The organism is Microbispora sp. H10949 (assembly GCF_014161435.1).
Lineage (GTDB): Bacteria > Actinomycetota > Actinomycetes > Streptosporangiales > Streptosporangiaceae > Microbispora > Microbispora triticiradicis.
Window position 1 is genome coordinate 1 of the sequence record NZ_JABBWZ010000006.1, and the last position, 56915, is coordinate 56915.

Below are 56915 nucleotides of genomic sequence, written 5' to 3' on the forward strand. Positions count from 1 at the left end.
CGATCTGGCACACCCTGGCCATGTTCCCCCCGGTGCCGCCGTCGATGATCGAGGCCGGCTACGCCGACTTCGCCGAGCGGTTCAACCCGATCCTGGACGTGTTCGACGAGGTCGGGGTGCGGTTCGCCCACGAGGTGCACCCCAGCGAGATCGCCTATGACTACCACACCACGCTGCGGACGCTGGAGGCGATCGGCAACCGGCCGGCGTTCGGGCTGAACTGGGACCCCTCGCACATGGTGTGGCAGGGTCTCGACCCGGCGGGGTTCATCCTCGACTTCGCCGACAAGATCTACCACGTGGACTGCAAGGACGCCCGGGTCGCCACCCGTGACGGGCGGCGCGGCCGGCTGGCCTCCCACCTGGCCTGGGCCGACCCCCGCCGCGGCTGGGACTTCGTGTCCACCGGCCGGGGGGACGTGCCGTGGGAGGAGTGCTTCCGCGCGCTCAACCACATCGGCTACGACGGCCCGATCTCCATCGAGTGGGAGGACGCGGGCATGGACCGGCTGCACGGCGCACCCGAGTCCCTCGCCTACATCCGCGCACTCAACGCCATCACCCCACCCGACGCGGCCTTCGACGCCGCCTTCTCCTCCGAGAGCTGATCCAGCCACTGCTCTCTCCAACAGGGCCGGGCGGCGCCTTCGCCGCCCGGCCCTGCTGTGTCCGGCTGTCGTGCTCAGACGGTCCGGCGGGGTGGGAGCAGGGCGTTGACGCGGTCGGAGCCGGGCCAGACGTAGGGAAGGTCGTCGGGCTCGCCGGGGAACAACGGGCCGTAGAACCCGGGGTCCTTGCGCAGCAGGGCGGAGCGGTGGCTGAGGTGGAGGGCGGGATCGCCCAGCCACGGCGGAAGCTCGCCCGCCTCGGCGAGGGCCACCTGGGTGCGGGGCGTCTCGATGCCGCGGCAGCCGAGCAGCTCCCTGGTCATCGTCCCGGCGCAGGTGTCGGCCCGGCCCATGTCGCACCACGCCGCGACGATCTCCAGGCCGTAGCGGACCAGCGCCTCCTCGTACCCGGCCCACATGTGCGCGACGGGATGGTGCCGCCAGCCGTACCCCGGGACGGTGAGCGTACGCAGGACCTGCAGCGCCTCGACCCGCTGCTTGCCCAGGCGGAGCGGGTCGAGCACGCGCGCGGAGGCGGTGAAGTCCGGATACGGCAGGAACGTCTGCATGTCGCCGTCCGGGTACCCGCGGCCGCCGGAGATATCCGGCCGGGCAGGGAGATCTCCGGTGCTCAGGGGTGGTCCGGCCGTGTTCTCAGTCGAACAGCACGATCTGCCGGAGCACCTCGCCGCCGCGCAGCGCGGCGACCGCCTCGTTCAGGTCGCCGATCCTGATCCGCGAGCTGATCATGCTGTCGAGGTCGAGCCTGCCCGCCTTGTAGAGGTTCACGAAGCGGGGGAAGTCCCTGCGGACGTCGGCGCCGCCGTACAGCGAGCTGAGGATGTTCTTGCCCTCGAACAACAGGCTGAAGGCGTTCAGCGGCACCTGGTCGTCCACGGCGCCCGCGCCGACGACGATGACGTCACCGCCGCGCCTGGTCGCCCGCCAGGCCGTCATGATGGCCGCCGACCTGCCGACCGCCTCGAAGCCGTGGTCGAAGCCCTGACCGCCGGTCAGGGCGCCGATCGCTTCCGTGACCTGGTCGGGGGTGCAGGCGTGGGTGGCCCCCACCTTCAGGGCGAGCGCGTGCTTGGACTCCAGCGGGTCGATCGCGAGGATCGTGGTCGCGCCGGAGATCCGGGCTCCCTGGATCACCGACAGCCCGACGCCGCCGCAGCCGACCACCGCCACGGTCGCCCCCGGGCGGACCTTCGCCGTGTTGAGCACGGCGCCGACGCCCGTGGTGACGCCGCAGCCGATCAGCGCCGCCACCTCGTACGGCACGTCGGGGTCGACCGCGATCGCGCCCTGCCAGGGCACGACGATCTCCTCGGCCCAGGTGCCGCACCCGGCCATCCCGAACGCGGGGGTGCCGCCGCCGAAGCGGAAGCGCGGCTCGGTGAAGCCCTTCATCATGTAGGTCATGCACAGGTTCGGCTGACCGGCCCGGCAACTCGGGCAGTCGCCGCAGGCGGGCGTCCAGTTGACGATGACGTGGTCGCCCGGGCTGACGGTGGTGACGCCGTCGCCCACCTCGACCACCTCGCCCGCGCCCTCGTGACCGGGGACGATCGGCAGGGGCTGGGGGAGCACGCCGGTCAGCACCGACAGGTCGGAGTGGCACACGCCGGTCGCCCGTACGCGCACGCGCACCTCGCCCGGGCCCACCGGCGTGACCGTGATGTCGTCGCGGATGTCCAGCCTGTCGTCGCCGACCGCGTGCAGGATCGCGCCGCGCATGGTCACGGGCCTGGTCACGGGCATCGTCACTCGTCCACGAGGGACAGCGCGGCCTTCGGACAGGACCGGACCGCGTGGCGGACCCGGTCGAGCAGTTCGGCGGGCGGCTCGGGCGTCAGCACCCAGAGGTTGTCCTGGTCGTCGACCTCGAAGACCTCCGGAGCCAGACCCATGCAGACGGCGTTGGCCTCGCACGCCTCGTAATCCACAACGATCTTCACGACGCGTCCTCCTCATCGGGGGCCCGGGTAGGGTGCCCGTCATGGTAACTCCGATGCCCCTTCCGCTGCGCCGTGCCGCCGAGAAGGCGCGCGGCTTCATGCCGCCCGCCGAGGGCGAGGCGCTGTACGAGACCGCCGCGACGTACGGCCTGCGGGGGCCGGTCTGCGAGATCGGCACGTACTGCGGGAAGTCGGCGGTCTATCTGGGCGCCGGGGCGCGGCAGGCGGGGACGGTGGTCTTCACCGTGGACCATCACCGGGGGTCGGAGGAGATCCAGCCCGGCTGGCCGCACCACGACCCCGACCTGGTCGACGCGAGGACCGGGCGGATGGACTCGCTGCCGTTCTTCCGCGACACGATCGCCGCCGCCGGTCTGGAGGACGAGGTGATCGCGGTCGTCGGCGACTCGGCGACGGTCGCCCGGTTCTGGGCCACGCCGCTCGCCGTGCTGTTCGTCGACGGCGGCCACTCGGAGGAGCCGGTGACCGCCGACTACGAGGGATGGGCGCCGCACGTCATGCCGGGCGGCGCGCTCGTCTTCCACGACATCTATCCCGATCCCGCCGACGGCGGGCAGGCGCCGTACCACGTCTATCTGCGCGCGCTGGAGTCGGGCGCCTTCAAGGAGGTGCGGGTCACCGGGTCGCTGCGTGTGCTGGAGAAGAGCTGATCAGGCGCGGGCGCGCTCGCAGCCGCACTCGCCGGTGATGCGGGCCTCCCGGCCGCCGGCGTCGCGGAAGATCCCCGAGCCGGGGGTCGCGCGGGCGAGCGCGTCGGCGGCGAGCACCACCGCGGCCGCCGTGTAGCCCGACCGCTCGTCGGGGAAGTGCCGCTCGTTCACGAACTGCCACCCGGTCCAGTAGGCCCCGTCCTCGTGGCGCAGGTGCTGCATGTCCGCGAACACCGTCAGCGCGCGGTCCCGCAGCCCGGCGGAGTCGAGCGCGAGCACCAGCTCGCACGATTCCGCGCCGGTCACCCACGGCTGGTCGGAGACGCAGCGCGCCCCGAGGCCGGGTTCCACGAAGGTGTCCCATTCCAGGTCGAACCGGCGGACGGCGTCCACCCCGCGTACGGCGCCGCCGAGCACGGGGTAGTACCAGTCCATCGAGAACCGGCTCTTGTCGGCGAACGCCTCGGGGTGGTGGGCGACGACGTGGCCGAGCCGGTCGGCGGCGAGTTCCCAGTCGGGCTGCGGGTCGCCCAGCCTTTCGGCGAGCAGCGCCCCGCAGCGCAGGCCCTGGTGGATCGACGAGCACCCGGTGAGCAGGGCGTAGTCCGCCGGTCGGCCCTCGGCGTCGCGCTGCCAGAGGATCTCGCCCCGCGTGGTCTGCAGCCCCATGACGAAGCCGAGGGCCCGGACGACCGCCGGCCACATGGCGCGGGCGAAGTCCTCGTCGCCGGTCACCAGCAGGTCGTGCCAGACCCCCACCGCGATGTACGCCGCGTGGTTGGACTCGCCGGCGGCCTCGGCGGGCCGCCCGTCCCGGATCCTCATGGGCCAGGAGCCGTCCGGGCGCTGGTGCCGTACGAGCCAGTCGTAGCCCTTGCGGGCCTCGTCGCGCAGCCCGGCCACGGTCAGCGCCATCAGGCACTCGATGTGGTTCCAGGCGTCGATGTGGCCCTCGGGCCAGGGCACCCCGCCCTCGTCGTCCTGGATCGCGGCGATGCTCTCGGCCGTACGGAGGACCTGGTCTGCGGTGACGATCCCGGGAACGTGCGGCACCCGCCTCATGCGGGCTTCCGGACGTAGACGACCACGCTCTTGCCGATCAGGGGGTTGAGCACGGCCTCGGCCAGCCGGGTGGCGAGGGGGCGCTTCATGATGTCCCAGACGAGAAGCTCGTGGTACGCCTTGGCCAGCGGGTGCTCGTCGTTCTTCACCCCCACCGCGCACTTGATCCACCAGTACGGCGTGTGCAGCCCGTGCGCGTGGTGGTGGCCGCCGACCTCCAGGCCCGAGGCCTTCAGCTTCGCCTGGAGCTCCGCCAACGTATAAATCCGGATATGTCCGCCGGGGGTGGTGTGGTAGTCCTCCGACAGCGCCCAGCAGACGCGCTCGGGGAGGAAGCTCGGGACCGTGATCGCGGCCCGGCCGCCCGGCTTGAGCACGCGGACGATCTCCCGCATCGCCGCCATGTCGTCGGGGATGTGCTCCAGCACCTCGGCGGCGATCACGCGGTCGAAGGAGGCGTCGGGGAACGGCATGTCGAGGGCGTCGCCGACGACGGTGTCGCCGGTCGCGCCCGCCGGCACCTCGCCCTCCTTGTCCATGGCCGCGAACATGGCCGCCACGCTCTCCATCTCGGCGGCGTCCATGTCGAAGGCGACCACGTCGGCGCCGCGGCGCAGCACCTCGAAGGCGTGCCGGCCACCACCGGCCCCGAGGTCGAGGACGCGGTCACCCGGTCCGACCGGCAGCCGGGCGAAGTCGACGGTCAGCACTCGGTGCCTGCCTTTCGTGGGGTCGTGCTACCTGGGGCTGTGCTTCCTGGGCGGTGCTTCCTGAGCTGTGCTTCGCCGGGGCCGGGGAGTCACCGCGAGGGGGTGTGGGCGGCGATGGCCTCGTGGTAGGCCTCGACGGTGCGCCGGGCGACGACCGGCCACGCGTAGCGCTCCATCACGCGGTCGTAGCCGCGGCGGCCGTACTCCTCGCGCTCGCGCGGGGAGTCGAGCAGGCGGCGCAGCACGGCGGCGAGCTCCTCCGGGTCGCCCGGCGGCACCTGGATCGCCGCGTCGCCGACCACCTCGGGCAGAGCGCCCGTACGCGAGGCGACCAGCGGGGTGCCGCATGCCATGTGCTCGACGGCCGGCAGCGAGAAGCCCTCGTACAGGGAGGGGACCACCGCCACCTCGGAGGTGGCGATCAGCTCGGCCAGCTCCTCGTCGGGGATGCCGTGCACGAACCGCACCCGGTCGTGCAGCGACAGCTCGCCGACCAGCTGTTCGGTGGGCCCGCCGGGGGTGGGCCTGCTCACCACGGTCAGGTTGACCTCCCGCTCGGTGGCGAGCTTGGCCACGGCCCGCAGCAGCGTCGCGACGCCCTTCATCGGGGAGTCGGCGCTGGCCACGGCCACGATCGAGTTCTCCCGCTTCGGCAGTTCCGGCCGGGGGTGGAAGAACCGCGTGTCGACGCCGAGGGGAATCAGCCGCATGTTCGACTGCGGCACGTTGAAGTCGCGGTGGATGTCGGCGAGCGACGACTCGCTGACGGTCAGGATCGGGCTGAGCCGGGGGGCGACGACGCTCTGCATGCGGACGAACCCGTACCAGCGGCGCATCGACAGCCGCTTCCACCCCTTGGCGGCCTTGAGTTCGATCCGCCGGTCGACGCTGATGGGGTGGTGGATGGTGCCTACGACCGGCAACAGCTTCTGGATGCCGAGCAGGCCGTACCCCAGCGTCTGGTTGTCCTGGACGACGTCGAAGTCGCCCCGCCGCCTCCTGAGCTCGCGGAAGGCGCGCAGGCTGAACGTCAGCGGCTCGGGGAACCCGGCCGTCCACATGGTGGCGACCTCCAGCGCGTCGATCCAGTCGCGGTACTCCGCGAGCTTCGGCGTGCGGAACGGGTCCTCGTCGCGGTAGAGGTCCAGGCTGGGGACCTTGTTGAGGATCACGCCCTCGTCCAGCTCCGGGTACGGCTGGCCGGAGAAGACCTCGACGTGGTGGCCCAGGGCGACGAGCTCACGGCTGATGTGGCGCAGGTACACCCCCTGGCCGCCGCAGGTGGGCTTGCTGCGATAGGACAGCAGCGCGACTCGCAGCCTCTCCGCCAAGAGGCACCCCTTTCCAGTCGTGCCCCCGTGGGGCTGCTGCCAGGAACACTACCATTTGACCTTATCCGGGGTGCTGTGAGGTGGAAGTGGTCCTCGCTCGACCCTCACCCTCCCCGACCTGGGGTGTTAGGTTACCCGAACGGGATTCGGTGTAACGCGTTCTACTATCGGCCAGGTGGGTGAGGTCGGGCAGGGCGGTACATTCGCCTCTCATAGGCCGAGTTGGATGGTATGAGGAGGATCCGTTGGCCAGGCGTGCGCTGATCACCGGCATCACCGGTCAGGACGGCTCCTATCTCGCCGAGCACCTGCTGCGTGAGGGATACGAGGTCTGGGGGCTGGTCCGCGGCCAGGCGAACCCGCGCGTGCCGCGCGTGCGCCGCCTCCTGCAGGACGTGCGGCTCGTACGGGGCGACCTGCTCGACCAGGGATCGCTGATCTCGGCGGTCGAGAAGGCGCAGCCGGACGAGGTATACAACCTGGGAGCCATCTCGTTCGTGCCGATGTCGTGGGAGCAGGCCGAGCTCACCGGGGAGGTGACCGGCATGGGCGTGCTCCGGGTGCTGGAGGCCATCCGCGTCTGCTCCGGGATCACCGCCGCGCGCCGCTCGCCCGCGGGACAGATCCGCTTCTACCAGGCGTCGTCCTCGGAGATGTTCGGTCAGGTCAGAGAGACGCCGCAGACCGAGCGCACCCCCTTCCACCCCAGGTCGCCGTACGGCGTGGCCAAGGCGTACGGGCACTTCCTCACGCAGAACTACCGCGAGTCGTACGGGATGTTCGCGGTGTCGGGGATCCTGTTCAACCACGAGTCGCCCCGGCGCGGGGCGGAGTTCGTCACCCGCAAGGTCTCGCTCGGCGTGGCGAGGATCAAGCTCGGCATGGCGTCGGAGCTGCGCCTCGGCAACCTGGAGGCACGCCGCGACTGGGGCTTCGCGGGCGACTTCGTCCGGGCCATGCACCTGATGCTGTCGGCCGCCGAGCCCGAGGACTACGTCATCGGCACCGGGCGTACGCACTCGGTGCGCGAACTGGTCGAGGCCGCCTTCGGCGCCGCCGGGCTGGACTGGGAGCGGCACGTCGTCTGCGACTCCTCCCTGCACCGGCCGGCGGAGGTCGACCTGCTGTGCGCGGACCCGAAGAAGGCCCGCACCCAGTTGGGCTGGGAGCCGACGGTGTCGTTCGAGGACCTCGTGGCGATGATGGTCGAGGCCGACCTGCGCCTCCTCGCCGACGGCCGCGATCCCGAGCAGGACAATCCCTCCTGGCCGTGACCGTCCCGCCGGGGCGGCGCGTTTCTGTCGGTGCGCTCTGGTACGACGGACACATGGGTGTGAGCGTCGAGGAGTTCCTGGGCATGCTGGACCGGCTGCCCGAGGTGCGGCAGAGCGAGGGAGGCGACTGGGTCTCCTTCAAGGTGCGTGACAAGGGTTTCGGCTACCTGTGGGAGCGGACCCGGACGGTCGGCCTCAAGGCCACGATCGAGGAGCAGATCGCGCTGGTGGCCGAGCGTCCCGAGGTGTTCGAGCCGCAGTTCACCGCCGGGCGGTTCGGCTGGGTCGTCGTCCGCCTGGACGGGATCGATCCGGACGAGCTGTTCGAGCTGGTCACCGAGGCGTGGTGCCTGACCGCGCCCAAGGCCCTCGTCGAGGCATTCGAATGACGTCCCGTTGAACTGGAACTCGTTCTAGCCCAATTCCCGGCGTGGCTGCGGGGGTGATTCCGGGAGCGGGCGGTGAATTCTAGAAACCGGCGAGCAGCCGCTCGGCGGCGAGTTCGATCCGGTGCTGGATCTGCTCGTAGGTTCGCCGTCCGCGCAGCATCTCCAGCAGCTCCTGCACCCACACCCCCACCAGGGACCCGGTGAGAGCGAGCTGGTCGTCGGGAGGAAGATCCGCGGTGCGGCCGCCGGCGGCGACGCGCAGCACCAGGCTCGCCATCCGGTCGCCGAACGGCGCCTCGACCTCCGCGATGATCAGGGAGCGGATCAGCGCGTCGGCCAGTTCCGGCTCGCGCATCAGCCCCCGGGTCGCCCGCATCAGCACGTCGGCCGCGCGGCCGGCGGGATGGGCGGCATTCGGGGGCCGCCGCTCGATGCTGGACTCCAGTAGGTCGATCTCCTCGCCGACCACCGCCACGACCAGGTCCATCTTCGAGGGGAAGTAGCGGTAGAGCGTTCCCAGCGCGACGCCCGCGCGCTCGGCCACCGTGCGCATCTGCATCGCCTCGACGCCCCCGCGGGAGGCGAGGGCCGCGGCCGCCTGCACGATCCGCCGGCGTCGCTGGTGCTGGCTCCGGGTGCGGACTCCGGGAGTGGCCGGAGCCGCATGCGCGCCCGTGCCGGAGGGTGCGTCGGGACGCGGCGGCGGGACGTCGGCGACCACATGCGAAGTGCGCATGAGAACACGCTATCCGACTCCCGCGCGCTCAGACTGGTTACCCACCAGTCACAGAAACGCGGGCATTTCGCGGAATGTAATCGGTTCTACTTCCCTTGTCCCGAGCGGGAAGGTCAGTGCGTGACGATCGTCGGCACGGTGAAGAAGACGACCAGCGCGATGATCAGGCAGATCAGGAAGCCGACGACCTCCCACAGCCAGTCGTAGTGCCGGTCGCTCTTCTTGCGCGGTCCCTTCCCCGCGGGCCTGACGCCGGTGGCCTCGGCGTTTCCGGCGCTCCCGGGGTTCCTGGTGGTCGTCTGCTTCTTGGTCGTGTGCTTCTTGGCCGGGCGCTTGCCGTCCTTCCGCGCGGGCGCGACCGGCGAGGCGGCAGGGACGGCGGCGGGTGCGGCCGACGCGCCGGCCGATGCGGCTGCCGGTGTGACGGCAGGGTCCGGGACGGGGTCCAGGACATCGGCCTTCGCCGCAGGCGCGTCGACGGCCTGCTCGCCGCCCGCCTCCGGCGCACCGTTCGTCGCCGGCGCACTGTTCGGCTCCGGCGTGCCGGGGGCGTCGTCCTCGGGGAACGCCGCCGGATAGCCGCCGACGGGATGCTTCACCTGCTCCTCGACCCGCGGGAACTCCGGGAACTCAGCCTCCGGAAACTCCGGGAACTCCGCCTGCGGGAACCTGGTCTCCGGGGACACAGCCTGCGGGAACGCCGCCTCCGGGAACGCCGCCTCCGGGAACGCCGCCTCCGGGAACACGGTCTGCGGGATCGCGGTGCTCTCGGCCGGGCGGAACGCCTCAGTCGGCCCGGATGCCTCGGGCGGAGAGGCGGCCTCCGTGACAAGCCGGGAGTCCGGCCCGGCGGCCGCATCAGCGGTCACGTCAGAGGCAGGCTGAGCAGCCGGCTCGCCGGCCGGCCTGGCGGGTGCCTCGGCCGGGGCCGCGAAGGCGTCGAAGGGTTCGGCGGAGCGGAGCGTCTCGAACAGGAGCGTGTGCGCCGCCTCGAACGGCTCGGCGGGCGTGGAGGCGGTGGCCGGGCCGGGGGGTGTGAACGCGTCGAAGGACTCACCGGGCGGGAGCGAACCGGGAGGTGCGAAGGCGTCGAAGGACTCACCGGACGGAAGCGGGCCGGCGGGCGCGAACGCGTCGAAGTCGCGCCGTTCGCCCGGCGTCTGCCGCTGCGGATCGTCGGCGAAGACGGCGGGGGCGGGCGGCGGGTCGGCGGGCCGGGCCACGCCGGGAGGGCTAGCGGGAGCGAAGGCGTCGAACGGGTCGGCCGGGCGGAAGGCGTCGAACCTCTCGGCCTCGAACCTGTCTGCCTCGAAGCTCCCGGCTTTGAACCACTCGACGGCGGAACTGTCGGTGGCGGGACCTTCGGCACCCACAGAACCGCCATGGCCCGCGTGTCCCGCCGACCTCGCCGACTCGGGGACACCGAAGCCGGCCACGGGAACGCCCGACGCGGACTCCGGAAGGCCGGAGCCAGGCGGCTGCGACCCAGGCGGCTGCGACGAGGCCTGAGACTGCGGCCGAGACGGCGTGGACGCCTGGGACGGCGCCTGGGACAGGGCGTCGGACAGAGCCTGGGACGGGAACCGTGGGGGAGTCCGCGGCTCCACCGGCGCCGCGAACGCCTCCTGCGCCGGACTCTCCTGCGCCGACGTTCCCTGTGCCCGGGTTTCGAGTGCCTGGGCTTCGCGTGCCGGGGTTTCGTGCGACCGGGTCTCCTGTGACCGCGGCTCCGGCCGGGTGGCGCGCTTTCTGCGCAGGCGGCCCTCGGTGAGCGAGTTGAGCAGCGCGCCGCGCAGCCGGGGCATGGGCTCGGTCGTCGCCTCGTGCTTGGCCCTGCGCCGGGGCTCCTGGGGCGTGAGGGCCTCGGTCTTGACCACGCAGGTGTTGGTCACCTGGTCGGGGTCGCTCAGCGGCAGCGGCCATGTCGGGGTGGTCGGCCACAGCCTCTTGGTGACGAGCCCGCCGGACTGAGCCCCAGACCGTGCACCAGGCTGTGCACCGGACTCGTCCGCCACCTGCTCCGTACCGGTCGCGGCCGGGTCGCCGGGCTCCTCGTACGGCAGCGCCGCCAGCACCCGGTTCCGTACGGAGGCGGACGGATGGCGCCAGGGCAGCCGGGCCAGCACGTCGGCGACGGGGGCGACCCCGATGGCGTCGTACACCTCCGCGACGGAGGGAGGCACGAACGGCGCGGACCTCGCCGCGGCGACCGCCGTCGCCAGCGTCTGGGTGAAGCGGCGCTTCGCTCCGGCGGCGAGTTCCTCCGCGGTGTCGACCGCCACGTCGAGCACCAGCGACAGCTCCGGGGGCGTGAGGCCGCAGACCTCCGACAGCAGCAGGACCTCCCGCTGGTGCGGCCGGATGTCGCGGAACACCCGCTCGATCAGCGCGGTGGCCGGGTCGGCGACGGAGTCCACGGCGGGCAGCGCGTAGCTGACGTCCCGGCGGTAGATCTCCCGGCGGGCCAGCGCGTACAGCACGGCGCGCGAGGGGGGTTCGGCGGCGGCCGGAGCGGTGGTGAAGACGGCCACCACGGCGTCGGCCGCCGAGGCGGTCTCGCCGAGCTGGTCGTGGCAGTACGCGAACAACCCCGCGGCGTGACGCTCGAAGAGCTCGGCGATCAGCTCGCTCCTGGAGCGCTGACCGGTGAGCGGTGATGTCACGACCGGCTCCTCTGGGGTTCGTGGCTGGTCCCTACGGGAGGAACGGAGCGGAGGGACAGGAGAGGCGTGAGAGTAATCATGCCAACACATCGGCGCACCACGCATCAGGAGATGCCCTATTGATAGATATTCAGGCCCGGATCTCGCGAGTATCCTCCATGGCTGTCGGCCGGGCTGACGAACGCGGTGGGGGCCGCCACGATTTCCGGGGCGCTGACGGGGAAGAGCGAGGGCGCCTCCTGTGTTGCCTTGATCGCACACTCTTTCGAAGGGCAGATACGGCGTGATCACATTCGAAGGTGTCACCAAGCGCTACCGGGACGGGACGGTGGCCGTGGACGACCTGAGCCTCGAGGTGCCCACAGGTGCGATCACCGTGTTCGTGGGCCCCTCCGGCTGCGGCAAGACCACCTCGCTGCGGATGATCAACCGCATGATCGACGCCACCTCCGGCCGTATCGCCCTCGACGGCCAGGACGTGCGTGAGATCGACCCGCCCACGCTCCGGCGCGGCATCGGCTACGTCATCCAGCAGGCGGGCCTGTTCCCGCACCGCAGGATCGTGGACAACGTCGCGACGGTGCCGTACCTGCTGGGCTGGAACAAGAAGAAGGCCCGTGCCCGGGCGATGGAGCTGCTCGAACTGGTCGGGCTCGACGCCGGCCTCGCGAACCGTTATCCCTTCCAGCTCTCCGGCGGCCAGCAGCAGCGGGTCGGCGTGGCCCGGGCGCTCGCGGCGGACCCGCCGGTGCTGCTGATGGACGAGCCGTTCAGCGCCGTCGACCCGGTCGTCCGGGCCAGCCTCCAGGACGAGTTGCTCCGCCTGCAGTCGGAACTGCGCAAGACGATCGTGTTCGTCACCCACGACATCGACGAGGCGGTCAAGCTCGGCGACACGGTGGCCGTCCTGCGCGTCGGCGGGCGGCTGGCCCAGATGGCGGGCCCCGCCACGCTGCTCACCGAGCCGGCCGACGACTTCGTCCGCGGGTTCCTCGGGCGCGACCGGGGCATCCGGCGGCTGTCGTTCATCTCCGCCAAGGAGGTGCGGCTCGGCCCGGCGCCGCCCGACCTCGTGATCGGCGAGGACGGCAGGCCGCTCGGCTGGCGGACCGCCGACGGCCTCGCGGCGTACGGCACCTTCGACCCCGAGACCGACTCGCTGCGGGCGGCGCTCGACGCGGCACTGCTGTCGCCGAACGGCGTCGCGGTCGCCGTGGACGAGGAGGGCCGCGTGCGCGGGGTGGCCGGGCGGGACGCGATCGACGAGCTGCTCGCCGAGTACGCGCCGCCGGCAAAGGGCGCCGGCTCCGCCGAGGAGGCGCCCGCGTGATCGAGGAGCCCCTGGTCCGCTGGGACTGGATCGCGCGCAACTGGGACAGCGGCAGCCCTTCGGCGATCAGCACGCTGCTGGAGAACCACGTCGTGACGGCCTTCCTGCCGGTGCTGCTCGGGCTGGTGGTGGCGCTGCCGCTCGGCCTGGCCTGCGCCCGGTGGCGGTGGCTGTACCAGCCGACGGCGGCGCTGATGAACGTGACCTACTCCCTGCCCTCCCTCGTGCTGTTCTCGGTGTTCCTGTCGGTCACCGGCCTCACCCGCGCGACCGTCGTCATCCCGCTGACGTTCTTCGCCCTGGCGATCCTGATCCCCGCCGTGGTGGACGGGCTGGCCTCGGTCCCCGACCCAGTACGGCAGTCGGCCGTGGCGATGGGCTTCCGGCCCGCGCGCCGCCTGCTCCGGGTCGAGCTGCCGGTGGCGGTGCCGGTGGTCCTGGCCGGGCTGCGGGTCGCGACCGTGTCCAGCATCAGCCTGGTGAGCGTGGGCGCGCTGATCGGCCAGGGCGGGCTCGGCAACCTGTTCATCGACGGCTGGCAGCGGCAGTTCTACACGCCGATCGTGGTCGGGATCGCGCTCATCGTGTTGCTCGCGGTGCTCGCCGACGGGCTGCTCGTGCTCGCCCAGCGGCTGCTGACCCCCTGGTCCCGGGCGAGGAGCACGGCATGAACGGGAGCGGCGTGAACGGGAGCGGCGTGAACGGGGGCACGGCATGAACTGGCTGGCCGACTTCTTCGGCGACGCGGCGCACTGGTCCGGCCCCGACGGCATCCCGGTCCGGCTGCTGGAGCACCTGGGGTACTCGGCGGCGGCCTTCCTCGTCGCGGCGCTGATCGCCGTGCCGCTCGGCATGCTCATCGGTCACACCGGCCGCGGCGCGCTGCTTGTCGTGGTCGCGGCGAACGCGGCCCGGGCCCTGCCGACGCTCGGCCTTCTCGTGCTCGTCGTGCTGCTGGCCGGGGTGGGGACCGTGCTGCCGGTGCTGGTCCCGCTGATCGTGCTGGCGGTCCCGCCCATCCTGGTGAACACGTACGAGGGACTGCGCGGGGTGGACGCCGACCTGCGCGACGCGGCGTACGGCATGGGCCTGCGCGGGCCGCAGGTGCTGTTCCGGACGCTGACGCCGGTCGCGCTGCCGCTGATCCTGCTGGGGCTGCGCCTGTCGGCCATCCAGGTCGTCTCCACCGCCACCGTGGCGGCGTTCGTCGGCCTCGGCGGGCTCGGCCGGTTCATCATCGACGGCCTGGCCACCAAGGCGTACTCCAGCGTGATCGGCGGCGCGGTCCTGGTCGCGGCCCTCGCGCTGGCCGTCCAGTTCGGCTTCCTCCTCCTCGACCGGGTGGTCGTCTCGCCGGGAGTCCGACAGACCCGCTAATCTCCGTATTATCTCCCAAAAATGAAGGGTTTTTCCTTATGAGGCGTATGTTCGGCGTCGCGGCGGTCGCCCTGACCACGGCGCTCACATTGTCGGCCTGCGGGGGGTCCGACCCGCTGTCCACCACCGCGTCGGCCGCCCCTTCGGCCTCCGGGTCCGGCGGCGCGGCCTCCGCCAAGGTGGTCGTCGGCTCCTTCGACTTCCCCGAGAGCGTCCTGCTCGCCTCGATCTACGCCCAGGCGCTCCAGGCCAAGGGCGTCACGGTCGAGGAAAAGCCCAACATCGGCAGCCGCGAGGTGGTCTACGACCAGATCAAGAGCGGCGGCCTGACCGTGCTGCCCGAGTACGCCGGGTCGCTGCTGGCGTTCATCGACAAGTCGAGCACGGCCAGGACCAAGGACGACATCCTCTCCGGGCTGAAGGCGAAGCTGCCGCCCGAGCTGGAGATCCTGGAGCCGGCCGCGGCCGAGGACAACAACTCGCTCACCGTCACCAAGGCGACGGCCGACAAGTACAAGCTCGCCACGATCGAGGACCTCGCGAAGGTCTCCAAGGACCTCACGGTAGGCGGGCCGCCGGAGTTCAAGGACCGTCAGGAGGAGAACTTCAAGACCGTCTACGGCCTGGAGTTCAAGCAGTGGAAGCCCACCGGGGCCACCACCGCTGACGCGATCAAGAGCGGCACGGTCCAGGTCGGCAACGTGTTCACCACCGACCCCAAGATCGTGCTGAACGACCTCGTGCCGTTGCAGGACAACAAGAACGCCTTCGGCTCGGAGAACGTGACGCCCCTGGTCCACAAGGCCGAGGCGAACGACACCGTGGTCTCCACGCTCAACGCGATCTCCGCAAAGCTGGACACCGAGACGCTGGTCTCGCTGATGAAGCGGATCGCCGTCGACAAGGACGACCCGCCGGCGGTCGCCAAGGACTGGCTGACCCAGAACGGCCTCCTCTAGGTGGGTCCGGAGTGAGGACCGGGTGAGTCCGGTGCAGGGGCTGTTCACCGAGGCCATGCGGCAACTCGCCGCGGGCGTCGCCGTGCTGACGGTGAAGGACGACCGTGACGACCTCGGCACGACGGTCGCGACCCTGATGTCGGTGTCGCTCGACCCGCCGCTCGTGCTGGTCAGCCTCGACTCGGCCGGTTATCTCGCCGAGGTGCTCCTGCGCCGGGACCGGTGGGCCGCCAGCCTTCTCGCCGACGGTCAGCAGGCGGTCGCCTCCCGCTTCGCCGCCGCGGGGCGGCCGGGGGCGCGCCTCCTGCTGGCCGGGGCCGCCCACCACCGCGGCGCGCACAGCGAGGCGCTGGTGGTGGACGGCGGAGTGGCGGCGATCGAGGCCGAGACGACACAGGTCGTCCCGGCCGGCGATCACACCCTGTTCGTCGGCGCGGTGCTGGGCGTCGACTACGTCGACGCCCAGAAGTCCCCGCTCGTACGGCTGCGCTCCCGCTACCGGACGGTCCAGTAGCCCGGCAGCACGAGCGGGCCGTACGCCGGTAGGCCGAGCTCTCCGGCGAGCCGGGCGAGTGGCCCCCACGCCTCCAGGCGCACCCGGGAGAGGGCGGCCGACCTGTCCTCGCTCGACTCCGCCGGCCGCAGCCGCTCCAGCGGGTGCATGCGGGGATAGGTCCGCACCGGGGCGGCGGTGGCGAGCCCGGCCCGGCGGCGGGCCAGGGCGAGGGCGTCCTCCAGGCCGCCGAGCTCGTCGGCGAGACCGGCCGCCCGGGCGTCGGCGCCGGTCCAGACCCGGCCCCTGGCCAGCTCGTGCGCCCGCTCCCTGCTCAGGCCGCGGCCGTCGGCCACCTTGCCCACGAAGTCGTCGTAGATGCGGTCGAGCCAGGCGTTGACCCGCTCCCACTGCGTCTCGGAGAACGCGGTCGTCGGCGAGAACATCCCGGCGTTGGCGCCCTCGGCGACCGACTCCGTCACCACGCCGAGCCTGCCGAGCAGCTCACCGACGACGGGCTTGCCGCCGAACACGCCGATCGAGCCGGTCAGCGTGCCCGGCTGGGCCACGATCACGTCGGCGGCCATCGACACGAAGTAGCCGCCGGAGGCGGCCAGGTCGCCCATCGACACGATGACCGGCTTGCCCGACTCGCGGGCCAGCACGACCTCCCGCCAGATGGCGTCGGAGGCGACGTACGAGCCGCCGGGGCTGTCCACCCGGAACACGATGGCCTTGACCTTGTCGTCCCGCCGGGCCGCGCGCAGGGCGGCGCAGACGGTGTCGGAGCCCATGGCGCCTCCGCCGCCGAGGGGAGACCTGCCGCTGCGCCCGAGGCGGATCGTGCCGGTGCCGTGCACCAGGGCCACGGTGTCGGCGCCGGGATGCGGCAGCTTCCCGGACAGCGCGCTCTTGGCGTACCGGGACACGTACTGCAGGTGGGCGCCGTCCTCGACGGTCTCCGCGTAGACCTCGTCGCGATACTTCAGTCCGTCCACGAGCCCGGCCTCGACGGCCTCGGCGCCGATGAACGGGCCCTGGTCGATCAGCTCGCGCACGCGCTCGGGGGTGAGCCGGCGCGCTTCGGCGATGCCGACGGTGATCTGCTCGGTCACCGACTCGGCGATGCGGGTCGCCGACTCGCGGTGCGCGTCCGTCATGTGGTTCTGGGTGAACATGTTGGCCGCGGTCTTGTACTCGTGCCGCTGGCCGAGCTGATACTCCACCCCGGCCCTGGCGAGCGCGTCGCGCAGGAACCGCTGCTCCAGCGCCACCCCGGTCAGCCCGACGTCGCCGGAGGGCTGGAGGTAGACCCGCTCGAACGCGCTGGCCAGGTAGTACGGAACCGTGCCGGCGCCGAACTCCCCGAAGGTCTCGGCGAACGCGACGGTCGGCTTGCCCGCCGCGCGCAGCTTCACGACGGCTTCGCGCAGTTCCTGCACCGTCCCCAGGCCCAGGGGGTTCCCGCCGATCTTGACGATGAGCGCGGCGACCCGGGGGTCCTTGCGGGCGCGGCGCAGGCCCGACAGCACTTCCGCCAGGCGTGGCTTGCGCATCGACAGCAGGGCGGTCACAGGGTCGGCGGGCGGTCCCTCGGACAGCCCTTCGGTCAGGTCCAGCTCCAGCACCAGCGGCCCGGTGCGGCGCTGCCGCAGCTTGCCCACGGTCTCCACGATCGTCCTCGACGCGTCCATAAATGCCACCATAAGCGACGGTTTTCGCCTGTATGCCCCGACGATCAGGGGCCCCCGCGTGAGTGGGACACGCGGGGGCCCTGAACGGCTCGAAGCGGTTACCTCAACCCGTTGGACATCGCGGTGATCAGTTCGCCGTTGGCGGTGTCACCGCTGAACTCCCAGAAGAAGGCCCCGCCCAGACCCTGGTTCTTGGCGTAGGTCATCTTGCCGCCGATGGTGGCGGGGGTGTCGTAGCTCCACCAGTTGGAGCCGCACTTGGCGTACGCGGTGCCGGCGACCGTGCCGGTGGCCGGGCAGCTGTTCCTGAGGACCTTGTAGTCCTCGATGCCCGCCTCGTACGTGCCGGGCGCGGCGCCGGTGGCGGTGCCGCCGGGGGCCGACTGGGTCACGCCGGTCCAGCCGCGGCCGTAGAAGCCGATGCCCAGCAGGAGCTTGGCCGCCGGCACGCCCTTGCTCCGGAGCTTCTGGACGGCCGCGTCGGAGTAGAACCCGGCGGTGGGGATGCCCGAGTAGGAGGTCAGCGGGGAGTGCGGAGCCGTCGGGCCCTGGGCCGCCCAGGCGCCGAAGTAGTCGTAGGTCATGACGTTGTACCAGTCGACGTACTGCGCCGCGCCCGCGTAGTCGGCGGCGTCGATCTTGCCGCCGTTCGTGCCGTCCGCGGTGATGGCGGCGGTGACGAGATAGCCGGCGCCGAACCTGGCGCGCAACGCGGCCATCAGGTTCTTGAACGCCGCCGCGCCGCTGGAGTCACAGCTCAGGCCGCAGGCGTTCGGGTACTCCCAGTCGATGTCGATGCCGTCGAACACGTCGGCCCAGCGCGGGTCCTTCAGCAGGTTGTAGCAGGAGTTGGCGAAGGCGGTGGGGTTGGCCGCGGCCTGGGCGAACCCGCCGGACCAGGTCCAGCCGCCGAAGGAGTAGATGACCTTGATGTTCGGGTACTGCGCCTTGAGCTTGCGCAACTGGTTGAAGGCGCCGCGCAGCGCGCCGGCGTCCCAGGTGTCGGCCTTGCCGTCCACGCTGTTGGCCGTCGTGTACGCCATGTCGTAGTCGGCGTAGGAGTCGCCGATCGCGCACTGGCCGTTGGTCACGTTGCCGAACGCGTAGTTGATGTGGGTGAGCTTGGCGGCCGAACCGCTGGTCACGATGTTCTTCACGAAGTACTGGCGGCCGTAGACGCCCCAGTCGGCGAAGTAGCCGAGCACCTTCTTGCCGCCCGGAGGGGGAGGCGTCGGCGTCACGGTGGGCGTCGCGCTGGGGCTGGGGCTGGGGCTCCTGCTGGGGCTCGGGCTCGGGGAGGGGCTCCTCGTCGGGGTCGCGCTCGGAGAGGGGGACGAGGTGGAGCCGCCCGGAAGGAGCTTCCACAGGGCCGGCACGTTCGGCGGCTCCCACCCGGTCAGGGACGTGTGCGCCTGGATGCACTCGTAGTCCTTGCCCCCGTACGTGACCCGGGCGCCGACGGCGTACCAGGTGTTGGGGGCCCAGGCCGCGTAGGCCAGGGTGACGACTCCGGTCTTCGGGGCGGCGGCGACGGCGGCGGCAGTGGTGGTGGCGCCGGTGGCGGAGGCGGTCCCGATCGCGAGCGGCGCGAGCAGCGCGGCACCGGCGATCACGGACCCGAGGAGGATCTTTCGCAATGGAAACTCCCGGTCTGGGGGGTAAACGATAGGAAAGTTTCCTATTAGTTCGCAGCGTAAATACCGATCGCCGGAGGGTCAACGCCCCGGCGGCCGGTTAATCGCCGGTTAACTCCTCGCTAAGGTCGCACCCGGACGTCACCTGCACCGGAGGTGCGGACTCCCGTACGATGATGCGGTGAGCGGTCTCGTTCGCTCGGTCTGGCACGAGCCCCGTCCCCCCGATGCGCCCAGGCGGGTGTGGCGCGACTGGGCGCTCGTCGTGGTGCTGGTGCCGCTCGCGGTGCTGGAGGGGGTGCTGCGGCCGGACCTGCCGTGGCGGGTCTTCTCGGTGGTCGTCACCGCCGGGCTGACGCCCGCGCTGCTGTGGCGCCGGACCCGGCCCCTGGAGGCGCTGGCGGTCTGCTTCGTCACGACGAGCCTGGTCCCGGTCGCCCTGCACGGCGCGATGCTCGACATGTACTCCCTGGCCTACCTGCTGATCCTGCCGTACGCGCTGGTGCGCTGGGGATCGGGCCGCGAGATCGTGATCGGCCTCGCGGTCATGCTCGCCGGGGCCGGCCTGTCGGTGCTCGTCGAGCACGCCGCGCCCGCCGACGCGATCGGCCCGTTCGCCGTCGTGCTCTCCACGACCACGCTGGGCGGGGCGTTCCGCTACCGGTCCAGGGCGAGGGCCCGCGAACTCGACCAGGTCAAGCTGCTCGAACGCGAGCAGCTGGCGCGCGAACTGCACGACACGGTCGCCCACCACGTCTCGGCGATGGCGATCCGCGCGCAGGCGGGCCTCGCCACGGCCGCGGCACGGCCCGACGCCGCGACCGAGGCGCTGCGGGTGATCGAGGCCGAGGCGGCGCGCGCCCTCGACGAGATGCGGGCCATGGTCCGCGTCCTGCGCCGGGACGAGCCGGCGGACCTGACCCCCGGCCGCCATATCGCCGACATCGAGGGGCTCGCGGCTCCCGGCGGGCCGGATCACCCGTCCGTCGGGGTCGAGATCTCCGGTGACCTCGGCGGCCTCTCCCCGTCGGTCGAGGCGGCGGTCTACCGCATCGCCCAGGAGGCCGTCACCAACGCGCTGCGGCACGCCCGCCACGCCACCCGGGTGGCGGTGCACGTCACCGGGGACGGGCCCTCGGTGTGCCTGCGCGTGAGCGACGACGGAGACGGCGGCTCCGCCCGCCCGGCGGGCCCGGCGGGATACGGCATCGTGGGCATGGCCGAACGCGCCGACCTGCTCGGCGGCACCTGTGTGGCGGGCCCGGACCCCGGCCGGGGCTGGACCGTGACCGCGGTGCTGCCCAGGAACGGGGTGGCCACGTGAGCATCCGGGTGCTCGTCGCCGACGACCAGGAGATCGTCCGCACCGGGCTCGCGATGATCCTCGACGCCCAGCCCGGCATCGAGGTCGCCGACACGGCCGCCGACGGGCGGCGGGCCGTCGAACTCGCGCGGCGGCTGCGTCCGGACGTGTGCCTGTTCGACATCCGCATGCCCGGCCTCGACGGCATCGAGGCCACCCGCTGCCTCGCTGGGCCGGGGGTCGCCGACCCCCTCGCCGTCGTGGTCATCACCACGTTCGACCTCGACGAGTACGTCTACGCCGCGCTGCGGGCCGGCGCCCGGGGGTTCCTGCTCAAGAACGCCGGCGCCGAGATGCTCTCCCAGGCCGTGCACGCCGCCGCCGGCGGGGACGCGCTCATCGCCCCGAGCGTCACCGCGCGGCTGCTCGGGGCCTTCGCCCGGTCCGGCCCCGCGGCGCCGGCGGCGCGGCTCGTCGAGCCGCTGACGTACCGGGAGGAGGAGATCCTGGCGGCGGTGGCGCGCGGGCGGACCAACAGCGAGATCGCCGACGAGATGCACATCTCGCTCAGCACGGTCAAGACGCATGTCGCGAGCCTGATGGCCAAGCTCGGCGCCCGCAACCGCGTCGAGATCGCGATGTGGGCCTATCAGACGGGCCGCGTCACGGGCTGACGGGCGCCGAGCTCACGGGCGCCGGGCCGGCGCCGGAGGGCCCACTCGGCCACGGCGAGGTTGATCACCCACGCGGCGGTCATGAGCAGCGCGCGGGGGAGCGCGCCGGGCTGCTCACCGGTCAGCACGACCCAGGGCATGATGGTCAGCACCTGGGTGCCCGCGCCCATGCCGAGCGCGTAGCCGCGCGCCATCCACGCCCGGTGGCGGGCGACGTCCCGCCGCCGGATCGCCGCGAAGCCGAGGACGATCGACACGATCATGCCGCCGCCCACCACCAGCCGTACGCCGACGAGCAGGGCGCTGTCGTCCGGCAGGTGCGGGTAGAACAGCGTCATCCACAGGCCCGACAGGGCCGTGACGAGCCCGGCGGGCACCAGCACCCGTCCCGAGATCCGGTGCCAGCGCGGCGCGCGGCGGCGGAGCGCGGGGGCGAACTGCAGGGCGCCGAGGAGGCTGAACAGCGTGACGGCGACGATGTGCGCGACCACGGGGAAGGGCGTGGCGAAGTACCGGGCGCTGTTCGCGGTGACCGGCCCGCCGCCGGTCAGCTGCGACAGCCGGGTCGCGCCGGCGACCACGGGGACGGCGCTGAGCGCGATCAGCCCCGCCGGCACCAGCCATTCCCTTTTCTTCCGGCCGCCTCTCGTGGGCACGGACCGTCGCGTCGATGTCAGTTCTGTCATGGCCCGATCGTCGTACGCGGAGTGGGTGCGGATCATCGGCGGAACGGCTCGATCCGCACCGGTCCATCGGCTGCCGATCGGGCGTACTTTCGGCCGATGAGCCCCGGGCGCGGCGCTTCCTACGCTGGCCTCCCAGCCGCCGAGGCGACGAGGAGAGATGCGATGAAGGCCTACGTTCTACGCTCGTACGGCCCGCCCGAGGTCCTGACGCTCAGCGACGTCCCGACGCCGGAGCCCGGCCCCGGAGAGGTGCTGGTCCGGGTCCGAGCCACCTCCGTCCAGCCGTACGACTGGCACCACATGCGAGGCGAGCCGTACGTCGCGCGTCTGATGGGCGGCACGCTCGGCCCGCGCGGGCCGCGTCTCAGCGTGCTCGGCGCCGACGTCGCGGGACAGGTCGAGGCGGTCGGCGCGGGCGTCACCGCGTTCGGCCCGGGCGACGAGGTGTTCGCGCTGGTCACCGGCGGCGGCTTCGCCGAGTACGTCAGCGTGCGGGAGAGCGATCTGGTCCGCAAACCGGAGAACCTGTCGTTCGAGCAGGCGGCGGCGGTGCCGCTGGCCGCCGCCACCGCGCTGCTGGCCCTGGACGAAGGGCGGGTCCGGCCGGGGCACGAGGTGCTCGTGAACGGCGCGTCGGGCGGGGTGGGCACGTTCGCCGTGCAGCTCGCCAGGGTGTTCGGGGCCGAGGTCACCGGCGTCTGCGGCCCCCGCAACGTGGACCTGGTCCGGTCGCTCGGCGCGGGCGAGGCCGTCGACTACAGCAGGGCCGACTTCACCCGGACCGGCCGGCGGTACGACGTGCTGATCGACATCGCGGGCACCAAGCCGCCGGCGGCCTGCCGGCGGGTGCTGAGGCCCCGGGGGGCGCACGTCGTCGTCGGCGGGCCGGCCGGACGGTGGCTGCAGCCCGTCGGCCACACGATCGCGGCGCTCGCGACGTCGCCGTTCACGTCCAGGCGAGTGGTCCTCGCCGACGTGACCCGATGCCGCGAGAACCGGGCGAACCTGGTCAAGCTGGCCGGGCTCATCGAGCAGGGCGACCTCACCCCGGTCGTCGACCGCGTCTACCCGTTCGACGACCTCCCCGCGGCCGTCCGCTACGTGGAGGAGGGCCACGCCCGCGGGAAGGTCGTCGTCACGCTCTGAACGGCCTGCCGCGGATCAGGACTCGGCGACCAGGCCATCGGGCTCCGGCTCCACCGGCGCCTCGTCCTCCGGATCCGGCTCCGTCCCCGGCAGGGCCGTCACGGTCCGCTCGTCCATCTCGGCGCTCACCGGGGTCGGCGTCTCCACCGGCCGCAGCCACACCACGCCGAGCGGCGGCACGCGCAGCCGCGCCGAGCAGGGCAGGCCGTGCCGCGGCGTCTCCACCGCCTCGACCGCGCCCATGTTGCCGACCCCGCTGCCCGCGTACTCGTACGCGTCGGTGTTGAGGACCTCTTCCCACCGCCCCGGGGTCGGCAGGCCCAGGTGGTAGTCGTCGTGCGGCGCGCCGGAGAAGTTGGCGACGCAGGCCAGCACCGAGCCGTCCGCGCCGTACCGGAGGAACGACAGCACGTTGCCCGAGGCGTCGTCGGCGTCGATCCAGCGGAAGCCCTCGTGGGTGTTGTCGCGGGAGTAGAGCGCGGGCGACTCGCGGTAGACGTTGTTGAGGTCCCTGATCAGCCGCCGCACGCCCTGGTGGAAGTCGAAGTCGAGCAGCCACCAGTCGAGGCCGCCCGCCTCCGACCATTCGGCGCCCTGGCCGAACTCGCCGCCCATGAACAGCAGCTGCTTGCCGGGATGGGCCCACATGAAGCCGTACAGCGCGCGCAGGTTGGCGAAGCGCTGCCACTCGTCGCCCGGCATCTTGCCCAGCAGCGACCCCTTGAGGTGGACGACCTCGTCGTGCGAGAGCGGCAGCACGAAGTTCTCGGAGAAGGCGTACATCAGGGAGAACGTCATCTGGTGATGGTGATACTGCCGGTAGACCGGCTCCCGGGACATGTAGCTGAGCGTGTCGTGCATCCAGCCCATGTTCCACTTGAAGCCGAAGCCGAGCCCGCCGAGGTACGCCGGGCGCGAGACCCCGGGCCAGGCGGTCGACTCCTCCGCGATCGTCACGATCCCGGGCTCCTCGCGGTAGACGACGGCGTTCATCTCCTTGAGGAACTCGATCGCGTCGAGGTTCTCCCTGCCGCCGTACTCGTTGGGCGTCCACTCGCCCTCGCGGCGCGAGTAGTCGAGGTAGAGCATCGACGCGACCGCGTCCACCCGCAGGCCGTCGACGTGGAACTCCTTCAGCCAGAAGAGCGCGTTGGCCACCAGGAAGTTGCGCACCTCCTTGCGGCCGAAGTCGAAGACGTACGTGCCCCAGTCGGGGTGGGTGCCGCGGTGCGGATCGCCGTGCTCGTAGAGCGGCGTGCCGTCGAAGCGGGCGAGGGCCCACTCGTCCATCGGGAAGTGCGCCGGCACCCAGTCGACGATCACGCCGACGCCGGCCCGGTGCAGCTCGTCCACCAGATGGCGGAAGTCGTCGGGGGAGCCGAACCGGGAGGTCGGGGCGTAGTACGACGTCACCTGGTAACCCCACGAGCCGCCGAACGGATGCTCGGCGACGGGCAGGAACTCCACGTGCGTGAACCCCATGTCCGTCACGTACTCGACCAGTTCCCGGGCGAGGTCGCGGTAGGACAGGCCGGGCCGCCAGGAGCCGAGGTGCACCTCGTAGGTGCTCATCGGCTCGACGAGGGCGTCCCGCGACGCCCGGGCGGCCATCCACTCCTCGTCCCGCCACTCGTACGCCGGCTTCTCCACGATGCTGGCGGTCGCCGGCGGGATCTCGGTGCGCCGGGCCATGGGGTCGGCCTTCTCCCGCCAGACGCCGTCGAGGCCGAGGATCTGGAACTTGTACCGGGCGCCCTCGCCGATCTCCGGGACGAACAGCTCCCACACCCCGGTCCCGCCGAGCGAGCGCATGGGGTGGGCGCCGCCGTTCCAGTGGTTGAAGTCGCCGATCACCCGCACGCCCTGCGCGTTCGGCGCCCACACCGAGAACGCCGTGCCGTCCACGTCCTCGTGGCGGACGACCCGCGCTCCGAGCACCTCCCACAGCCGTTCGTGCCTGCCCTCGCCGATCAGGTGCAGGTCGAGCTCGCCCAGCGTCGGCCAGTGGCGGTACGGATCGTCCGTCTCGTACGGCAGGGCGTCGGGGTAGGTGACGCGCAGGCGGTAGTCCGGGACCTTGTCGACGCCGGGCAGTGTCACCTCGAACACGCCGAAGGCGGTGTGGCCCATCTCGTGCGCCGAGCCCTCGGCCAGCACCTCGACCTTCTCCGCGAAGGGCCGCAGAGCCCTGATCGTGACGCCGTCAGGCCCGGGATGGGCCCCCAGAATCGAATGGGGGTCGTGATGGGCGCCCCCCGCCAGCCGGTCCAAATCCATGTCGCAAACCTGCCCTAGATATATCCCACCGAACACTGCGATCTTGTCAGCGGAAGGCGGCGAGCGGTATGGGCAACCAGGTCGGCCGGTTGCGCGCCTCGTAGACGACCTCGTACACGGCCTTGCTCAGCTCCAGCGCGCGCAGCAGGACCGCCTCGTCGCCGCGGACCCGCCCGCCGCCCTCGGAGTAGCCGGCGAGGAACGCCGCGCGGTTGCGTTCCGACCACTCCCGGGCCCGGTGCTCCAGCCCGTCGGCGTCCGGGTGGTCGGCCAGCAGGTGCCGGGCGGCGTACTCGAACGAGCGCAGCATGCCCGCCACGTCGCGCAGCGGCGAGTCGAGCGCCCGGCGCTCGGCCAGCGGCTGCCCCGGCTCGCCCTCGAAGTCGAGCACGACCCAGTCGGTCATGGTGCGCATGACCTGGCCGAGGTGGTAGTCGCCGTGGACCCGCTGCACCGGCACCTCGTGCGCGAGGTCGCCGAGCCGGTCGAACGCCTCGGCGGCGACGTCGGCGTGCTCGCCGAGCCGCGGCACCTCGGCGATCGCCCGGTCGAGCCTGCGGCGGAACCGCTCGGTCATCCGCTTGAGCTCCGGCGGCTCGATCGTGCCCGGGGGGAAGGCCCGGGCCAGCTCCCGGTGGACCTGCGCGGTGGCCACCCCCAGCCGCCGGGCCTCGCCCGCGAAGTCGCCCCCGGCGTCCTCCGCCGGCATGCCCTCCGGGGACGCGTAGAGGTCGCGCACGCTGGTCAGCGCCATCGACCAGCCCTCGTTGGCGTTCCGCAGGTACTCCTGCATGATCGCCAGGGTGGTCGGCTCGTCCTGCAGCGTGGTCTCGATCCAGCCGTACGGCCGGGCCACGTGGGACGAGCCCGCGCCGGCGAGCGCGGTGATGATCTCCAGCTCCGGGTTGGTCCCCGGGCTGAGCTGCCGGAACAGCTTGAAGATGTACGTGTCGCCGTACACCAGCGAGGTGTTCGACTGCTCGGCGGTCAGCACGAGGCTGCGCTGCGAGGTGTCGATCTCCACACCGTGCGCGCGGTGGAAGGCGAGGCCGTCGAACCTGTGGTCCGCGGCCATCCCCTCCAGCAGGTGCGCGGTCAGGGCGGAGTCGTGCAGCGCGTCGTAGACCTCGGCCTCGCGGCCGTCGCGGCGGCACCTGCCGATGCGCACGTGCTCCAGCCGGTCGGGCAGGTGCTCGCGCAGCCCGACCGGGATCTGGTAGCGCGTGCGGCGGTCCCCCTGACGCACGCACACGACCAGATGGAGCAGCGCCGGGTCCCCGCCGGCGATCTCGATCTCGGAGTCGATGGACAGGTCGTCGATGGCGCGCCCCTTGCCGGCGAACCACCGTTGCCCGGTGATCCAGCCGGCCAGAAGCTCCTGAAGTGAAGTCGTCACTCCTCCTTCGTGCCGGCCGTCCGGTGCGTGACGGGCAACGTGAACCAGTAGAACCCATGCCCAGGGAGCGTCAAAAGATACGGAAGTTCGCCGATCGGGGGGAAAGGAACTCCGCCCATGCACTCGACCGGTGTCGATCCCTCGAACCTGCGCAGGTCGAGCTCGACCGGCTGGGGGAAACGGGAGAGGTTGTTGACGCACAGCACCCGGTCGTCGCCGAGCTCCCGCACGAACGCGAGCACGCTGGGGTTGGAGGAGTTCAGCTCGGTGAACTCGCCGAGGCCGAACACGGGGTGCCGCTTGCGGATCTCGATCATCCGCTTGGTGAAGTGCAGCAGCGAGCTGGCGCTCTTCTGCTGGGCCTCGACGTTGATCGCCTGGTACCCGTAGATCGGATCCATGATCACCGGGAGGTAGAGCCGGCCGGGGTCGCAGCTGGAGAAGCCCGCGTTGCGGTCGGGGGTCCACTGCATCGGCGTGCGCACGCCGTCGCGGTCGCCGAGCCAGATGTTGTCGCCCATGCCGATCTCGTCGCCGTAGTACATGACCGGCGAGCCGGGCAGGCTAAGCAGCAGCGCGGTGAACAGCTCGATCTGGTTGCGGTCGTTGTCCAGCAGCGTCGCCAGCCGCCGCCGGATGCCGACGTTGGCCCGCATCCGGGGGTCCTTGGCGTACTCCGAGTACATGTAGTCGCGCTCTTCGTCGGTGACCATCTCCAGCGTCAACTCGTCATGGTTGCGCAGGAAGATCCCCCACTGGCAGTTCTCGGGAATCTTCGGCGTCTGGGCCAGGATCTCCGAGATCGGATAGCGCGACTCGCGCCGCACCGCCATGAAGATGCGCGGCATCAGCGGGAAGTGGAAGGCCATGTGGCACTCGTCACCCCCGGTGACCGGGTCGCCGAAGTACTCCACCACGTCGGCCGGCCACTGGTTGGCCTCGGCCAGCAGCACCCGGTCGGGATACAGGCGGTCCACCTCCGCCCGCACCCGCTTGAGGTAGGCGTGCGTCGGGGGCAGGTTCTCGCAGTTGGTGTCCTCCTGCTCGAACAGGTACGGGATCGCGTCCAGGCGGAACCCGTCGATGCCCAGGTCCAGCCAGAACCGGATGACCTCCAGCATCGCGTCCTGCACCGCGGGGTTCTCGAAGTTGAGGTCCGGCTGGTGGTGGAAGAACCGGTGCCAGTAGTACTGCCCCCGCACCGCGTCGAAGGTCCAGTTCGACGCCTCGGTGTCCACGAAGATGATCCGCGCGCCGGGGTACTTCTCGTCGGTGTCGCTCCACACGTAGAAGTCGCCGAACGGGCCGTCGGGATCGTTGCGGGAGGCCTGGAACCACGGGTGCTGGTCGCTGGTGTGGTTCATCACCAGGTCGGCGATCACCCGGATGCCCCGCTTGTGCGCCTCGTCCACCAGCCGGATGAAGTCTCCCAGGTCACCGAAGTCCGGGAGGATCTTCATGTAGTCGGAGATGTCGTACCCGCCGTCCTTGAGCGGGGACTCGTACAGCGGGAGCAGCCAGAGGCAGTCGATGCCGAGCCACTGGAGGTAGTCCAGCTTCTCGATGAGGCCGCGGATGTCTCCGGTGCCGTCGCCGTTCGAGTCGGCGAAGCCGCGGATCAGCACCTCGTAGAAGACGGCCCGCTTGTACCAGCGCTGGTCCCGCGGCTCCTCCTCGGTGAAGGTGTTCGGGATCGGCTGGGTGTGGCTGGGCTGGATGTGGCTGGGCTGAGGCGTGGTCGAGCTCACCTGTTGACTCCCCGTAGTGTGCAGGGCTGCGTCACGGGCGGAGCGCTGACCCGTGGCGGAGCGTGAGGATGTGTGCGGGTTGTACGTGCGGGTCGAGGCGCACGTAGTTCGCCTGCCCCCAGCGGTACGACTCGCCCGACAGTTGGTCGTCCACGACGAAGTCGGCATGCCAGTCGAGACCGAGGGCGGGCATGTCGAGCCGGACCGTCGCCTCATGGGTGTTGTATGGATCCAGGTTGACGACGGCCAGTACGACATCGCCTAGTCCGTGCCGTCGTGAGGCCGTGTCATAGGCGCCGGGCAGCCGCTTCGAGAAGCAGATCACGTCCGGCTGGTCGACGTTGTGAAACCGTAGGTTACGCAATTCCTGGAGCGCCGGGTGCGCTCTTCTCAACAAATTGAGCTGGGTAATGAACGGGGCAAGGCTGCGGCCCTCACGCTCCGCCGCCGCCCAGTCACGCGGACGGTACTGGTACTTCTCGCTGTCGAGATACTCCTCACTGCCCGGGCGGACCGGGACGTTCTCGGCCAGCTCGTATCCGGAGTAGACGCCCCAGGTGGGGGCCGTCAGCGCGGCCAGCACCGCCCGGATCCTGAACGCCGGCACGCCGCCGTGCTGGAGGTACTCGTGCAGGATGTCGGGCGTGTTGACGAACAGGTTCGGCCGCAGGAAGTGCGAGGTCTCGTGGGACAGCTCCCACAGGTACTCCTCGAACTCCTGCTTGTGGTTGCGCCAGGTGAAGTACGTGTAGGACTGGTGGAAGCCGACCTTGCCGAGGGTCCGCATCATGGCGGGACGGGTGAACGCCTCGGCCAGGAACAGCACGTCGGGGTCGGTCGCGTTGATGTCGGAGATCAGCCGCTCCCAGAACCGCACCGGCTTGGTGTGCGGGTTGTCCACCCGGAAGATCCGCACGCCGTGGTCCATCCAGTGCCGGACGACCCGCCTGACCTCCGCGTAGATCCCCTCGGGGTCCTTGTCGAAGTTCAGGGGGTAGATGTCCTGGTACTTCTTCGGCGGGTTCTCCGCGTACGCGATCGTGCCGTCGGCCCGGATGTTGAACCACTCGGGATGCTCCTTGACCCACGGGTGGTCGGGGGAGCACTGCAGCGCTAGGTCGAGGGCGATCTCCATGCCCAGCTCGCGGGCCTTCGCGACGAACTCGTCGAAGTCCTCGATCGTGCCGAGATCGGGGTGGATCGCGTCGTGGCCGCCCTGCTCCGAGCCGATGGCCCACGGCGATCCGGGGTCGTACTGGTCGGGCGTCAGCGTGTTGTTGCGGCCCTTGCGGAACTGCGCGCCGATGGGGTGGATCGGCGGGAGGTAGACCACGTCGAAGCCCATCTGGGCGATCGCCGGGAGCCTCCTGGCCGCCGTCCCGAACGTCCCCGACTTCGGGGCGACGCCCTCCTGCCCGACCACGGCCCCCTCCGAGCGGGGGAAGAACTCGTACCACGAGCCGAACAGCGCCCGCCGCCGGTCCACCCGCACGCGCTGGCGCCCGGAGCGGGTGAGCAGGTCGCGCAGCGGATGCGCGGCGATCAGCTCCGCGGTCTCCGGCAGCTGCGTGACCGCGAAGCGCGCCCGGGGGTCCACCGCGTCGTCCCGCAGGCGGGCCGCCAGGGCCAGCAGCGCGGCCTTGTGCCCGCAGGTGCCGCCCGCCTCCGCCGCCGCCCGGCAGTCCGCGGCCCGCACGCCCTTGGCCGCCCGCTCGAACAGCCGGGCGCCCTCCTCGCACATGAGGTCGGCGTCCAGATTGCGGGGGATCTTGATGCCCGCGTCGTGCGTCCATGTGGCGATCGGGTCGCTCCAGGCCTCCACCCGGAACTGCCACAGCCCTTCGGTGGGCAGCGACACCTCCACGCTCCACCGGTCGGTGCCCGGCCCGGCCTCGCGCATGGGCAGCATCCGGCCCGGCGCGCCGTCCGGGTCGATCAGCACGACGCCGGCGGCGACCGCGTCGTGCCCCTCGCGGAACACCGTCGCGCTGATCTCGAAGGTCTCTCCCGCGGCGGCCTTGGCGGGCCACTGGCCGCAGTCGACGACGGGCTGGATGTCCTGGATGGGAATTCGTCCGATCATCGTCACTTCGTACTCGGGGGCGGCACACCGGGTACCGCCGGCAGGCGGGCAGCACGACAGAAGGGACCCGTAGACCGGAGTCCCACCTCGCTCTTACAGGGGTTGCCCTAATAGTCCACTCTTACCCCTGCCGAACGAAAGAGCGCTCGCCGTGTTTGGCGCGACGACGCCTGGAGATCGATCACTGGTGCCGGGCTAGATCGTCCGGCATGGACATCACCAGGTCAAGGGTACTTTGGTGAGGTTTGAACCTGCATGCTGGGGGTGAAAGCGTTCAACGAAGAACTCGATCCGCAGTACGACAGGTATGTTTTCGGTCGCGCGTCGTGGCGCTGAGTAACTAGGGTCTGACCTCGTGAGAGCTATCCGCAGGTTCACTGTCCGAACCGTTCTTCCCTCGCAGCTCGCACCTCTGGGTGAGCTGGTCCAGAACCTCCGCTGGTCGTGGCACCCCGAGACCATGGACCTGTTCGCGGAGGTGGATCCCGAGGTCTGGGAGCGTGTCGACCACGACCCCGTCGCGCTGCTCGGCGCGGTCGAGGCCGACAGGCTGCGCGTGCTCGCCCAGGATCGGCGCTTCCTGCGCCGCCTGGCCGACGCCGCCGACGACCTGCGGGAGTACATGACCGCCCCCCGCTGGTACCAGTCGCTGGAGGCCGCCCCCAAGGCGATCGGCTACTTCTCGCCCGAGTACGGCATCGCCGCCGCGCTGCCGCAGTACTCCGGCGGCCTCGGGATCCTCGCCGGCGACCACCTCAAGGCCGCCAGCGACCTCGGTGTGCCGATCCTCGGCGTCGGTCTCCTCTACCGGCACGGGTACTTCACCCAGTCGCTGTCGGCGGAGGGCTGGCAGCTTGAGCACTACCCCTCCCTCGACCCCGGCGGCCTGCCGCTCACGCTCCTGAAGGAGCAGGACGGGGCGCCGGCGCGCGTCGCGATCAGCCTCGCGGGCGGGCGCACCCTGCACGCCCAGGTCTGGGTGGCCCAGGTCGGCCGGGTGCCGCTGCTGCTGCTCGACTCCGACGTCGCCGAGAACGACGCGGTCGCCCGGGACGTGACCGACCGCCTGTACGGCGGGGGCGGCGACCACCGGCTGATGCAGGAACTGCTGCTCGGCATCGGCGGCGTGCGGGCCATCCGGGCCTACTGCCGGATCACCGGGCACCCCGAGCCCGAGGTGTTCCACACCAACGAGGGGCACGCGGGATTCCTCGGCCTGGAGCGCATCCGCGAGCTCACCGAGGCCCGGCTGTCGTTCGAGGAGGCGCTGGAGGCCGTACGGGCCGGGACGGTGTTCACCACGCACACGCCGGTGCCCGCGGGCATCGACCGGTTCCCCGCCGAGATGATCGCCCGCCAGTTCGGCGGCTCGAACGCCTGGCCGACGGTGTCGGTCGACCGGATCCTGGAGCTCGGCGCCGAGCCCGAGGGGCCCGAGTCCGACCCCGCGGTGTTCAACATGGCCGTCATGGGCATGCGGCTGGCCCAGCGCGTCAACGGCGTGTCGGAGCTGCACGGCAAGGTCAGCCAGGAGATGTTCCAGGGACTGTGGCCGGGCTTCGACGTCGACGAGGTGCCGATCGGCTCGATCACCAACGGCGTCCACGCCCCGACGTGGGTGGGCCGGGAGATGATGGAGCTCGCCGGCAAGGAGCTGCCGTCGCTGATCGACAAGGCGCAGGGCTGGGAGGGCGTGCGCAAGCTCTCCGACGCCGACATCTGGGGCATCCGGGGCACGCTCCGGGCCCGCCTGGTGGAGGAGGCGCGCCGGCGGCTGCGGAAGTCGTGGCGCCAGCGCGGGGCCACCGAGGCCGAGCTGACCTGGGTGGACGAGGCGCTCGACCCGGACGTGCTGACGATCGGCTTCGCCCGGCGGGTGCCCTCCTACAAGCGGCTCACCCTCATGCTCAACCAGCCCGACCGGCTCCGCAGGCTGCTGCTCGATCCGGACAAGCCAGTCCAGATCGTCATCGCCGGCAAGGCGCACCCCGCCGACGAGGGCGGCAAGAAGCTGATCCAGCAGATCGTGCGCTTCGCCGACTCCGAGGACGTGCGGCACCGCATCGTCTTCCTGCCCGACTACGACATGGCGCTCGGGCAGCTCATGGTCACCGGGTCGGACGTGTGGATGAACAACCCGCTGCGCCCGCTGGAGGCGTGCGGCACGTCCGGCATGAAGGCGGCGCTCAACGGCGGCCTCAACCTGTCCATCCGCGACGGATGGTGGGACGAGTGGTACGACGGCACCAACGGCTGGGCCGTCCCCAGCGCCGACGGGGTGGACGACCCCGAGCGGCGGGACGAGCTGGAGGCCACGGCGCTGTACGACCTCGTCGAGCGCGAGGTGGCCGACCGGTTCTACGACCGGGCCGCCGACGGCCTGCCGCGGCGCTGGCTGGAGATGGTCAAGCACACGCTCAGCTCGCTCGGGCCGAAGGTCCTCGCCGGCCGGATGCTCCACGACTACGTCACCGACCTCTACACCCCGGCCGCGGCCGGCGCCCGCGTGCTCGCGGCGGACGGCTACGACAACGCCCGGCTGTTCGCCGCCTGGAAGCTGCGCGTGGTCAAGGCGTGGCCGGGTGTGCGGGTCGAGCACGTGGAGGCGGCCGGCGTGGGAGACACCCCCGAGCTGGGGGCCCAGCTGGAGCTGCGGGCCACGATCGCCCTCGGCGAGCTGTCCGCGGAGGACGTGCGGGTCGAGGCGGCGTACGGCCGCGTGGGGGCGCACGACGAACTGCTCGCGCCCTGCTACGTGACGCTCAAGGCCGACTCGGTGGGCGACGACGGCCGGGCGCACTACACCGGCGCCGTGCCGCTGGACCGCACCGGCGCGTTCGGCTACTCGGTGCGGGTGGTCCCGTCCCACCCGCTGATGGCGTCCCCGGCGGAGCTGGGCCTGGTCGCCGTACCGGAGGAGCCGGTCGGGATGACCAACGGCACCCTGCGTTAGACCCCTGCGCCTAGGCGCGGGTCGTCCCCCTCATCCTGCTTTCGCCGCAGGTGAGGGGGGTAGACCCGCACCATGGCACAGGCGCTGCACATCGGGATGGTCGCGCCGCCGTGGTACGACGTCCCGCCCCGGGCGTACGGCGGCATCGAGACGGTCGTGCACGGGCTGGTCCAGGGTTTACGGCACCGGGGCCACCGGGTGACCGTGATCGGGGCCGGCCGGACCGTGGACCTGCGGACCTACGACGAGCCGCCCTCGGCACGCATCGGCGACCCCTTCCCCGAGGTGGTGCACGCGGCCGGCGCGGCCCGCCTGCTGCGGAGCCTGGACGTGGACGTCGTCCACGACCACTCGCTGGCCGGGCCGCTCACCGCCGCCGCCCGGTTCGTGCCGACGATCGTCACCTGCCACAACGACGTGGGGGGTGAGCTCGGCGACTACTACCGCGGGCTCGGGCCGGACGTGGCGCTGGTGGCCATCTCCGCCGCCCAGCGCGCCTGCGCGCCCGACCTCAACTGGGTGGGGCGGGTGCACAACGCGGTGGACGCCGCGGCGTGGCCGTTCCGGGAGCGCAAGGACGACTGGGTCCTGTGGCTGGGGCGGATGAGCCCCGACAAGGGCGCGCACCTCGCGGTCGAGGCGGCGCGCGCGGTGGGCCGCCGCATCCTGCTGGTCGGCCGGCAGGCCGAGCCGGGGGAGCTCTCCTACTTCCGCCGGCGGGTGTCGCCGCTGCTCGGCCCGGGCGCCGAGTACCTGGGGGAGGCGGACTGCGCCCTCAAGAGCGAGCTGTTCTCACGGGCCCGGTGCCTGGTGCTCCCGCTGCTGTGGGACGAGCCGTTCGGCATGGTCATGATCGAGGCGATGGCCTGCGGCACGCCGGTGGTGGCGCTGCGCCGGGGCGCGGTCCCGGAGATCGTGGTGGACGGGGTGACCGGGTTCGTCCGCGACACGCCGGCCGAACTGCCGGCCGCGATCGAGGCGGTCTCCGATCTGGACCCGCACGCGGTGCGCGCCCGCGTCGACCGGCACTTCGACCTGCGCGTCATGGTGCAGGGATACGAGCAGGTGTACCGCAAGGTGCTGGCGCAGGCGGCCGGCGCTCCCCGGCAGCCCCTGCCGCTCGGACGCTGATCTCCGTCCCGAGGCGGGGGTCTTAGGGTGAGGCTCATGGGTGAAGGTGAATTCGTCAGGGTCGAGACCTCCGGGCACGTCGCCACGATCCGGCTCGACCGGCCGAAGATGAACGCGCTGAACCGGCAGGTCCAGGAGGAGATCGCGGCGGCCGCGCGGCTCGTGGACGCCGATCCGGACGCGCACGCGGTCGTCCTGTACGGCGGTGAGCGCGTCTTCGCCGCCGGGGCCGACGTCAAGGAGATGGCGGTCATGTCCTACGCCGAGATGGCCGTGCACTCGCGTGCGCTGCAGGACTGCTTCACCGCCGTCGCCCGGATCGGCAAGCCCGTCATCGCGGCGATCACCGGCTACGCCCTGGGCGGCGGCTGCGAACTCGCGCTGTGCGCGGACCTCCGGGTGGCGGGCGAGAGCGCGAAGCTGGGCCAGCCGGAGATCAACCTGGGGATCATCCCGGGCGCGGGGGGCACCCAGCGCCTGCCCCGGCTCGTCGGCCCGGCCAGGGCGAAGGACCTGATCTTCACCGGGCGGCACGTGCCCGCCGCGGAGGCGCTCGCCATCGGCCTGGTGGACCGGGTGGTTCCCGACGAGGAGGTCTATCCGGCGGCGCTCGGACTCGCCGCGACGTTCGCCGGGGGACCGGCCGCCGCGATCCGGGCGGCCAAGCTGGCCGTCGACCACGGCCTGGAGACCGACCTGGACACCGGCCTGGAGATCGAGCGGCTCCAGTTCTCCGGTCTGTTCGCCACCGAGGACGCCAGGGAGGGGATGACGGCCTTCGCCGAGAAACGCCGTCCCACCTTCACCGGCCGCTGAGACCGCCTCCGGAGTTGAGCCGAGATCGCTCCAAAATGCCGCTATCGTGGCGGTTCATGATGCGGTTGCGAGTCCTGACCCCGTCGCGGTTGCGCCGGGCGCTGCTGTCCCGGCTCGATTCGCGGTACGTCACCAAACCCGATCACCGGCAGGACCTCAAGGACGCCCTGTGGGAGGTGCAGATGCTCCGCCGGGAGGTCGTGGCGCTGCGCGACGAGATCGACCGGCTGCGGCGGGGGAACGCGGCGCCGGCCAGGGCGGCCGCCGACCCGAAGGCGGCCGAGGCGCACCGCCTCGCGACCGAGACCGCCGAGGCGGTCGACACGCTGCTGCAGAACGAGATGCGCATCTGGCAGGCGATCGACGACCTGTCGGCGCGCGTGGGCGACTCCGGGCGCGTGGGGTAGCCGGTCATGCGGGTGACATGGACGCGTGACGAGGGCGTGTGGCGGCTGGTCTTCCTGCTCGACCCCGAGGACGAGACCACGGGGGCCTGCACCGACGGCACCCCGGTCGAACTGCGGACGAACTCCTGTCACGTCCACACGGGAGCCGGTGGCGGGTCCCCCCACCCCGACCTGCTCGCGCTGTCCGCCTGGACGGTCGTCGCCCCGTGGACCCGCCGCCGGGTGACCTTCGACCGGCCGATCTCCCCGGGACTCGCCGAGGCGCTGCGTACGGGATGGGGGGTGGACGCCGGGCCGGTGGGAGAGGACGCCAGAAGCGGCACCCGCCTGGCCGTCTCCTACAGCGGCGGCGCCGACTCGATGGCCGTGGCCGCGATATTCCCCGACGCGCCTTTCGTCCACTTCCAGCGGGTGAGCCACCCACGCGTGCCGAACCGGTGGACGCACTACCGCGCCGAGGTGCTCGCGGATCTCGCCCGGCGCTCCGGCCGGGAGCTCCACATCGTCCCGTCAGACCTGGAGTTCCTGCTCAGCCGTCCCCGGCCCGGCTACCCGGAGCACCACGCCGTCACCGTGGGGGCGCTGCTCCTCGCCGACGACCTGGATCTGGGCGGCGTCGCCCTGGGCTACGAGATGGGGTCGCGATGGCTCGACAGCGGCCGGCAGGCCGACCGCTTCGCATCGGACAACCCCATGTGGGCGACGCACGGGCCGTGGGGCCGGCTGTACGCCGCCGCCGGGGTTCCGCTGGTGCTCCCGGTGGGCGGGGTGAGCGAGCCCGTGACCATGCGCATGGCGCTGGGCTCCGACCTGGCGCATCTGGTGCGCTGGTGTCTGCGTGGTGACATGTCAGGACCATGCCAGAAGTGCGGCAAGTGCCTGCGTAAGGAGCTGATCCTCGCCGCCGTCGAGGGCCGCCCGCTCAAGACGACACTCACCGCCCGCTCGGTCCCCGCCCGCGCCTGGCAGCAGCCGCCGCCGTACCCTGGCCAGGAGACGATCGAGTACGGCTGCGCGCGGGTGCCGGGCATCGAGACCACGCCGTTCGCCACGGCGGCGGAGCATCTCCGGGCGACGGTGGAGTCCACCCGCTGGATGGACCGCTGCTATCCCCCCGCGATCGACGAGACGCCGGAGCCCTGGCGCGGGGAGGTCGGCGCCTACATGCGGGAGCACATCGGGCTCATGACCGCGGACGAGCAGCGCCAGGTGGAGGCATGGACGGCGGTATGAAGATCTACCTCTCGGTGGACATGGAGGGGGTCACCGGCCTCACCGACCCCGAGGAGATGCACCACGGCGGCCGGGGCTACGAGCGCGGCTGCGAGCTGATGACGGGGGACGCCAACGCGGTCGTCCAGGGCGCCTTCGACGCCGGCGCCGCGTCCGTGCTGGTGAACGACGCGCACGGGTCCACCAAGAACCTCAGGATCGACCTGCTGGACGAGCGGGCCACCCTCATCAGGGGGCCGGGCAAGCCGCACCGCATGGGGCAGGGCCTCGTCGCCGGCATGGACGCCGCCTGCCTCGCCGGCTACCACGCCCGCGCGGGGGTGGCGCACGGCGTGCTCAACCACACCTGGATGGGCAAGGAGATCCAGAACGTCTACCTGAACGGCGAGATCTGCGGCGAGACCCGGCTGGTCGCCGGGTTCGCGGGGTCGATGGGCGTGCCGGTCGCGCTCGTCGCCGGCGACGAGGCGGTCTGCGAGGAGGCGCGGGAACTGCTCGGCGACGTCGAGACCGTCGCGGTGAAGAAGGGCGTGGACAGGTTCTCCGCCGAGCTGCTGCCCCCGGCCGTCGCCTGGCGGCGGATCCGCGAGGGCACGGCGCGGGCGCTCGGCCGGCTGGCCGACTTCCGGCCCTACGTGGTCGAGCCGCCGTACACCCTGGGCGTGGAGTGGAACTCCACCGCCATCGCGGCGGCCTGCGCGATCATCCCCGGCGTGCGGCTCGCGGACCCCCGGCACACCGAGTTCGGCACCGGCGACTACCACGAGATCATGGCCCTGTTCGGGCTCTTCTCCATGATCGGCGGACAGGTCGCCTCCGGCAGCGGCCGGTACGGCTGACCCCCCGGCACAAGGCACCCGAAACCCCAACTGCACCCGCGCGCGGTCAAGGAGGACCGAATGCCACTCGACTGGGTTCCCGTCTCCGAGCGGCCGGATCTGCTCGCCGATCCGGTGGCCAAGGCCGTCGCCTCGCTCGGCGTGCCGCCGCGGGTCGCCGAGATCGACCCTAGCCTCTCCGACACCGCGGCCTTCTGCGAGCGGTACGGCGTGGCGATGGAGGACTCGGCCAACTGCGTCGTCGTGAGCGCCAGGCGCGGCGGGGAGACGAGGTACGCGGCCGTCATGGTGCTCGCCACGATGCGGGCGGACGTCAACGGGGTCGTACGCCGTCACCTGGACGCCAGGAAGGCGTCCTTCGCCCCGCAGGCGGAGGCCGTCGAACTGACCGGCATGGAGTACGGCGGCATCACCCCGATCGGGCTGCCCGACGGCTGGCCGGTGCTCGTTGACGAAAACGTGACCAGGCGGCCGTTCGTCGTGATCGGCAGCGGCGTCCGCCGCTCCAAGCTGGCGCTTTCCGGCGAGGCGCTGGTCGCGGCGACCCGGGGCGAGGTCCTCGCGCTCACCATGTGATCGCCCGCCCGGAAACCGTTCGCGTCCTTTCTCCGTTGTGCTGAGCGGAGATGTGGCGCGATGGTTCACTCATGGGCGTTCTTTTAGTCGGTATGGTGCTAAGGCGATGAATCAAGACGACCGACTCGGCCCGTACCGGCTGCTCCGGCGGCTCGGTGAGGGTGGCATGGGGGTGGTCCACCTCGCCCTGGACCCGCAGGGCCGGCAGGTGGCGGTCAAGGTCCTGCGCCCGGAGGTGGCGGGGGACGACGTGGCGCGCAGGCGGCTGTCGCGCGAGGTCGAGACCATGCGCAGGGTGCGCGGACGGCACATCGCGGAGGTCGTCGACGCCGACGTCACCGGCCGCCGGCCGTACATCGTCACGCGCTACGTGCCGGGACGGGCGCTGGACGAGATCGTCAAGAAGGACGGCCCGCTGCCCCTCGACGGTGTGCTCAAGATCGCCATGGGGGTGGCCGAGGCGCTCGCCGCCGTCCACGCCGCGGGGGTCATCCACCGCGACCTGAAGCCGGGCAACGTGCTGATGCTGGACGGCCAGCCGGTCCTCATCGACTTCGGCATCGCCCAGGCGGTGGACGCCACCCGGCTCACCCAGACCGGGATGTTCATCGGCACGCCCGGCTACCTCGCCCCGGAGATCATCGAGGGCCACGAGGCCGGGCCGCAGGTCGACGTGCACGCCTGGGCAGGCACCGTGCTGTACGCCGCGACCGGCCAGCCGCCGTTCGGCAAGGGCACGCTGGAGATGATCTTCTTCAACATCACCTCCGGCCGGGCCAACGTGGACGCCGCTCCGGCGCCGATCCAGCCGGTGCTGCGCGCCGCGTTCAACCGCGATCCGGCCAGACGGCCGACGTCGGCCGAGCTGGTGCGGCAGGTCGGCCGGTTGATGCCGCAGGGCGCGGGGGGCAGGCCGCGGGTGCCCGACGAGATCATGACGGTGCCCAACGTCGACGACACCGGCAGCCAGCGGATGCCCGACTTCGGCGGCCGGCCGCCGGTGCGGCCACAGGCGACCGGGCCGGCGGTGACGCCTCCGGTCGCGCCCGTGGCGACGCCTCCGGTCACGCCGTCCCGCCCCGCCGACCGGGCGGAGGAGTTCGTCTCCCTGCTGCGGGACACGCCCGTGGCGGGTCAGGGCGGCGACCCCTTCCCGACCGTGCGGGTCACCGGGGAGGACCTGCGGAAGGCGGGCCTCGGGGCGCCGGCGGAGGGCGACATCCCCACCCGGATGCCCCCGCACCGCCCCGGCCCGCACCCCGGCACAGGTCCTGGCACAGGCCCAGGCACAGGCCCAGGCACAGGAGCCGGTACAGGCCCAGGCACAGGAGCCGGCGCGGGCCGGTCGGCCACGGGGCCCGACGAGTGGCCCACGCCGATGCTGCGGCCGGAGGGGGACGTCCCCACGCGGCGGGTCACCTCCGAGGAGGTACGCCAGGCGGTCACCGGGGGGACGGCCCTGCCGCACGACCCGGCGCCGCCACGCCAGGCCCCGCGCGAGGCGGGCTCGCCCGGGCCGGGGCACCGGGACGTCGCGGCCCGCGACCAGGCCCTCTTCGGGCACGCGCCCGAGATCTACGAGCAGACGCCGCACATCCACCAGCACTATCCGCCCCAGCAGAACCCCAACCAGCAGAACGCCCACCAGCAGAATCCGGTGGCGTACATGCCGACGGTCCGGGTGCCGCCGCCGACCGTGCCGCCGTTCCCGCCCGGCGGGCTGCTCCAGCGTTCCAGGGCGTACGGCGTGGCGAGCGCGCTGCTGCTCGTCGTGATGACGAGCCTCGCGGTCGTCGCGCCGATGCTGGTCTGCCTGGTGGCCGTGCCGGTCGCGGTGCTGCTCCGCGCCGCCGACCTCGACCAGGCGCACCTGAACACGCGCCGCGCGGCGGGCGCCGCGGCCACGGACGTGCTGCGGGTGCTGGGCCGGCCGGCGGCGCTCGTCAGGTCCGCCGCGATCACGCTGGCGCTCGTGCCGTACGCGCTGGTCCTGGGGCTGGCCGTGACGCTGGCGCTCACCGTGCTCGTGGGGTCGGCGCCCCTGCTCGCCGCGCTGAGCTGGGGTGTCGCGGTGGCGCTGTGGACGTTGTGCGCCGGGCCGGGGGTGACCGGCCCGAGCCGGCAGATGCGGCGGACCCTCGCCTCGCTCGCCCCCGGCGACGGCGCGGCGCAGGGGCTCGCCTGGGGGATCGGCGCGGTCGCGGTGCTCACGGCGGCGATCGCGCTCGCCGCCCTCCTGGGTAAACAAACAGCAGGGCACTTCTGGGGCCCTATCGACGTTCTGTCAGTACTTGATCGGCTCAGGGACCTGCGGAACCAGGCGGGGTATGGGTGACGGGGGACGAGATGTCGGCTACTGAGGCTCCCGAGAGGATCGGCCCCTACCGGCTGCTGCGGCAGCTCGGCGAGGGCGGCATGGGGGTGGTCCACCTCGGCCTGGACGCGGAGGGGCGCGAGGTCGCGGTCAAGGTCCTGCACCCGCACGTCGCCTCCGATCTCAAGGCCCGCGACCGGCTGACCCGCGAGGTCGAGACCATGCGGCGGGTGCGCAGCAGGCGCGTCGCCGAGGTCCTCGACGCCGACCTGACCGGCGCCGCGCCGTACATCGTCACGCGGTACGCCCCCGGGCGGACCCTGGAGCAGACCGTGCTGGAGGACGGCCCGCTCCGGGGCGACGCCGTGGTCCGGCTCGCCCGCGGCCTGTGCGAGGCCCTGGTCGCCATCCACGCGGCCGACGTGATCCACCGCGACCTCAAGCCGGCCAACGTCATGCTGGTGGACGGCGAGCCGCTGGTCATCGACTTCGGCATCGCCCATCTCGTCAACGCGACGCGGCTCACCCAGACCGGGATGTTCGTCGGCACGCCCGGCTACCTCGCCCCCGAGATCATCCGGGACACCCAGATCACCCAGGCGGCCGACGTGCACGCGCTGGCGGCCACGGTGTTCTTCGGCGTCACCGGCAAGCCGCCGTTCGGCTCGGGCACGTTCGAGTCGGTCTGCTACAACATCCTCGAGGGCAAGGCCCAGGTGGATCTCGCGCCGGTCTGGCTGCGCGGCTGGCTCCGCCTCGCGCTGGCGTCCGACGCCGCGTCGCGTCCCACCGCCGCGTCGCTGCTGCGGCTCACCCGGTCGCTCGACCCCACGGTCACCGTGTTGCGGGAGACACCGCAGGACGGCGGCACGAGGGTCCTCGACGGCACCCGTCTGCTCGACGAGACGACGGCCCCCGGCAGCGGCCAGGGCAGCGGCAACGGAGGCCGGACCAGCATGCTGCCGTCGGACGACGACAGCTACTCCGACCTGCTGCCGCCGGTGAACTACGTGGCGCCGGAGCGGCCCTACCGGGAGCCCCGGGCGCCGAAGCAGCGCCGCCCGGTGTCCGCGCCGCCTCCGGCGCACCCGCAGGCCCCGCCGTACGGCCAGGGGGGCCCGCCTCCGCCGCCGTACCAGCCGGCGGTCTTCCAGCCGCACACCGACCAGCGGGTGGCGGGCTATCCCGAGCCGCAGGTCGCGCGGCCGCCGGCCCCGGAACCGGCCGCGCCCTACCCGCCGGAGCCCCCGCGGGCTCCTTACCGCGCGCGGCATCCGGTGCTCGCGGCCCTGCTGCTGGCCACGCTCGTGGCGCTGGCCTGCCTGCTGCCGGTGGTGGTGAGCCTGCTCGCCGCCGTGGCGGCGCTGTGCCTGCGGGTGGGGCAGTACCTGCTCGGCGACCTCGCCGACCGCCGGGCCGCGCGGGGCAGCAGCGGCGCAGACCCGCTCCTCGCGGTGCTCGGCACGCCGTGGGCGCTGATCAGGGCTGGTCTGGCCACGGTGGTACAGGTGCCGCTGGCCGTGATGTTCGCCATGTGCTGCTGGGGCGGTTTCCACTACCTGGGCGGAGTGCGTCCCGACCCCGCCGCGGCCTACGCGGCCGGCGCCTTCGTCGCCGGGCTGTTCCTCCTGCCCGGCGGCAAGGCCCCGCGCAGGGCCGTGGCCCGTACGCTCACCGCGGTGATCCGCAGCCCGGGCGCGGGCATGATCGTCACGATCGTGGTCGGCATGGTCGCGCTGTTCGCGGTCATGACGGCGCTGTCCGCGGACGCCTCCTGGGTCCCCTGGCGGCCGCCGTCGGTGGCGATCGACAAAATCGTCGGGGATCTCCAACGGAAGGGTGAGGACACCGTCGTCAACCTGATCGGCGGCGTCGTGGGCGACATCATGGACCGCATCGGCCTGGGCTTCCTGACCTTCTGGACCTGATCCCCGCCCCGACGAGCGAAGCGGGAGACGCAATGGGCACGACGGAAGAGATCGGTCCTTATCGCTTGATCTCCACGCTCGGGTCGGGAGGGTTCGGGGAGGTCCATCTCGCGCTCGACGCCGACGGGCGCACGGTCGCCGTCAAGATCCTGCATCCCCACGTCGCCTCCGACGCGTTCGCGATCACCCGTCTGGCGCGCGAGGTGGAGACCATGCGCCGGGTGCGCGGGCGGCACGTCGCCGAGGTGCTCGACGCCTCGCTGTCGGGTGAGCGGCCCTACATCGTCACCCGGTACGTGCAGGGCAGGCCGCTCAGCACGGTGGTGGCGAAGGACGGGCCGGTCACCGGCGCGGCCCTGCTGCGGCTGGCGCTGGGGCTGGCGGAGGCGCTGGAGTCGATCCACGCGGCCGGGGTCGTCCACCGCGATCTCAAGCCGGCCAACGTGATCGTCTCCGACGGAGAGCCGTACGTGATCGACTTCGGCATCGCCTGCGCGCTGGAGTCGGCGTCGGTGACCGCGTCGGGCGCGGTGGTGGGGACGCCCGGCTATCTGGCCCCGGAGGTGCTGGAGGGCCGGGACGCCGGGCCGGAGGCCGACGTGTTCGCCTGGGGGGCGACGGTGGCCTTCGCCGCGTCCGGGCGGCAGCCGTACGGGACGGGGCCCGCGGCGGCCGTCGCCTATCGGGTGGTGCACCGGGAGCCCGACCTGTCGGGCGTGCCGTCGTGGCTCGTCCCGCTGGTGGAGCGGTGCCTGAGCGGCGATCCGGCGGCCCGTCCGGAGACGGCCGGGCTGGCCGGCCGCCTGAACGAGGCCGCGCCGATGCCGGACGGCTTCGAGGCCTCGCGGCGGGCCCTCTCCGAGGCGTCCACCCGCGAGTGGCGGCCGGGTGATCGGCGGCCCGACCGGAGTGCGAAGCGGGCGGAGGTGGACGACCCGCGGGCCGCTCGCCGGGAGAAGCTGCACCGCCGCTGGGTCGTGGGCTCCGCGGTGGTCGTGGGCCTGTTCGCCGCCGCCGCGCGGGCGAACCTCCCGGAGGTGTCGCTTCTCCTGCTGGTCCTCTACGGCATCGCCCTGGTGGCCGACGCGGGGTTCGTGCTGCTGGCACGGTCGCGGCGGCGCAGGCTCGTGGTGGACGCCGCCGGCGGTGCGGGCGCCGTCGGGGTCTGGGCGCTGCTCAGCACGCTGTTCAGCACCACGACGCTGCTCATGGCCGTCGGCACCGTGGTGTTCATCCTCGTCATGCTCGTGTTCGCGAGCTGAACCCCGCTGCCGCCCTTCCCGTCCCCGGCTGAGGGCTCGGGCGGCCGCTAACGCCCGGCAAACGATGCGCTGACGTCACCTCTGCCATCCTCTGCGCGGAGGGGAGGAGACGCGGTGGAGCGGTGGGACGAGGAACTGGCGGACCTGGGCGGGCGCGTACGGCACTGGCCCGCCGGTGCGGTGCTGTTCCGCGAGGGCGATGGGGCGGACCAGGTGCTGGTGCTGCGGTCGGGCAGGGTGAAGGTCACCTGCTCGACCATGGCCGGGACCGAGGTCCTGCTGTGGATCCTCGGGCCGGGAGAACTGCTGGGGGAGTTGTCGGCGCTGGGAGAACGGGAGCGGCCCGTGTCGGCCGCCGCGCTCGAACCGGTGACGGTGCTGTCCCTGCCCTCGTTGTCGTTCGCCGCCTGCCTGCGGGCCCGCCCCCATGTCATGAGCTCCCTGGTACGCCTGCTCGGCCGGAGATTACGCGAGACCGAGGAGAAGCTGGTCGAGTTCCACTCGGTCGACACGCTCGGCCGGGTGACCAGACGGCTGGTGGAGCTCGCCGACCGGTACGGCGCGCGGTGCCCCGCCGGGTTGAGGATCACCCTGCCGCTCTCGCAGGAGGAACTGGCGGGCTGGACCGGCTCGTCCCGGATCGCGACGGCGAAGGCACTGCGCGTGCTTCGCGATCACGGCTGGATCGAGACCGGCCGCCGGGAGATCGTCATCCGGAACGTCGACGCCCTGCGGCGCCGCTCAGGACACCGCCTCCCGGTGCGACCACCGGTGTTCAGCGACGCCGGATGACCGGCGCGGTGCCCAGGCGGGCGTGGATCCGGGCGGCCTCCTCCGTCTCGCCCAGGACTTCGAGCGACCTGGCCTCGTCGAAGGCGATGCCCAGACGGCGAGCGGCGGCCAGAGCGCGTCCGGCGGCCAGCCGGGCCCTCGGCCGCCGTCCGGTCACCTCGTGCGTCAGCGCCGTCGCCCAGCCCATGCGGGCCGCCGCCGACGGGGTACGGCGAGCCAGCCGGGACATGTGGCGCGCCACCTCACGCACGGCCGGGTCGTCCGCCTCCAGCGCCCACAGCACCTCGGCCAGCCCCGCCCACGCCTCCAGGGTGCCCCTGAGCGGCATGTCCGGCCGGTCCGCCGTACGCAGCGCGTCGTCCAGCGCCAGGCGGGCGGCGGGCACGTCGTCGCCGAGCAGGTGGAACCGGGCCCGTGCCACGCCGAGCCGCAGCCGCTGGATCGCCGGGATCTTGGCGCCGGCCCGGGCGAAGTGGTCCTCGCCGAGTACCGGCAACGCCAGTGTCGCCTCCTCGGCGGCCTTCAGGACCGCGCTCACGTCTGCGGGGTCGCCATCGACGAGCCGCAGCAGCGCCTCCGCCTGCCCGGTCAGCCCCCAGTAACCGGACACGGTCTCGCCCATCCGCGTAACCGACGTCTCGGCCACCGCCGCCATCAGCTGCGCGGCGGCCGCGTAGCACCCTCGCTGGATCTCCAGATCGGCGAGGAGCCCGAGGCAGTGCTCCGCGAGCCGGGGATCGGCGGGGTGCCGGCGGGCCAGCGTGAGGACCCGGTGCGCGGCGGCGAACCGCCCTTCCGTGATGAGCCGCAGCCCGCGCGCGAGACGGGCACGGGAGACCACCACCGGGTCCGGCACCGTGGCGATTTGCTCGTCGGCGAGGCGGCCGTAGCGCCGGGCCACCGCCTCGGACCCGGCGAGGGCGGCCACGACGGCGACGTTCGCATACGCCTCGCCGCGTTCGACCGGGCCGCCCGCCCGCTCCGCCGCGTCGAGGTGGCGCACCACGCTGAGCAGCATCGTGCCCTGCTCCTGCCGGTGATAGCCGAGTTCGGCGAGGACGGACAGGGTGCGCGCGGCCTCGGCGGCGAGTTCGCGCGCCGGCCCCGTCCGGGCGCGTCCGCTGAGGGGAGTGGTGCGGCGGATCACCTGGCGCGCCAGCCCCCCGGCCACCGCACTCGCCTTCTCGGCCCAGGTCGACGGCAGCGGCCGGTCCGCGATCGCCAGCGCCCTCCTGAAGGCCGTCAGGCTCTCCGCGCCGCGCTCGAACTGGAAGTGCGCCAACCCCGCCAGCCGGTGCCACCGTGCCGACGCCGCCCGGTCCTCCGGCCGTACGGCCGCGATCATGTCGTGGGCCACGGACAGCGCTTCGGCGTAGCAGTGCCTGCGCAGGCACAGCGTCCAGTAGCTCTCCGCGAAGGCCGCCCGGTCCTGATCGGCCGGCCCGTGGACCACGTGCCGCCAGGCCTGCCGGACGTCGTCGATCTCCGGCTCGATCTCGCCGAGCACGGCCGTGTCGGCGTAATCGCGAAGCCGACCCGCCCGGTCTTGGAGAAACCGGGCGTACCAGGCGGCGTGGCGAGCCCGGGGTGACTCGTCGGCGAGGTGTGCGACCGCGTACTGCCGCACGAGCTCGTGGACGCGGTGTCGGCCGTCGTGGTCGCGGCGCACCAGTGAGTGGTCGATGAGCCTCGCGACGACCACGGCGGTGGTGCCCGCGACCTCGATCCCGGCGGCGAGCGTGAAACCGCCGGCGAACACCGAGACGGCGGCCAGCGCCCGCTGCTCGACGGCGGTGAGGAGGCGCCAGGAGGTGTCGAAGACCTGCTTCATGCTCGCGTGCCGGGTGGTCGCCGCCGGTTGCGGATGCACCAGGAGGTCCGCCGGAGCATGCGCGGCGCGGGCCGCGGGACCGCCCGGGTGGAGATGCTCCGCGATCTCCGCGCAGGTCATCGCCCGGGTCAGCGTCGCGGCCAGCTCGACGGCGAGTGGCAGCCCGCCGACCGCCCGGCAGACGCGGTCGAGCGCGTGTGTGTCGGGGGCGATGTCCGGCACCAGGGCTCTGGCGCGTTCCAGCAGCAGCGCCCGCGCCGAGGCGCCGCACAGCGCGGGCACCTCGTGGACGTGCTCGGCGCAGATTCCCATCCTGCGCCGGGAGGTCGCCAGGATCCGTACAGCGGGCGCGGCCGACAGGATCGCCCCGGCCAGCGGCGCCACGCTGGGCAGGTGCTCCAGGTTGTCCAGCACCAGGATCAGGTCGCGGTGACGTACGGCGGCGAGCAGCAGATCGCGGGCGGGCCGCGGTGGGGTCAGGTCGACGCCGACGGCCTCCGCCAGCGTCGTCGCGACCACGTCCACCTCGCCGGCCATCCCGCTGACGGCCGCCACCGCGGTGATGTCGTACGGCTGCGCCGTGGTGTCCTGCGGCCTCACCGACGCGAACGAGACGAACAGCACTTCCTCGTCGAGCCGTTCGGCGACGGCGACGGCCAGCCTCGTCTTGCCCACGCCGCCCGGTCCGGTCAGCGTGAGCAACCGCACCTCCCGGTCGCGCAGCTTCGCGCGGACGTTCTCGATCTCGGCCTCGCGGCCGATCAACCGGGTCAGCGGCCGGGGCAGCCGCCGTGTGGCCGTACCACCCCGCGGACCCTCGCGGAGCGGCGCGGCGGCCTGCGCACCCGGTGAGTGAGCGGACGGCCCGCCGAGCGCGATCCGTTGCCGGAGCGCCTGGGTGCGGGGATCGGGTGCGACGCCGAGTTCGCGGTCCAGGCTCCGGCGGCACGCCTCGTACTGCGTCAGGGCGCCCGCCCGGTTGCCCGTGGCCGACATGACCTCGATGATCAGCCGGTGGGCGCTCTCGTCCAGCCCGTCGACGGCGAGGACCCGGCGCGCCAGCCGTACGGCGCCGTCGCAGTCGCCCCGGTTCCAGGCCGCCCGTGCCCGCTCGCCGAGCGCCTGCGCCGCGGCGTGCCCGGCCTGCCGCCGGCGTCCGGCGACCCAGTCGTCGAAGGCGGGGGCGTCCGCGACCACGAGGTCGTCCAGGAAGCCGCCGTGGTAGTCCGCGGGCACCGAACCGTTCTCGACCAGGTCCGTCCAGTCCAGCGAGTACGGACGGCCGCGGTCGAAGGCGACGTGGGTCCGGTCGACGAGAAGGTGGCTCCCGGCGGCCCGGCGCAGTTCCATCAGGGCGAGCCGGAGGCTTCCGCGTGCGTTCGCCTCCGCGCGATCACCCCACAGCAGCCCGGCGAGGGCCGGTCTCGTCTGCGGTGTGCCCTCCACCGCCAGGTAGAACAGCACGGCCTTCGCCTTCGCCGACCGCACGGGCACGGCGGAGCCGTCCCCGGCTGTCAGAGACGAGGTTTTGAGCACGCGCACCTGCAACTCGTCCATCCGCGACCCCCGTCGGCGTGACCCCGTGCGAGTGGCCCGATGGTATATGCGTTTCAAGGTCACTTATAGGCATTAATGCCGAGAAATGCGTCCAATCCGGGTCGCGGCGAACGGCGGGCGCCGGAATTCTCTCCGGCGCCCGCCAAGGTGGTCGGTGCTGACGACGCGTCAGGACGTGACTTCGTACAGGAGCGTGTACTTCGCGTGATTGCGGAAGTCGAATGTCGCGACGTGGACGTTGCCGTCGGCCTGGGCCGAGGTGACCTGGGCGCTGCCGAGGAAGTCGTCCTGGCCGTTGTCCACCTCGAACAGCTCCATCGTGGCCGTGCCCGTGAAGGTGGCCGACCTCCCGGTCAGGATCGCCGTGTCGCCCTTCTTCATGCTGCCGGGCCCGAACTTGCTGACCCCGTCGATGAACAGCTGCGGCTCGTCCTTGTCGACGTCCTGCTTCTTGTTGCACGTCAGGGAGATCAGCTCGATCGTGTACGTCGTCATGGCCGTCGCGCCCGTCGCGGCCGACGCCGATGCGGCCGGCAGCAGCGTCGTCCCCGCCAGCGCCGCCACGGCGAGCGGTGCCGCCGCCCATCGGAGAATTCTGTTCATCGCCCTTCCTTTCCCCCCTTGGGCTCATGCCCGGGTGCCTTTTCGGAACAGCACTCAGTTCACCCGGAGAAGTCGGCGAAGTCTGTTTCGTCCTATACAGAGCGATGATGTATTTCGCTATAGTCCGCCGGTCGGGTACGGTCTCCGGCGGCGCCGCGCAGTGCTGGGGACGCGGTTCCCCCGAGATGCGGGGACAGCGCGCGGAGGAACTCGGGGGCGCGCCTACCGCCGTGCCTTCCGCTCGCGGGCCCGCACCCGAGGTCCCGGCGACAGGGACCTCCCCGAGGGCTTCTGGAACATAGTTCGGTAGGGTGGGGTGGGCGTGACCGGGTTCTGGGAATTCCTCGACCGAAGGACGCGGCCGTAAAGACCTGGAGGTTTGCACCTAAGCTACCGATGGGTAACATTGTGCGTGGGGGACCAGGGACATGCTCGACACCCGGGCCACCTGCGCAACCGCGCCCGCGAGCACCTGGCAGTCTTGCAGCACGTGCGCGTACCCCGCGCCACGTACCGAAACCGCGGCGTCAGCCGTACGGAAAGGGGAGGTCGGCCACCGGCCATGAACATCGTCGTCTGCGTGAAGCAGGTCCCCGACACGGCGACCGAGCGCAAGCTGAGGTCCGATGACAAGACGCTCGACCGCGACGCCGCCGACGGCGTCGTCAACGAGCTCGACGAGTACGCGGTCGAGGAGGCGCTGCGGCTCAAGGAGGCCCACGGCGGTGAGGTCACCGTCCTGAGCATGGGCCCGGCCAAGACCACCGAGACCATCCGCAAGGCCCTGGCGATGGGCGCGGACAAGGCGGTCCACCTGCACGACGACGCGCTGCACGGCTCGGATGCCCTGGGCACCTCCTACGCCGTCTCCCAGGCGTTGAAGAAGATCGGCTTCGACCTGGTCATCCTGGGCTCGGAGTCGACCGACGCCCGCACCGGCATGCTCGCCGCGATGCTGGCCGAGCGGCTCGGCGCCCCCCAGCTCACCCTGGCGAGCAAGGTCGAGGTCGAGGGCACCGCCATCCGGGTCGAGCGGATCACCGACTACGGCTACGACAAGGTCGAGGCCTCGCTGCCGGCCGTCGTGTCCGTCGTGGAGAAGATCAACGAGCCGAGGTACCCGTCGTTCAAGGGGATCATGGCCGCCAAGAAGAAGCCGGTCGAGACGCTCGGCATCGCCGACGCGGACATCGCGGCCGACCAGGTGGGCCTCGCCAACTCCTGGAGCGAGGTCGTCGACTTCGCCGCCGCCCCACCCCGGGCCGCGGGCACCGTGATCAAGGACGAGGGTGACGGCGGCGCCAGGGCCGCCGAGTTCCTCGCGTCGAAGAAGTTCATCTGAGGGGCTGCGAGATGAGTGAGATCCTGGTTCTCGTCGACCACGTCGACGGCGACGTCAAGAAGGTCACCTTCGAGCTGCTGACCCTGGCCCGGTCGCTGGGCACACCGGCCGCGGTGTGGGCCGGCCCCGGCTACTCGGACAGCGCGAAGGCCAGGCTCGCCGAGTACGGCGCGGAGAAGATCTACGTGGCGGCGGCCGACGAGATCGGCGACTACGTGGCGGCGCCCAAGGCCGAGGTGCTCGCGCACCTGGTGGCCGAGCGCTCCCCGGCCGCGGTCTTCCTCGCGGCCACCGGTGAGGGCAAGGAGGTCGCGGGCCGGCTCGCGATCAAGACGGACTCCGGTGTGATCGCCGACGCCGTGGGCGTCGGCGAGGGCTTCGTCGCCGAGCAGTCGATCTTCGGCGGCGGCGTCAACGTCCACAGCCGGGTGACCAGGGGCATTCCGATCATCACCGTCCGGCCGAACAGCACCGCTCCCGTCGCGGCGGCCGGGGCCGGTGCCGAGGAGAAGGTGGAGGTCGCCCTGTCGGACGCCGCCCGCGCCGCGCGGATCGTGGAGCGGGTCGTGCAGGAGAAGGGCGGCCGGCCCGAGCTGACCGAGGCCGCGATCGTGGTCTCCGGCGGCCGGGGCGTGGGCTCGGGCGAGAACTTCGCGATCATCGAGAAGCTCGCCGACTCCCTCGGCGCGGCGGTCGGCGCCTCGCGCGCCGCGACCGACGCCGGGTGGTACCCGCACCAGTTCCAGGTCGGCCAGACCGGCAAGACGGTGTCGCCGCAGCTCTACATCGCGGCCGGCATCTCCGGCGCGATCCAGCACCGGGCCGGCATGCAGACCTCGAAGACGATCGTGGTGATCAACAAGGACGCCGAGGCGCCGCTCTTCGAAGTCGCCGACTACGGCGTGGTGGGCGACCTGTTCCAGATCGTCCCGCAGCTCACCGAGGAGATCGAGAAGCGCAAGTAGCACCCGGACCGGAAGCGGCGCCGCGCGGCTGACGCGGCGCCGCTTCCGGCGTTCATGAGGTTGTATGGGGGTAGTGGGGCGATCTCGCTTGAAATCACCGCCATCCCTGGCAATTTGTCTTATACATACGTATGATACAGACAGTTGACCAGATTCGAGGGGATGGTTCGGATGGCAAGCGCGATCAAGATGCTCATACGCGGTTCGGCCGGCACGGCGGTGATCGCCGCGACGGTGGCCGCGCTCGGAAAACTGCGCACCACGCACCTCATCACGGTCACGCGGCAGACCACGGCCGAGCCGGAGCACATCTGGCCCCTCTGGGAGGACGTTCCCGCGCGCGTCCGCTGGGACGACGGGCTGGACTGGATCCGCCTCGACGAGGGGCCGTTCGCCCTCGGCGCCACCGGTCACGTCAAGCTGAAGGGCCAGTCGGCCGTCCGCTTCGAGATCATCGAGTGCGACCCGATGCGCCGGTACACCGACCGGTTCTTCCTGCCCGGTGGCACCTTCATGGACTGGGAGCACACCATCGAGGACCGCGGCGACGGCACGCGCGAGGTGACCTTCAAGGTCGTCGTGAAGGGACCGACCGCGCTCGTGCTGACCCCCATCATGAAGAAAATCCTGGGCGGCGCGCTGCCCGAGACCGTGGACCGGCTCGTCACCCTCGCCGAGGAGACCGCCAAGGCCGGCCGGGGGTGACCGGACGTCCCCGGCCGGCTCCCCGGCCGGTTCCCGGGCCGGGCGTAGGTGCGGGTGTCAGGCGGCCAGCGGCAGGTGGGGCTCCTCGCCGCCGTCCCGGGCGGGCAGCGGGACGATCTCCGTACGGGACGCGGGCAGCAGCCGTCCCGCCGCGGCGATGACGACGCCGAGGACGACGGCCACGCCCATGGCCAGCCGCAGCGACGCCGCGGCGGACAGGAAGCCGATCACGACCGGCCCGAGCAGCAGTCCCGCGTAGCCCATGGCGCTCGCCTGCGCGATCGCGGGGCCCGGCTCGGCCGTCGCGGTGCCCGCGAGCGACAGCGCCATCGGTGAGATCGTCGCCACCGCGAGCCCGACGAAGAACAGCCCGGCCACGGCCGCCGCCGTCACCGGCGCGGCGATGACGGCGAGGAACGCCAGGGCCGTGGCCCCGCCGGAGAGGGCGATGAGCGCGCGGGCGCCGAGGCGTCCACGCAGCCGGTCGCCGCCGAGCCGCGCGACCAGCATGCCGGCCTCGAACACCGGGTAGCCGAGCGCGGCGACCGCCTCGGAGGCGTGCAGCGTGCCGAGCAGGTAGAGCCCGTTCCAGTCGGCGACGACGCCCTCGACCATGAAAGCGGCGAAGGTGATCGCACCGAGCAGGTAGACGACCCCCGGCAGCCTCCGCCGGGCCCGGCCGCTCTCCCGTGCGGCGCCCGTCTCCGGCGCGCGGTCGGCCAGGTGGGTACGGCTGAGGGCCAGCGCGGCGGGCGCCGAGATCAGGGCCACCAGGAGGATGTGGGTGGTGAGGGACAGGCCCAGCGCGATGGCGGCCGTGCCCAGCAGGCCCGCCGAGATCGCGCCGACGCACCAGCCCGCGTGCATGCCGATCATGATCGGCCGGCCGTACGCGCGCTCGACCAGGGAGCCCTGCGCGTTCATGCCGACGTCGACCGCGCCGAACGCCATGCCGAACAGCGCGGTGGCGGCGACCAGGGCGGGGAAGGTCGGCGCGAGCGCGACGAGGACCAGTGATGCCGCGCACAGAGGAACGGCCGCGCGCAGGACGCCGCGGCTCCCGGCTCTGCCCAGCACGACGCGCATGATCTGCATCGTCAGCAGCGCGCCGACTCCCCAGCCGAGCAGGGCGAGGCCGACCGACGACTCCGGCAGGCGGAGCCGGTCGGCCAGCGCGGGGAGGCGCACGGTGAACGTTCCGCACATCAGGCCGGCCAGGACGAAGGTGAGGACTGCCCCGTGACGGGCCTTCCTCAAAGCGCGGGTCATCACAGCTTCCTTTCCATGTGTGTCAAGTGGGTTTCCGAACCCGGAGAAGTGGGCAGACAGCAGCAGGTCGCCCTTTCACGGCATCAGCCGGAAGGAAGGGCGACCACCAGGCGCGCGTGCGGCTCGGTGTAGTGGGCACGGTCCGCGCCGGTGCGGCGCGTCATGGATTCCGCGCGGGCGCGGACGAGTCACCTCCGCGCGGGCGCGGACGGGTCACGCGGGCGAGTTGCGCGGGCGAGTTGCAAACAGGTGCCCCAGAGCGCCGCGACGGCGCCTGCTGAGAAGGGCCCTATAACAGGGCGAGCAGCCTGGCGCGGACGGCGGCGAAGTCGATGATCGCCGCACAGTGGGTGGCGACCTCCCAGACGCCCTCGCAGGCCAGCCGTACGATCTGGGACGCCGGCGGGTCGGGCTCGTCGTCCAGGCCCTGCCGCATCCAGCGGGCCATCGCCTCGCGCAGCGGCGCGAGCAGCGCGGGATCACCGGCGGCGCCCGTGACCACCGCCCAGCGCCGGAGCCGGCCGGTCTCCACCGCCTCGAACGTCGCGGCGAGGTAGGACCGCGTGTAGGTGCTCTCCCCCTGGGCCTCGATCAGCGCGTCGAAGTCGGCGATCAGGCGCTCGATCATCCCTCTGACGAGCGCCTCCTTGCTGGCGAAGTGGTAGAGGAGGCCGCCCTTGCTGACGCCGGCGCGCTCGGCCACCGCCGCCAGGGTCAGGGCCTGGGCGCCCTGGTCCTGCAGCAGGGCCTCGGCCGCGTCGAGCAACTCGTCTCGCCTCATGCCACCCTCCTCATGCCGCCTACTGTACCGTCTGGACGGTTAACTCGCGACACCGTTCCGGTGTTCCCCTTCTCCCCGGATACGCTTGGTGCGCACGAAAAGCCGTTCAGGGGAGGGGTCATGGGATCTGCGTACTTGGACCATGCCTCGACCACCCCGATGCGGCCCGAGGCGATCGAGGCGATGACGGCCCAGCTCGGCCAGGTGGGCAATCCCTCCTCCCTGCACGCGGCGGGCCGCCGCGCCCGCCGGGTCGTCGAGGAGTCGCGTGAGACGATCGCCGGCGCGCTCGGCGCCCGGCCCAGCGAGGTCGTGTTCACGGCCGGCGGCACCGAGGCCGACAACCTCGCCATCAAGGGCCTGTTCTGGGCGAGGAAGCGGCCGAGGATCCTGGTCAGCGCGATCGAGCACCACGCCGCCCTCGACCCCGCCCACTGGCTGGGCGACAACCATGACGCCAGGGTCGAGTTACTCCCGGTCGACGAGCAGGGCCGGGTCCACCCCGAGACGCTGCGCGAGGCCATCGCCCGCGACCCGGACGACGTCGCGCTGGTGAGCGTGATGTGGGCCAACAACGAGGTGGGAACCGTTCAGCCGGTGCGCGTGCTGGCCGCCATCGCGCACGAGCACGGCATCCCGTTCCACACCGACGCGGTGCAGGCGGTCGGCCAGCTTCCGGTCTCGTTCGCCGACTCGGGCGTGGACGCCATGACCGTCTCCGGCCACAAGGTCGGCGGGCCCGTGGGCGTGGGGGCGCTGCTGCTGGCGCGCGGCGTCGATCCCGTCCCCGTCCTGCACGGCGGCGGGCAGGAACGCGACATCCGCTCCGGCACGCTCGACGCCCCGGCCATCGCCGGGTTCGCCGCGGCCGTCGAGACCGCCGTCGCGCGGCAGCCCGCGACCGCGGAGCGCCTGTCGGCGCTCCGCGACGACCTCGTCGAGCGCGTACGGCGGGCCGTCCCCGACGTCGTGCTGAACGGCGACCCGGCGGACCGGCTGCCGGCCAACGCCCACTTCTCGTTCCCCGGCTGCGAGGGCGACGCCCTGCTCATGCTGCTCGACGCCAAGGGCGTGGAGTGCTCCACCGGCTCGGCCTGCTCGGCCGGGGTGGCCCAGCCGTCCCACGTGCTGCTGGCGATGGGTCAGGACGGCGTGCGCGCCCGTGGCTCGCTGCGCTTCTCGCTCGGTCACACGTCCACCGAGGAGGACGTCGACCGGGTCACCGAGGTCATCGGACAGGTCGTGGAGCGCGCCCGCCGCGCCGGCCTGTCGTAGCGCGCCATCGCCGTATACCTCCGCCGTTCGCCGCTATCGGGCGGTCCGGCGCAGCAGCGCCCGTTGCAGGCGGAGGACCATCCGCGTGCGCCGTGACGAGCGCAGCCGCCGCAGCCGGTCCCGGAGCCGGTCACCCAGCTCGACCAGCAGGTCCTCGTCCGCGAAGCGCTCGATCTCGGGGAACATCTCCCGTTCCTCGTCCAGGTGGGCGTGCGACTCCAGCGCGTCGTGCATCACCCCCAGCTCCCGGTCGAACCGCCCGGTCCGCGGGTCGGCGCGGACCAGCGCCGCGAGCTGGTCGCTGAGCTGGCGGTGCTCGGACCAGGCGGCCGCGATGCCCGGGGTGACGTCCCGCATCGCGGGATAGAAGATCTCCTCCTCGATGACCTCGTGCATCCGCAGCTCGTCGAACAGCTCGTCGGCGAGCGCGCGCCGCCGTCCTGGCTCGGAGCGCGGCGTCGCCAGCAGGCGCCGCATGAGCCCGCGCAGCACCTCGTGGTGCTCCACGAGCACCCGCGTGGCCTTCTCGCGCTCCGGCGCCTCCCGCACCTCGGTGAGCACCTCGGGCCGCCTTCTCATGGCCGCACCTCCTGCTGGTGGACCAGGGCGCTTCCGGGCGGCGCGGTGACCACCGTGGGCGCCCGGCGCACCTCGATCCACCCGTCGCGTACGCGGGTCTGGAAGCACGGCGCGGGCGTGACGGCCGGGCCGTTCAGGCTCTCTCCGCTGTGCAGCTCGAACGCCGAGCCGTGCCAGGGACAGGTGATGGAGCCGTCGCGGAGCCAGCCCTGGGACAGCGGGCCGCCCAGGTGCGGGCAGGCGTCCTCCAGGGCGTGGACGCGGCCGTCCGAGCGGACCAGGACGACCTCCACGCCATCCGCCCGCGCCCGGTGCGGCCTGCCGTCCGTCAGCTCGCGCTCGGCCAGCACCCGGGTGAAACGGCGTGGTTCGAGCCGCCGGTCCGTCTGGTCGACCCCGATCCGGTGGTTGTAGGTGAGCGCCCCGCCGAGGTAGCCGCTGACCATGATCACCGGATAGCCGAGGAGGGCGGCGAGCCGCCCGCGCAGATGGCGGCCCCGGCCCCGCTGCCACCACGACCAGCCGTACAGGCCGAGGGCGAGCGCGTTGAGCGTGCCGTGGACCAGTCCGACCCGCCGGGCGTTGTCGTGGGTGTGCTGCCAGTCGTGCAGGCCGGTCACGGCCGCGGCCAGCGCTCCGGCGAGGCCGACTCCCACGGCCGTCCGCGCGGCCCGCCTGCGCCCGGTGAGGTCCAGGACCAGCGCCGTCGTCCACGAGCCGATCGGGACGTCGGTGAGCAGCGGATGAAGGGGGTGTCCCAGCCATACGCCGTGCAGGAGGCCGCGGACGCGGCCCCTGGTGACCCCGAGGAGGTTCTCCGTGAACGCGAGACCCTGTTCGAGCCGATGGCCCGGCCGGTCGAGTCGGCCTTCGCCCTCGATCGCGTCCATCATCCGGTGCAGTGCGCGGTGCGCCATGTCCGACCCCAATCCCATCGGATCGGCCCCGCAGGCTGCGGGAACGGGTGGAACGCGGGCACCCGCCCGCGCGTCGCGTCTATCGCGGCGTGCCCGTCCCGTATGTCATGAAACGCACTGAATTTCTGGTTCGAGGCAGGAAGCCGGTTCAGGTCAGGAAGGGGGCGACCGCGCTCCAGGAGGGATCCTCGGCCGTCTCGATCCGGGCGGGTCCCTCCTTCCAGCCGGCCGCGACCTCCTCGATCACCGGCGGCACGTTCCCGGAGGGGTCGGCGTAGAGATGCAGCGTCCGGGTGTGGTCGGCGCTCAGGTGGGCCGCCAGCACGGCCGAGCCGTGCGCGGCCAGCCGTCCGGTCAGCCGCTCCTCGAACTCGCGCAGCGCGTCCAGGGAGGCCCCGGCGGGCTGCCCGTCCGCGTCCGCGTGCTCGTACGGCAGCGTGACGGCGATGTGCTGGTCGAACAGCGGGAAGTCGACAGGGCGCAGGGGATAGCGGGCCGCGGCGGTGAGGCGGGCGCCGGTGGAGGTGTGGCCCTCCAGCAGCGCCCACTGCTCCTCCTTGAACCCCTCCGCCACGTCGGCGACGACCGAGGGCAGGTGGATCGCCGGGAGGGCGTCGATCGGCTCGAACTCGGCG

49 protein-coding genes (1 of these 49 running past the window's edge) are annotated in these 56915 nt (G+C 72.2%); 27 read left to right on the forward strand and 22 right to left on the reverse strand.

Annotation, left to right across the window (positions count from 1 at the left end):
- Positions 1-608, forward strand: a 608-nt coding sequence (locus HHX40_RS16495; protein ID WP_182881322.1) for a sugar phosphate isomerase/epimerase family protein, incomplete at its 5' end; no start/stop codon positions are given.
- Between the two features lie 74 nt (positions 609-682).
- Here HHX40_RS16495 and HHX40_RS16500 read toward each other — a convergent pair.
- From HHX40_RS16500 to HHX40_RS16510, 3 genes are all read right to left on the reverse strand, one after another.
- Positions 683-1177: an MSMEG_6728 family protein gene (locus HHX40_RS16500; RefSeq protein ID WP_182875321.1), complete on the reverse strand. Its 495-nt coding sequence runs from the start codon at positions 1175-1177 to the stop codon at positions 683-685.
- 85 nt (positions 1178-1262) lie between these two features.
- A complete protein-coding gene (locus HHX40_RS16505; protein ID WP_259403679.1) occupies positions 1263-2372 on the reverse strand; it encodes a Zn-dependent alcohol dehydrogenase in 1110 nt (369 codons plus the stop codon).
- Positions 2373-2374: 2 nt separating this feature from the next.
- Complete coding sequence (locus HHX40_RS16510; protein WP_111698898.1) at positions 2375-2569, reverse strand: ferredoxin; 195 nt, start codon at positions 2567-2569, stop codon at positions 2375-2377.
- A gap of 41 nt (positions 2570-2610) precedes the next feature.
- Between HHX40_RS16510 and HHX40_RS16515 the strand changes: the two genes are divergently transcribed.
- Complete coding sequence (locus tag HHX40_RS16515; protein ID WP_182881323.1) at positions 2611-3240, forward strand: class I SAM-dependent methyltransferase; 630 nt, start codon at positions 2611-2613, stop codon at positions 3238-3240.
- Here HHX40_RS16515 and HHX40_RS16520 read toward each other — a convergent pair whose 3' ends face one another.
- The 3 genes from HHX40_RS16520 to HHX40_RS16530 form a co-directional block, all read right to left on the reverse strand.
- Positions 3241-4302 carry a prenyltransferase gene (locus tag HHX40_RS16520; RefSeq protein WP_182881324.1) on the reverse strand — a complete coding sequence of 354 codons (1062 nt, stop codon included), beginning with the start codon at positions 4300-4302 and terminating at the stop codon, positions 3241-3243. It lies immediately after the preceding gene.
- Entirely contained in the window at positions 4299-5012 is a 714-nt protein-coding gene (locus HHX40_RS16525) for a class I SAM-dependent methyltransferase (protein ID WP_111698894.1), read from the reverse strand. The genes HHX40_RS16520 and HHX40_RS16525 overlap by 4 nt, the downstream gene beginning before the upstream one ends.
- Positions 5013-5101: 89 nt before the next feature.
- Positions 5102-6343, reverse strand: coding sequence for a glycosyltransferase family 4 protein (locus HHX40_RS16530; RefSeq protein WP_182881325.1), 1242 nt, complete (start codon positions 6341-6343; stop codon positions 5102-5104).
- Positions 6344-6588: 245 nt separating this feature from the next.
- Here HHX40_RS16530 and HHX40_RS16535 point away from each other — a divergent pair, with 245 nt between their 5' ends.
- Positions 6589-7617 carry a GDP-mannose 4,6-dehydratase gene (locus HHX40_RS16535; protein ID WP_111698890.1) on the forward strand — a complete coding sequence of 343 codons (1029 nt, stop codon included), beginning with the start codon at positions 6589-6591 and terminating at the stop codon, positions 7615-7617.
- Between the two features lie 53 nt (positions 7618-7670).
- On the forward strand, positions 7671-8006 hold the full coding sequence (locus HHX40_RS16540) for an MmcQ/YjbR family DNA-binding protein (protein ID WP_111698889.1): 336 nt from the start codon (positions 7671-7673) through the stop codon (positions 8004-8006).
- A 79-nt stretch (positions 8007-8085) separates the two neighbouring features.
- Here HHX40_RS16540 and HHX40_RS16545 read toward each other — a convergent pair whose 3' ends face one another.
- Complete coding sequence (locus HHX40_RS16545) at positions 8086-8742, reverse strand: TetR family transcriptional regulator (protein WP_182875325.1); 657 nt, start codon at positions 8740-8742, stop codon at positions 8086-8088.
- Between the two features lie 113 nt (positions 8743-8855).
- Positions 8856-11405: an RNA polymerase sigma factor gene (locus tag HHX40_RS16550; RefSeq protein ID WP_182881326.1), complete on the reverse strand. Its 2550-nt coding sequence runs from the start codon at positions 11403-11405 to the stop codon at positions 8856-8858.
- 283 nt (positions 11406-11688) lie between these two features.
- On the opposite strand from HHX40_RS16550, the gene HHX40_RS16555 reads away from it, so the two are divergent.
- The 5 genes from HHX40_RS16555 to HHX40_RS16575 are packed head-to-tail and all read left to right on the forward strand — an operon-like array spanning position 11689 to position 15585.
- Complete coding sequence (locus tag HHX40_RS16555; RefSeq protein ID WP_182881327.1) at positions 11689-12735, forward strand: ABC transporter ATP-binding protein; 1047 nt, start codon at positions 11689-11691, stop codon at positions 12733-12735.
- Positions 12732-13406: an ABC transporter permease gene (locus HHX40_RS16560; RefSeq protein ID WP_111698875.1), complete on the forward strand. Its 675-nt coding sequence runs from the start codon at positions 12732-12734 to the stop codon at positions 13404-13406. The genes HHX40_RS16555 and HHX40_RS16560 overlap by 4 nt, the downstream gene beginning before the upstream one ends.
- A gap of 43 nt (positions 13407-13449) precedes the next feature.
- Positions 13450-14112 (forward strand): ABC transporter permease, encoded by a 663-nt coding sequence (locus HHX40_RS16565; RefSeq protein WP_138463169.1) that lies wholly within the window; start codon positions 13450-13452, stop codon positions 14110-14112.
- Positions 14113-14150: 38 nt separating this feature from the next.
- The gene (locus HHX40_RS16570) at positions 14151-15071 is read left to right on the forward strand and encodes an ABC transporter substrate-binding protein (RefSeq protein WP_182881328.1); all 921 of its coding nucleotides are present in this window, start codon (positions 14151-14153) and stop codon (positions 15069-15071) included.
- Between the two features lie 55 nt (positions 15072-15126).
- Complete coding sequence (locus tag HHX40_RS16575) at positions 15127-15585, forward strand: flavin reductase family protein (RefSeq protein WP_138463183.1); 459 nt, start codon at positions 15127-15129, stop codon at positions 15583-15585.
- Here HHX40_RS16575 and HHX40_RS16580 read toward each other — a convergent pair.
- Together HHX40_RS16580 and HHX40_RS16585 are read right to left on the reverse strand one after the other, a co-directional pair.
- The gene (locus tag HHX40_RS16580) at positions 15567-17258 is read right to left on the reverse strand and encodes a S49 family peptidase (RefSeq protein WP_182881329.1); all 1692 of its coding nucleotides are present in this window, start codon (positions 17256-17258) and stop codon (positions 15567-15569) included. The genes HHX40_RS16575 and HHX40_RS16580 overlap by 19 nt on opposite strands.
- Positions 17259-17356: 98 nt before the next feature.
- Complete coding sequence (locus HHX40_RS16585; RefSeq protein WP_182881330.1) at positions 17357-18895, reverse strand: glycosyl hydrolase family 18 protein; 1539 nt, start codon at positions 18893-18895, stop codon at positions 17357-17359.
- A gap of 178 nt (positions 18896-19073) precedes the next feature.
- Here HHX40_RS16585 and HHX40_RS16590 point away from each other — a divergent pair, with 178 nt between their 5' ends.
- Positions 19074-20216 carry a sensor histidine kinase gene (locus HHX40_RS16590; protein ID WP_182875331.1) on the forward strand — a complete coding sequence of 381 codons (1143 nt, stop codon included), beginning with the start codon at positions 19074-19076 and terminating at the stop codon, positions 20214-20216.
- Positions 20213-20869, forward strand: coding sequence for a response regulator (locus HHX40_RS16595; RefSeq protein WP_111698863.1), 657 nt, complete (start codon positions 20213-20215; stop codon positions 20867-20869). The genes HHX40_RS16590 and HHX40_RS16595 overlap by 4 nt, the downstream gene beginning before the upstream one ends.
- Here HHX40_RS16595 and HHX40_RS16600 read toward each other — a convergent pair.
- Complete coding sequence (locus tag HHX40_RS16600) at positions 20845-21486, reverse strand: DUF2306 domain-containing protein (RefSeq protein WP_182875332.1); 642 nt, start codon at positions 21484-21486, stop codon at positions 20845-20847. The two genes, HHX40_RS16595 and HHX40_RS16600, sit on opposite strands and share 25 nt — an antisense overlap.
- Positions 21487-21717: 231 nt before the next feature.
- On the opposite strand from HHX40_RS16600, the gene HHX40_RS16605 reads away from it, so the two are divergent.
- Positions 21718-22701 carry an NAD(P)-dependent alcohol dehydrogenase gene (locus HHX40_RS16605; protein WP_182881331.1) on the forward strand — a complete coding sequence of 328 codons (984 nt, stop codon included), beginning with the start codon at positions 21718-21720 and terminating at the stop codon, positions 22699-22701.
- 15 nt (positions 22702-22716) lie between these two features.
- On the opposite strand, the gene glgB is transcribed toward HHX40_RS16605, so the two are convergent.
- The 4 genes from glgB to HHX40_RS16625 all read right to left on the reverse strand — a co-directional run bounded on the left by glgB (position 22717) and on the right by HHX40_RS16625 (position 30205).
- Entirely contained in the window at positions 22717-24978 is a 2262-nt protein-coding gene (gene glgB, locus HHX40_RS16610) for a 1,4-alpha-glucan branching protein GlgB (RefSeq protein ID WP_182881332.1), read from the reverse strand.
- A 46-nt stretch (positions 24979-25024) separates the two neighbouring features.
- Entirely contained in the window at positions 25025-26374 is a 1350-nt protein-coding gene (locus HHX40_RS16615) for a maltokinase N-terminal cap-like domain-containing protein (protein ID WP_182881333.1), read from the reverse strand.
- Positions 26371-28092 carry a maltose alpha-D-glucosyltransferase gene (treS, locus tag HHX40_RS16620; RefSeq protein WP_182875465.1) on the reverse strand — a complete coding sequence of 574 codons (1722 nt, stop codon included), beginning with the start codon at positions 28090-28092 and terminating at the stop codon, positions 26371-26373. The genes HHX40_RS16615 and treS overlap by 4 nt, the downstream gene beginning before the upstream one ends.
- 61 nt (positions 28093-28153) lie before the next feature.
- Positions 28154-30205, reverse strand: coding sequence for an alpha-1,4-glucan--maltose-1-phosphate maltosyltransferase (locus HHX40_RS16625; protein WP_182881334.1), 2052 nt, complete (start codon positions 30203-30205; stop codon positions 28154-28156).
- Between the two features lie 355 nt (positions 30206-30560).
- On the opposite strand from HHX40_RS16625, the gene glgP reads away from it, so the two are divergent.
- The 11 genes from glgP to HHX40_RS16680 all read left to right on the forward strand — a co-directional run bounded on the left by glgP (position 30561) and on the right by HHX40_RS16680 (position 44456).
- Positions 30561-33158 carry an alpha-glucan family phosphorylase gene (gene glgP, locus HHX40_RS16630; protein WP_182881335.1) on the forward strand — a complete coding sequence of 866 codons (2598 nt, stop codon included), beginning with the start codon at positions 30561-30563 and terminating at the stop codon, positions 33156-33158.
- Positions 33159-33230: 72 nt separating this feature from the next.
- A complete protein-coding gene (locus HHX40_RS16635) occupies positions 33231-34289 on the forward strand; it encodes a glycosyltransferase family 4 protein (RefSeq protein ID WP_182881336.1) in 1059 nt (352 codons plus the stop codon).
- 36 nt (positions 34290-34325) lie between these two features.
- Positions 34326-35105: an enoyl-CoA hydratase/isomerase family protein gene (locus tag HHX40_RS16640; protein ID WP_182881337.1), complete on the forward strand. Its 780-nt coding sequence runs from the start codon at positions 34326-34328 to the stop codon at positions 35103-35105.
- A 56-nt stretch (positions 35106-35161) separates the two neighbouring features.
- On the forward strand, positions 35162-35512 hold the full coding sequence (locus tag HHX40_RS16645) for a hypothetical protein (protein WP_111698846.1): 351 nt from the start codon (positions 35162-35164) through the stop codon (positions 35510-35512).
- 6 nt (positions 35513-35518) lie between these two features.
- Complete coding sequence (locus HHX40_RS16650) at positions 35519-36745, forward strand: DUF6395 domain-containing protein (RefSeq protein WP_182881338.1); 1227 nt, start codon at positions 35519-35521, stop codon at positions 36743-36745.
- On the forward strand, positions 36742-37584 hold the full coding sequence (locus tag HHX40_RS16655; RefSeq protein WP_182881685.1) for a M55 family metallopeptidase: 843 nt from the start codon (positions 36742-36744) through the stop codon (positions 37582-37584). The genes HHX40_RS16650 and HHX40_RS16655 overlap by 4 nt, the downstream gene beginning before the upstream one ends.
- 60 nt (positions 37585-37644) lie before the next feature.
- On the forward strand, positions 37645-38160 hold the full coding sequence (locus HHX40_RS16660; RefSeq protein WP_182881339.1) for a YbaK/EbsC family protein: 516 nt from the start codon (positions 37645-37647) through the stop codon (positions 38158-38160).
- 106 nt (positions 38161-38266) lie between these two features.
- The gene (locus tag HHX40_RS16665; RefSeq protein WP_182881340.1) at positions 38267-40495 is read left to right on the forward strand and encodes a serine/threonine-protein kinase; all 2229 of its coding nucleotides are present in this window, start codon (positions 38267-38269) and stop codon (positions 40493-40495) included.
- Positions 40496-40506: 11 nt separating this feature from the next.
- Positions 40507-42402 (forward strand): serine/threonine-protein kinase, encoded by a 1896-nt coding sequence (locus HHX40_RS16670; protein WP_182881341.1) that lies wholly within the window; start codon positions 40507-40509, stop codon positions 42400-42402.
- 32 nt (positions 42403-42434) lie between these two features.
- The gene (locus tag HHX40_RS16675) at positions 42435-43664 is read left to right on the forward strand and encodes a serine/threonine-protein kinase (RefSeq protein WP_182881342.1); all 1230 of its coding nucleotides are present in this window, start codon (positions 42435-42437) and stop codon (positions 43662-43664) included.
- A 114-nt stretch (positions 43665-43778) separates the two neighbouring features.
- Positions 43779-44456 carry a Crp/Fnr family transcriptional regulator gene (locus HHX40_RS16680; RefSeq protein ID WP_310738141.1) on the forward strand — a complete coding sequence of 226 codons (678 nt, stop codon included), beginning with the start codon at positions 43779-43781 and terminating at the stop codon, positions 44454-44456.
- On the opposite strand, the gene HHX40_RS16685 is transcribed toward HHX40_RS16680, so the two are convergent.
- The gene (locus HHX40_RS16685; protein WP_182881343.1) at positions 44440-47844 is read right to left on the reverse strand and encodes an ATP-binding protein; all 3405 of its coding nucleotides are present in this window, start codon (positions 47842-47844) and stop codon (positions 44440-44442) included. The two genes, HHX40_RS16680 and HHX40_RS16685, sit on opposite strands and share 17 nt — an antisense overlap.
- Before the next feature lie 168 nt (positions 47845-48012).
- Positions 48013-48447, reverse strand: a complete 435-nt coding sequence (locus tag HHX40_RS16690) for a hypothetical protein (RefSeq protein ID WP_182881344.1) — start codon at positions 48445-48447, stop codon at positions 48013-48015.
- Positions 48448-49009: 562 nt separating this feature from the next.
- Between HHX40_RS16690 and HHX40_RS16695 the strand changes: the two genes are divergently transcribed.
- The 3 genes from HHX40_RS16695 (at position 49010) to HHX40_RS16705 (ending at position 51459) form a co-directional block, all read left to right on the forward strand.
- Complete coding sequence (locus HHX40_RS16695) at positions 49010-49789, forward strand: electron transfer flavoprotein subunit beta/FixA family protein (RefSeq protein WP_111698838.1); 780 nt, start codon at positions 49010-49012, stop codon at positions 49787-49789.
- A gap of 11 nt (positions 49790-49800) precedes the next feature.
- On the forward strand, positions 49801-50754 hold the full coding sequence (locus HHX40_RS16700; protein ID WP_182881345.1) for an electron transfer flavoprotein subunit alpha/FixB family protein: 954 nt from the start codon (positions 49801-49803) through the stop codon (positions 50752-50754).
- A gap of 171 nt (positions 50755-50925) precedes the next feature.
- Positions 50926-51459, forward strand: a complete 534-nt coding sequence (locus tag HHX40_RS16705) for an SRPBCC family protein (protein ID WP_182875346.1) — start codon at positions 50926-50928, stop codon at positions 51457-51459.
- 57 nt (positions 51460-51516) lie between these two features.
- Here HHX40_RS16705 and HHX40_RS16710 read toward each other — a convergent pair whose 3' ends face one another.
- Entirely contained in the window at positions 51517-52728 is a 1212-nt protein-coding gene (locus HHX40_RS16710) for an MFS transporter (RefSeq protein ID WP_182881346.1), read from the reverse strand.
- Between the two features lie 289 nt (positions 52729-53017).
- Entirely contained in the window at positions 53018-53509 is a 492-nt protein-coding gene (locus tag HHX40_RS16715) for a TetR/AcrR family transcriptional regulator (protein ID WP_182875348.1), read from the reverse strand.
- A gap of 120 nt (positions 53510-53629) precedes the next feature.
- Here HHX40_RS16715 and HHX40_RS16720 point away from each other — a divergent pair, with 120 nt between their 5' ends.
- Entirely contained in the window at positions 53630-54784 is a 1155-nt protein-coding gene (locus HHX40_RS16720; protein ID WP_138463153.1) for a cysteine desulfurase family protein, read from the forward strand.
- 33 nt (positions 54785-54817) lie between these two features.
- Here HHX40_RS16720 and HHX40_RS16725 read toward each other — a convergent pair whose 3' ends face one another.
- The 3 genes from HHX40_RS16725 to HHX40_RS16735 all read right to left on the reverse strand — a co-directional run.
- The gene (locus HHX40_RS16725) at positions 54818-55363 is read right to left on the reverse strand and encodes a hemerythrin domain-containing protein (protein WP_182881347.1); all 546 of its coding nucleotides are present in this window, start codon (positions 55361-55363) and stop codon (positions 54818-54820) included.
- Entirely contained in the window at positions 55360-56280 is a 921-nt protein-coding gene (locus tag HHX40_RS16730) for a non-heme iron oxygenase ferredoxin subunit (protein ID WP_220499227.1), read from the reverse strand. The genes HHX40_RS16725 and HHX40_RS16730 overlap by 4 nt, the downstream gene beginning before the upstream one ends.
- Positions 56281-56428: 148 nt before the next feature.
- Positions 56429-56915: the 3' portion of a DUF695 domain-containing protein gene (locus HHX40_RS16735; RefSeq protein WP_182881348.1), read on the reverse strand. It continues 554 nt past the right edge of the window; the window shows 487 of its 1041 coding nt (coding positions 555-1041); the start codon falls outside the window, past its right edge; the stop codon is at positions 56429-56431.

Bases quoted from the DNA above. Each gene is read 5' to 3' on its own strand.
- HHX40_RS16500 (WP_182875321.1), bottom strand. From the start codon at position 1,177: ATGCAGACGTTCCTGCCGTATCCGGACTTCACCGCCTCCGCGCGCGTG.
- HHX40_RS16505 (WP_259403679.1), bottom strand. From the start codon at position 2,372: ATGCCCGTGACCAGGCCCGTGACCATGCGCGGCGCGATCCTGCACGCG.
- HHX40_RS16515 (WP_182881323.1), top strand. From the start codon at position 2,611: ATGGTAACTCCGATGCCCCTTCCGCTGCGCCGTGCCGCCGAGAAGGCG.
- HHX40_RS16520 (WP_182881324.1), bottom strand. From the start codon at position 4,302: ATGAGGCGGGTGCCGCACGTTCCCGGGATCGTCACCGCAGACCAGGTC.
- HHX40_RS16540 (WP_111698889.1), top strand. From the start codon at position 7,671: ATGGGTGTGAGCGTCGAGGAGTTCCTGGGCATGCTGGACCGGCTGCCC.
- HHX40_RS16545 (WP_182875325.1), bottom strand. From the start codon at position 8,742: ATGCGCACTTCGCATGTGGTCGCCGACGTCCCGCCGCCGCGTCCCGAC.
- HHX40_RS16565 (WP_138463169.1), top strand. From the start codon at position 13,450: ATGAACTGGCTGGCCGACTTCTTCGGCGACGCGGCGCACTGGTCCGGC.
- HHX40_RS16570 (WP_182881328.1), top strand. From the start codon at position 14,151: ATGAGGCGTATGTTCGGCGTCGCGGCGGTCGCCCTGACCACGGCGCTC.
- HHX40_RS16575 (WP_138463183.1), top strand. From the start codon at position 15,127: ATGCGGCAACTCGCCGCGGGCGTCGCCGTGCTGACGGTGAAGGACGAC.
- HHX40_RS16580 (WP_182881329.1), bottom strand. From the start codon at position 17,258: ATGGACGCGTCGAGGACGATCGTGGAGACCGTGGGCAAGCTGCGGCAG.
- HHX40_RS16605 (WP_182881331.1), top strand. From the start codon at position 21,718: ATGAAGGCCTACGTTCTACGCTCGTACGGCCCGCCCGAGGTCCTGACG.
- glgB (WP_182881332.1), bottom strand. From the start codon at position 24,978: ATGGATTTGGACCGGCTGGCGGGGGGCGCCCATCACGACCCCCATTCG.
- HHX40_RS16625 (WP_182881334.1), bottom strand. From the start codon at position 30,205: ATGATCGGACGAATTCCCATCCAGGACATCCAGCCCGTCGTCGACTGC.
- HHX40_RS16635 (WP_182881336.1), top strand. From the start codon at position 33,231: ATGGCACAGGCGCTGCACATCGGGATGGTCGCGCCGCCGTGGTACGAC.
- HHX40_RS16640 (WP_182881337.1), top strand. From the start codon at position 34,326: ATGGGTGAAGGTGAATTCGTCAGGGTCGAGACCTCCGGGCACGTCGCC.
- HHX40_RS16645 (WP_111698846.1), top strand. From the start codon at position 35,162: ATGATGCGGTTGCGAGTCCTGACCCCGTCGCGGTTGCGCCGGGCGCTG.
- HHX40_RS16650 (WP_182881338.1), top strand. From the start codon at position 35,519: ATGCGGGTGACATGGACGCGTGACGAGGGCGTGTGGCGGCTGGTCTTC.
- HHX40_RS16655 (WP_182881685.1), top strand. From the start codon at position 36,742: ATGAAGATCTACCTCTCGGTGGACATGGAGGGGGTCACCGGCCTCACC.
- HHX40_RS16660 (WP_182881339.1), top strand. From the start codon at position 37,645: ATGCCACTCGACTGGGTTCCCGTCTCCGAGCGGCCGGATCTGCTCGCC.
- HHX40_RS16665 (WP_182881340.1), top strand. From the start codon at position 38,267: ATGAATCAAGACGACCGACTCGGCCCGTACCGGCTGCTCCGGCGGCTC.
- HHX40_RS16670 (WP_182881341.1), top strand. From the start codon at position 40,507: ATGTCGGCTACTGAGGCTCCCGAGAGGATCGGCCCCTACCGGCTGCTG.
- HHX40_RS16675 (WP_182881342.1), top strand. From the start codon at position 42,435: ATGGGCACGACGGAAGAGATCGGTCCTTATCGCTTGATCTCCACGCTC.
- HHX40_RS16685 (WP_182881343.1), bottom strand. From the start codon at position 47,844: ATGGACGAGTTGCAGGTGCGCGTGCTCAAAACCTCGTCTCTGACAGCC.
- HHX40_RS16690 (WP_182881344.1), bottom strand. From the start codon at position 48,447: ATGAACAGAATTCTCCGATGGGCGGCGGCACCGCTCGCCGTGGCGGCG.
- HHX40_RS16695 (WP_111698838.1), top strand. From the start codon at position 49,010: ATGAACATCGTCGTCTGCGTGAAGCAGGTCCCCGACACGGCGACCGAG.
- HHX40_RS16700 (WP_182881345.1), top strand. From the start codon at position 49,801: ATGAGTGAGATCCTGGTTCTCGTCGACCACGTCGACGGCGACGTCAAG.
- HHX40_RS16705 (WP_182875346.1), top strand. From the start codon at position 50,926: ATGGCAAGCGCGATCAAGATGCTCATACGCGGTTCGGCCGGCACGGCG.
- HHX40_RS16710 (WP_182881346.1), bottom strand. From the start codon at position 52,728: ATGACCCGCGCTTTGAGGAAGGCCCGTCACGGGGCAGTCCTCACCTTC.
- HHX40_RS16715 (WP_182875348.1), bottom strand. From the start codon at position 53,509: ATGAGGCGAGACGAGTTGCTCGACGCGGCCGAGGCCCTGCTGCAGGAC.
- HHX40_RS16720 (WP_138463153.1), top strand. From the start codon at position 53,630: ATGGGATCTGCGTACTTGGACCATGCCTCGACCACCCCGATGCGGCCC.
- HHX40_RS16725 (WP_182881347.1), bottom strand. From the start codon at position 55,363: ATGAGAAGGCGGCCCGAGGTGCTCACCGAGGTGCGGGAGGCGCCGGAG.
- HHX40_RS16730 (WP_220499227.1), bottom strand. From the start codon at position 56,280: ATGGCGCACCGCGCACTGCACCGGATGATGGACGCGATCGAGGGCGAA.